Origin of the sequence: Citricoccus zhacaiensis (assembly GCF_014645315.1) — a bacterium.
In the GTDB taxonomy this organism is placed as follows: Bacteria; Actinomycetota; Actinomycetes; order Actinomycetales; family Micrococcaceae; genus Citricoccus; species Citricoccus zhacaiensis.
This window is the reverse complement of record NZ_BMLQ01000011.1, coordinates 55,937-107,752: the sequence shown is the minus strand read 5'-3', so window position 1 is coordinate 107,752 and position 51,816 is coordinate 55,937. Positions and strand designations below refer to the sequence as shown.

The window sequence follows — 51,816 nt, the reverse complement described above, 5'->3', positions numbered from 1 at the left end:
TGCGGTCACCAGAATGACCCATGACCCCGAAACCCGTGAATACGTGGAGAAACGACGGAACGAGCAACGCACCGACAAGGAAATCCGCCGCTGCATCAAACGCTACCTAGCTGTGATGTCCAGGAAGGTTGGTCAGTCGGGTGATCGGTGGCTGGCCTCCGAGGGCGGAGTGGGCTCGATGGTGATTGTAGAAGTGCAGCCAGCCCGGTAGGGCTGCGTTTCGCTGTTCGGTCGAGTCGTAGAACCTCGCGTAGGCCCATCCGTCACCGAGGGTGCGGTGGAACCGCTCGATCTTGCCGTTGGTCTGCGGTCGGTAGGGGCGGGTTCGTTTGTGCTTGATGCCCAGCTCGGCGCAGGCTTGGGCCCAGGCGTGGGAGCGGTAGGCCGACCCGTTGTCTGAGAGCACCCGTTCCACGGTGATGCCGCGGTCCGCGAACCAGGCCCCGGCCCGGCGCAGCACCCCGATCGCGGTGGCGGCCTTTTCATCGGCGCAGATCTCCGCGTAGGCCACCCGGGAGTGGTCGTCGATCACGGTGTGGACGAACGCGGTGCCGATCCGGGGGTTCCCTCGATCGGTTCTGCCGGTCCTCAGCGCGGTGGTGGCCTTGTTCCTGTCGCCTTGCTGTTGGCCGACGTAGCGCCAGCCGCCACCGTCGGGGATGTTGCCGAACTTGGTGACGTCGACGTGGATCAGCGAGCCGGGGTGGTCGTGCTCGTACCGGCGCAAGGGTTCCCCGGTGGCCCGGTCGATCCTAGAGAGCCGGTTGATCCGGCAGCGCACCAGGACCGCGTGCACGGTGGAGGCCGGGACCCCGAGTCGGCCGGCGATCTGGACTGGGCCCAGCCGGTGCCGCCAGCGCAGCGCCACGATCCGGCGCACCACCACGGGCGGGGTCCTGGTCGGGCTGGTGCGCGGACGCGAGGTGCGGTCGGCCATCCCGGCCGGGCCCTCGGTGCGGTAGCGGGAAGCCCACTTGGCCGCCGTTCGCGGGGAGACCATGAACATCTTCGCCGCGGCGGCGCAGGTCCACCCGTCGTGGATGATCAGCCGGGCCAGGCGTAGGCGTGTGCGCGGGGTCAGGACGGCGTTAGCGTGGGACATGAGGGCCTCCGGTGAGTGCAGTGGTGAACTAGACAGCTCCACTCCACTACCGGGGGCCTTCGCCTGTCAGCCCCCTTCACCTTCCAGGAGCGGGACAACCTCCCTGGACATCACACCTAGCCCGCCGCGTCTACCGGACCCTCAACACCTCAGCCACAGTCCCGACCGCGGCTTGACAGACATAGAAGAGTCCCGAACTCGACTGAAAGCAGGGGTGGACAGTGCGCAGGGGTGGTTGCTAGGTTAGTTACATAAGTAATGAACCAACGGACCGGTTGACGAGCTCGGCCGGTTCTGACCCCAGGAATGGAGCGCCGCATGGAGATGGACGCCACGCAGCCGATCTTCCGCCAGCTGGCGCTCCGGATCGAGCAGGGGATCGTGGACGGGACCTACCCGGAGGAGACGCAGGTGCCCTCCACCACCGAGTTCTCCGCGTTCCTCCGGATCAATCCGGCCACCGCCAACAAGGGGATCAACCTGCTGGTGGACACGGGGATCCTCTACAAGAAGCGGGGCATCGGCATGTTCGTGGCACCCGGTGCCCGGCAGCAGCTGCTGAGCTCCCGCCGCGAGGCCTTCACCCGGCAGTACATCCATCCGTTGCTCACCGAGGCGGCCCGGTTGGAGATCACCCCGGAGGACCTGTCCGAGATGATCCGCAGTACCGCCGCCGATCTCACGACCACCGCAGACACCACCCGATCAGCCCTGTAGGGGGAATCATGCACGTCACTCCCAACACCGTTCCCGAGACCGCTCCGGCCGGCATTCGCCACACCGCACGCGACGTCCCGTTCGGAACCACGTCCGGCACGGTGGCCGCCGCGTCCTTCCGGGCCGAGCCCGCTTCCAGCGGCGGTCATGCCGCCGACGCCCTGAGCCACGAGGCCAGGCCGTTGCCGGCCGGACAGCCGATCAACCCCGAGGCGGTCATCAGCGTGCGTGGGCTGCGGAAGTCCTTCGGCCGCAAGGAGATCCTGCACGGGCTCGACTTCGACATCCCCGCCAACTCCATCTGCGGCCTGCTCGGCCGCAACGGCGCCGGCAAGACCACCGCACTGTCCATCCTCTCCGGCCAGGACCGGGCCACCCAGGGCGAGGTCTCCGTGATGGGACGGGAGCCCTTCGAGGACGTCGAGACGGCCTCCCACCTGTGCTTCGCCCGGGAGAACCAGAAGTACCCGGAGTCCTTCAAAGCCGGGCACGTGCTGAAGTCCGCCCCCTGGTTCTTCGAGAGCTGGGACCAGGACTTCGCCGAACGGCTGGTGAGGATGTTTCGGCTGCCAGTGGAAACCAAGATCCAGAAGCTCTCCCGCGGGCAGCTGTCCTCGGTGGCCATCGTCGTCGGCCTCGCCTCCCGGGCCCCGCTGACCTTCTTCGACGAGCCCTATCTCGGCCTAGACGCCACGGCTCGCCAACTGTTCTACGACGTGATGCTGCAGGACTACCTGGAGCACCCCCGCACCATCGTCATGTCCACCCACCTCATCGATGAGGCGGCGGACCTGCTGGAGAAGGTCCTGGTGATCGACGACGGCCGGATCCTGATGGATGCCGACGCGGACTCGGCGCGCAGCGCCGCCTTCTCCCTCTCCGGCCCGGCGGCCGCCGTCGGGCAGCTCACGGAGGGCAGGAGCGTCCTGCACTCCCGCCGGATCGGCGGGCTGTCCTCCGTCACCCTGGCCGGACAGCCCGACGCCGGCCTGGCCGCTGCCGCGGCCGAGCAGCACCTGGAGATCGGTCCGGTCGGACTCCAGGACCTGGTGGCCGCGATCGGCTCGCGGCCCACCGACACCGTGGGCGAGAACGCCGCCGAAACCCCGAAGGAGTCACGATGAGCACCGCCACCCTGACCCAGGCCGGGCCCGCCCCGGCCGCCACCGCCCACCGCGGGATGAACCCTGTCCTGCGGATCGTCCGGCTGCACTTCGTGGACCGCATGCAGATGGTCTGGGTGCCGATCATCATGCTGGCTGCCGTGGCCGCCGTGTGCGTGGTCATCTTCCTGCTGCTGGCGGCCCTGACTCCGGCCACGGCCGAAGAGCTCGGCGCCGGCTTCCGCTACAACCAGGCGGCGCTGTGGTCCTGGCCGGGCTTCATCGTGACGATCGGCGTCTACGCCTACGCCCGGACCATGCCCTTCGCCATCGGCATGATGGGTTCCACCCGCCGGCACTACTGGGCCGGGACCGCCCTGTGGATCGTGGTGCAGTCCGCCTTCCTGTCCGTTCTGATGGGGGCCTTCCTGCTACTGGAGCAGGCCACCGGCCACTGGTTCACGGGAGCGCGCATGTTCGATGTCTACGCGCTGGGCGACGGTGACCTGGGAGCGACCCTGCTCCTCAGCTTCGCGATCTCCCTGGCGTGCCTCTCGGTCGGGGCCGGGCTGGCCGCCGTCTACCTGCGGTGGGGCCAGTACGGCGTGATGGCCGGGATTGCCGGACTGCTGGTAGTCATCCTCGGGGCGCTGGCCCTGGTGCTGGGCACCGGGATGGACTTCATGACGTTCTTCTCGACGAACCTCATCGCCAAGATCTCCGGCCTGCTGATCGTGATCGCCGTCCTCGCCAACGGGGTGTCCTGGCTGGTCATGCGGAAGGTGCCCGTGGGGCGTTAGATCAGCGCCAGGCCCGGGCGAGCGTCAGCCGCGCCACCAGGAGTCGAGGATCGTCACCGGGGTGGTGCGCTTGTGCCGGGAGCGCAGGTAGATCGACTCCAGCTTGCTCGCGGCCTCGTCCGGGATGGTGCGGCCCTCGAGGTAGTTGTCGATCGTGTCATAGTCCAGGCCGAGCTCGGCCTCGTCGGTCTGGCCCGGCTTGCCGTCCAGCAGATCGGCCGTGGGCACCTTGGCCCACAGCCTCTCGGCTGCGCCGAGGTGCCGGAGCAGCGCACGGTTCTGGCGCTTGTTCAAACCGAACAGCGGCAGCACGTCCGCGCCGCCGTCGCCGTACTTGGTGAAGAATCCGGTCACGGACTCGGCGGCCTGGTCCGTGCCGATCACCAGGAGGCCACGGCCCCCGGCGATCGCATACTGGGCGACCATGCGCACGCGCGCCTTGACGTTGCCCTTGTTGAAGTCGGAGATCGGTTCACCGGTGGCGGAGGCGAACTCGGACTCGAACCCGTCCACGGCGGCGGCGATGTCATAGGTGACCTCGCGGTCGGCGCCGATGAAATCCAACGCGGCCCGCGCGTCGTCCTCATCGTGCTGCACGTTGTAGGGCAGGCGGACTGCGACGAATTCGGCCTGCTCGCCCTCGGCCCGGAGCCCCTCGACGGCCAACTGTGCCAAGCGGCCCGCCAGGGTGGAGTCCAGGCCTCCGGAGATGCCGAGGACGAATCCCTGGGCACCGGAGGCTCTCAGGTAGTCCTGGAGGAATGTGACGCGTCTGGCCGCCTCGGCGGCCGGATCGATCTCTGGGCTGACGCCCATCTCGGCGATGATCTCTCGTTGCAGTTCACGCATGCACCCAGACTAGGCGGGTTTGGCGGGGTACGGGATGACGTCCGTGTTAAATCCGGCCCGCCTCAGCTGCGCTTCCACCCGAGGTTGCCAGCCATCGTCTGCAGCGACTGGACCACCAGTCGGTACCGGTCGTCGTCGAGCCCCTCGGTGATCTCCGCCCGGAGCTCCTCCACCACGGCGGCCACGCGCTCGCCGGAGGTCCGCCCCGTGGTGGTCAGGGTGTACATCCCGCCCTCGGACACCAGCCAGCCGGATTCGACGAGCTCGTCCAGATGCTCCTCGACCGTCCGCGGCCCCTCCTCGCTGGTGGCCGCGGCGGGCGCCAGCGACTGGCTGAGTTCCTCGGTGGTCTGGGGCCGGGCTGTCAGGGTGTTCATCAGCTGCCACTGGGCCCGGGTGAGCCCGTGTTCGGCGAGGGACTCGTTGACGCGGGTGGTCAGCAGGGTGTCCACCAGGTTGATCCAGTAGCTGAGCATCTGTTCGGTGGGGTTGCCCGACGGGGCGTCCCGGTCAATGGGGTCACTCATGGCACCACCCTAGGAGTGCGCTGCCGGAGAATCCAGAGTCGGGGAATCTAGGATGGAGTCCATGACGACTCAGACCCAGGACCGTGCCCGACTGCTGGAACTCATCAAGGAACTGGCCGTGGTGCGCGGACGGGTCACCCTCTCCTCCGGCAAGGAGGCCGACTACTATATCGACCTGCGCCGCATCACCCTCCATCACGAGGCCGCCCCGCTGGTGGGCCGGGTCATGCTGGACCTGCTGGACCAGGCCGGCGTCGAGGCCCAGGCCGTCGGTGGCCTGACCATGGGCGCGGATCCGGTCGGCACCGCCATGCTGCACGAGGCCGGCCGCCAGGGCCGGGCCCTGGACGCCTTCGTGGTCCGCAAGGCGCAGAAGTCCTACGGCATGGGCCGTCAGGTGGAGGGACCGTCCGTGGAAGGACGCCCCGTCGTGGTCCTGGAGGACACCTCCACCACCGGCGGGTCTGCGCTGACCGCCGTCGAGGGAGTCCGTCAGGCCGGCGGTCTGGTGCAGGCCGTTGCCGTGATCGTGGACCGGGACACCGGCGCCGCCGAGCGCATCGAGGAGGAGGCCGGGGTGCAGTACCTGTACGCCTTCGGCAAGGACGAGCTCGGCCTCGACTGACCCCGGTTACGAGCACGACACGCGTCGACCGCACCGGGGCCAATTCAGAGGGTGAGTGCAATGCCGGTGAGTAGTTCCTCTAGTTTCTCAGTGGGGGTGTATCCCTTCAAGATCACGCGTGGCCGGGAGTTGAGTTTGTCCTGGACGGCCCTCAGCTCGGCGTCGGTGACGTCGTTGAAGTTGGTGCCCTTGGGGTAGTCCCAGCGCAGTTGGCCGTTGAAGTTCTCGTTCGTGGGCCGCTGCCAGGGAGAGTGCGGATCACAGAAGTACACCTTGCATCCAGTGGCCACGGTGAACCTGGCATGCTGGGCCATCTCGTTGCCCTGGTCCCAGGTGATCGAGGCCAGCACCGCCTGCGGCAGGGTCCGGACCATGTCCTGGAGCCGGTCGATGACGGTCGCTGAGTCCCTGGTTCCGGGCAGTCGCCCGAGTAGCGCGAACCGGCTGGCCCGTTCGACCAGGGTGATGATCCCGGAGTTCTCCGGGCCCACGACCAAATCCCCCTCCCAGTGGCCGGGCACGGCCCGGCCGGCGTGCTCGGCCGCGGTCTTCTCGTCCCGGTCGGCCAGCATCACCCCTGCCAGCCAGGGCCGCTTGACCCGGGCCGGCAGCTTCGATCGGGGCTTGCGGGTCCTTCGGCCCGAGCGCAGGGCCTGCTCGACCTTCAGTTCCTCGCGCAGGGATCCGGCGCCCTGGACATACAGGGCCTGATAGATCGCTTCGTGGCTGATCCGCATGCTTCCATCATCCGGGAAATCGACCGGCAGCCGCACGGCGACCTGGGCCGGGGACAAGCCGGCGTTGAGTTTGTCCACCACCGTCTGGCGCAACACCTTGTGGTCAGCCGTGTCCAGTTTGCGCTTCTTGGGCCGGGCCCGCTCGAGGTCGGTCCGGTACTGGGCCAGTTTCGCCGAGTACTGGTACTGGACCGGACCGTTCTGGATCCGCTGGACGAGCCCGTGGTGGGCCAGTTCCCGGCCGATCGTTGAGGGATTTACCCCCACCATCTTGGCGATCTGCGCTGGCAGCACACCCGACTCCATACCCAGCTGAATCAGCGTGCGGTCTGCCAGATCCAACCGCCGGCCATGACCTGCACCGGCCCCGATCGCTCCGACTTGTGGGGCCGCGAACACGACGCTGAGAGATTCATCTTTCGGCCTATTGCGTCGCATCCGGACCCCTGCCCACTTCATCCACCGATACACGCTGGCCTGGCAAACCCCTTCAGAAGTCAACACCGACTCAGTGGATACGCCATCGAGCATCGTTTCGATGACTTTGACACGAAATCCCACGGGAAACGAGAAGCCCATGACGACCAATCCCAGAAATCAGGGCATTTGCACTGACCCCCTGAATTGGCCCGGCGTGTTTCGACGTCGGGCGTGCTCGTAACCCGGGATCTCGTAACCCGGGATCTCGTAACCCGGGATGTCGTGACCCGGGCTGTCCGGTCGTGGCGGAGGCCGGTGGGCTACAGCCAGTCGTTCTTGCGGAACAGGATGAACAGCGTCAGCGCCACGGCGAGCATCAGCGCCAGGGCGAACGGGTAGCCCCACACCCAGTGCAGTTCGGGCATGAGGTCGAAGTTCATGCCGTAGATCGAGCCCACCAGCTGCGGGGCGAAGATGATGGCCGCCCAGGACGAGATGCGCTTGACCTGCTCGTTCTGCGCCACGGAGACCTCGGCGAGCTTCTTCGAGGTCAAAGTGGAATCCAGCTCCAGAGCATGCTCGAGCATCGTGCGCATGGAGGTGACGCGGTCATCGAGTTGCACGGTGTGATCGTGCACGTCACGCAGCTTGCGGAGTACCTCGACCTTGCCGGGGTCCCCCTCCAGGTGCTCGATCATGGTCTCCAGCATGTGCGGCAGGGACCGGATGGCCCGCTGGAAGCCCACCACCTCGCGGGAGAGCTCGTAGATGCGGCGGGTCACGTTGCCGTCCCCGGCGAAGATCTCGTCCTCGATCTCGGCGATGTCGTTCTCCAGGCCCTCGGCCACGGGGAAGTAGTCGTCCACCACGGAGTCGAGGATCCCGTGCACCACGGCGGAGGTCCCGGCGGAGAGCAGTTCCGGCCGTTGCTCCTCCAGTTGGCGCCGGACCCGGGAGAGGTCTGGAACCTCCGAATGGCGGACCGTGACCACGAAGTCGTTGCCGACGAACACGTTGAGCTCACCGAACTCCACCGTCTCCGTCTCGTCCAGGTACCGGGCGGGGATCAACACGAAGAAGCGGTCATCGTCATAGCGCTCGAGCTTGGCCCGCTGCCCGCCCACCAGGGCGTCCTCCACGGCCAGCTCGTGCAGGTTGAGCTCGTGCGCCACCTCCTGCAACTCCGCCTCATCCGGCCGGTACAGCCCCACCCACGCCATCCCGCCGAGCCGTTTGCACTGCTCGAAGGTCTCCTGCAGCGAGGTGGGCGCCAGGATCCGCTGGCCGTCCTTGTAGATGGCGTTGTCGACGATGGTCACGGGTCCATTGTGCTCTGCATTGCCCATCACGAAAGCGCCAACTGTCTAGTCGTCCCGGCGTGTCTCGACAGGTAGCGCGGCCGTGATGAATGGCTGGGCGGGCTACCGTGGTGCCCATGAGCGAAACCGGTGTGTTCAAGCCCGCAGAGTCCGTTGTGACCGCCCCCCTGGCCGCCCTGGGCCTCGTTGGCGGCTACCTCACCGCCCGCGAGACCGGCGTCCGCGCCCTCGGCGGCGTGGTCCTGGCCGCGGCTGGTGCCTACGCGGGCCGCACGTGGGCCGCCAAGGGCGGCGCCGCCACCACCGTCGCGCTGTCCGCGCTGTACATCGGGGGCTTCGGCGCCTCCCACCCGCTCGCCAAGAAGATCGGCCCGTGGCCGGCCGTCCTGACCGTGGCGGGGGCTTCGGCGCTCGCCTCGTGGGCGCTCGTCGACCGCCTCAAGTGACGCCCGACGCCGGCCCCGGTACCCCGGGTGCGCCGGTTCCGGACGTACCGGAGAACGGGGGCGCCGACGTCGAGCGCGGGATTGAGTCCGTACCCGAGCGCGAGGTGGGCGTGGGCCCCTGGGAGGGCGACTGGCCGACGGGCGAGCAGTGGGACCCCGAACTGCTGCGTGAGGGCGACCGGCGCAATGTGGCGGACCCCTACCGGTACTGGACGCTCGAGGCGATCGTGGCGGACCTGGACACCAGGCGGCACCCCTTCCACGTGGCGATCGAGAACTGGCAGCACGACCTGAACATCGGGACCGTGGTGCGCACCGCCAATGCCTTCAACGCCGCCGGCGTGCACATCATCGGCCGGCGCCGCTGGAACCGCCGCGGGGCCATGGTCACAGACCGCTACCTGCACGTGCACCACCACCCCACCGTGGAGGACTTCACGGACTGGGCTGCGTCCGAGGGGCTGTCCGTGATCGGCATCGACATCTTCCCGGACTCCGTGCCCTTGGAGACGTTCGCGCTGCCCGAGCGGTGCGTGCTGGTCTTCGGGCAGGAAGGGCCGGGGCTCTCCGAGGAGGTCCATGCGTCGGCCGAGGCCACGCTGTCCATCGCGCAGTACGGATCCACCCGGTCCATCAACGCCGCCTCCGCCGCCGGCATCGCCATGCACGCCTGGATCCGGCAGCACGTCTTCGGCCAACGCCCCTGACGGGGCGTGGACCCGGCGGGTCCGGCGGCCTCGGTTGAGTAGCTCGGTTGACTAGCTCGGTTGACTAGGATGGGCCAAGGACAGGGTCACCCGATACCTATCGATGTCAAGGAGCCGCAATGCCCATCGCCTCACCGGACAAGTACGCCGAGATGATCGACTCCGCCAAGAACGGCGGTTATGCCTTCCCGGCCATCAACGTCACCAGCTCCCAGACGCTGAACGCCGCCATCCGCGGCTTCGCCGAGGCCGGTTCAGACGGCATCATCCAGGCCTCCACGGGCGGCGCGGCCTACTTCTCCGGCTCCTCCGTCAAGGACATGGTCACCGGCTCGCTGGCCATGGTGGCCTTCGCCCGCGAAGTGGCCAAGCAGTACAACGTCAACATCGCCCTGCACACGGACCACTGCCCCAAGGACAAGCTGGACGGCTTCGTCATGCCGCTGCTGGACGCCTCCGAGGCCGAGGTCAAGGCCGGCCGTGACCCGTTCTTCAACTCGCACATGTGGGACGGCTCGGCCGAGACCCTCGAGGAGAACCTGCGCATCGGCCGCGAGCTGCTGGCCCGCACCCACGCCAACAAGCAGATCCTCGAGGTGGAGATCGGCGTGGTCGGCGGCGAGGAGGATGGCGTGGCACATGAGATCAATGAGAAGCTCTACACCTCCGTGGCGGACGGCCTGGCCACCATCGAGGCCCTCGGCGCCGGGGAGAACGGCCGCTACATCACGGCCCTGACCTTCGGCAACGTCCACGGCGTCTACAAGCCCGGCAACGTCAAGCTGCGCCCGGAGATCCTGGACGAGATCCAGCGCGAGGTCGGCGCCAGCATCGGCCAGGACCGCCCCTTCGACCTGGTCTTTCACGGCGGTTCCGGCTCCTCGGCCCAGGAGATCTCAGACGCGGTGTCCTACGGCGTCATCAAGATGAACGTGGACACGGACACCCAGTACGCCTTCACCCGCCCCGTGGTGACGCACATGTTCCAGAACTACGACGGCGTCCTCAAGGTCGACGGCGAGGTCGGCAACAAGAAGCTCTACGACCCGCGCACCTGGGGCGCCAAGGCCGAGGAGGCCATGGCCACCCGCGTGGGGCAGGCCTGCCAGGAGCTCGGCTCCGCCGGCCAGTCCATCGGATAACCCATCACGACGCCGGCCGGACGCGTTCCGCAGCGGGCGTCCCGGCCGCAGTCCTCGAGAAGGAGAACACCATGCCATGGTTCGCATGGATCGCCATCATCGCCATCCTCGTCTGGGGTGGTATCACCGTCTTCAGCATGGTCTCCGGGAAGCCGCTGCCGTGGTCCGAGAATGAATCCGACCCCCAGGAGCTCGAGCGGCTCAAGAAGCGCATCGAAGCCTTGGAATCGGGACAGCTCAAGCCCGAGGTCGAGCGCCGCATCGACCGCCTCGAGGCCCGCGTGGAGAAGCGCGAGCTGCGGGACAACGAGCATGAGGCGTGGGAGCGCAAGGCCCGGGAGATGGGTCTCGGGGACGAGTGACCTGACCCGGTCAGCGCAGGGAGCGCCGCACGGCGGTGCTGATCAGGTCGACCACGGCTGAGAGCACCACGAGGGCGAGGATGGTCCCGCTCATGCCGCCGTAGTCGAAGGCGACCCGCTGATCCTCCAGGAGCCGGCCCAGGCCGCCGGCCCCGACGACGCCGACCACGACCGTCTCCCGCATCGCCACCTCCCAGCGGTACAGCCCATAGGACAGGAACCGGCCTCCGGCCTGGGGGACGATCCCGTAGGCGAAGGCGCTGAGCGGCGGGGATCCGGCGGCGATGAGGTGGTCGTGGGAGCGCCGGTCGAGGTTCTCCACCACCTCGGCGCACAACCGCCCCAGGATCCCGAAGTTGTATGCGGCCAACGCCAGCGCCCCCGGCAACGGCCCCGGCAGGAACAGGAACAGGGCCAGCAGGGCCCAGACCGGCGGCGGCAGGGACCGGGTGAACAACAGCAACCAGCGGGCCGCCGTTCCGGCCAGCCGCCGAGCCGGGCCGACACCGGCGCCCCCGCTACGGGCCGCGACGAAGGCCACGCCCACGGCCGCCAAGCCGGCGATCGTGCCGGCCACGAGGGACATCTGCAACGTCTCGAGCGAGTCCTCGAGCAACCGGGACCACCCGCCGTCGGGCAGGGCCGGTGGCAGCAGGTCAGCCACCAGACCGGCGAACAGGCCGGCGGTCCGCGCCGTGAACACCCGGGACAGGTCGGGCGCCAGGTGCACGAGCGCGGCGATCGCGAGGACCGCCGTGATCAGCACCGTCCCGCCGGTGCGCCAGCGCCCGCCAGCACGCCGGAGGCCGGAACCCCACCGGTCCACCACGGCCCCCAGCAGCACCATGGTGAAGATCAGCGTCCAGACCTCGCCGTGACGTGACCCGGAGAAGCTCAGGACCAGTTCGAATCCGAGGCCACCGGCACCCACCATGCCGAGGATCACGGCGGAGCGGACGGCGCACTCGAACCGGTAGAAGGCGTACGAGGCCAGGTCCGGCAGGGCGACCGGCGCCACGGCATAGAGCAGTGCGGTCCCGCGCCGGACACCGGATGCCCGCAGCGCTTCGAAGGGGCCGCGGGCGGACTCGTCGATGATCTCGGCGTAGACCTTGGCCGTGATGGCCCCGAAGGGGATCGCGATCGCCAGCACCCCCACCAGTGGGTCCCGGCCCAGCACGCTGAGCAGCAGCAGGGCCCAGACGGCCTCGTGGATGCCCCGCGGCAGCGCCAGGCCGAGCCGGGTGACCAGCCATCCGGCCCGGCGGGCCGTGGGGCGGGTTGCGCGGTGGACCACTGCCTGGCCGCGGGACGGTGAGCCGTCCGTCCACCAGGTCTCCGAGATGAGGACGCCGACCACCAGGCCCACGGCCACGGCCAGCAGCGTCCCCAGGACCGCGAAGGAGAGGGTGGTGAGGGTGGCCTCGGCGATGCGGGCCAGGAAGACCGCCGAGAGGTCCGGGGTGAGGGCCGCGGCGAAGAAGTCGACGAACATCGGCCAGCCTCGGGTGTTGACCAGGGGGCCGTCCTCGGCAAGCCAGCTGCCCACGGACCACACGAGGACGAGCACCCATGCGGCCGCCCACATCCGGCCTCCGCCGGGCAGCCGCCACCGGGCGGACCGGCCGGGCCGCTGACCGGGTTGGCCGCCGGGCTGACGGCCGGGGCCCTCCAGCCGGGTCAGGGCCGTCAGGCCACTGGGGCTCACCGGTCGGGCTCCAGCTCGTAGAGGCGCTCCCGGGCCTGCGCATCCACCTCGGCGGCGGGGAGATCCAGAACCACGCGGCCCTGGCGCAGTCCCACCACCCGGTCGCAGTGGCGCACGGCGAGGTCGAAGTCATGCAGGCTCACGAGCAGGGTCCGGCGCGGCCGGTCCTGGCTGAGGACCCCGCAGAGCAGGCCCATCACCTCGTCGGCGCGGGCCGGGTCCAGGCTGGAGACCGGTTCATCGGCGAGGACGAGATCGGGGTCCTGCACCAGGACCCGGGCCAGCGCCACGCGCTGCTGCTCCCCGCCGGAGAGCCGGTCGGTGCGCTGGTGCAGGTGGTCGGCGATGCCCACCCGGTCCAGGGCCTCGCCGGCCTCGGCCACCTGGAGTGGTCGGATCAGGGAGCGCAGGGCCCGCCACCGGCCCCAGTTGCCCAGGTGGCCGGCGTTGACGTTGTGCACCACCCGCAACGGCCCCACGAGGTTGAGGTGCTGGTGCACAGAGCCGATCCTGCTCCGCAACGCCCTCAACCCTCGGGAGGAGGCCCGGGTGGGGTCCGTGCCCAGGACCTGGACCTGGCCGGAGGTGGGGGCGACGGTGCCGTTGCACAAGCCGAGCAGGGTGGATTTGCCCGCCCCGCTGGGCCCCACCAGGGCCACCCGTTCGCCGGGCTCGATGTGGAGGGTGATCCCGTCCAGAGCAGATCGGCCCCCGCGGCCTCCGTAGGACACCGTGAGGTCCTGCAGGGACACGGCGAGGCCCGGTTCCGCCCTCGGGTCAGTCATGCGTCATCGGATCAGGCCGAGCGTGCGGCCGATCTCCTCGATCCGCTCGTGGTCGGAGGCCTCCGCCGGGATGATCGCCCCGGCACCGTAGGCCTCGAGGAGCGCCGTCTCCTCCGCGTCGGATCCGTCGAGGTCGAGGAGGGCCTGCCGCAGGTCCTCGGTGAATCCGTCGCCGAGCCGCTCGTCCAGGGCGGGAGAGCCGATCCAGTGGTAGTCGGCGTACTCCGGGGTCGTGAAGATCTCCCGGACGGTCTCCGTGTCCACCGTTCCGGCCTCGGTCCGGGACCGCCACACCTGTTCGTTGAGGGCACCGACCTCGTAGCTGCCGGACTCCACCAGGTCGATGGTCAGGTCGTGTGAGCCGGAGAAGCCGGGCTCGCCGTCGAGGTCGGCCGCCGGGTCCACGCCGGCCTGATCCAGGAAGTAGGACGGCATCAGGCGCCCGGACGTGGAGGACTCGCTGCCGAAGGTGAACCTGGTGTCCGCCAGCTCTGCCAAGCCGGCCACATCCTCGACCGGTTCCAGGCCGGCGTCGCGATGCGCGATGAAGACGCTGCGGAACTGCTCGTCGATGTCCCGCTGGGCCAGCACTTCCGCCCCTTCGGTGCGCAATCGTGCCTGGACGCCGGTCAGGCCCCCGTAGAAGACCAGGTCGAGGTCCCCCGTGGCGAACAGGCTGACGGAGGCGGCGTAGTCACTGACGGGCACGTACTCCACCTCCACGCCCAGCTCCTCGGCAAGATAGCTGGACATCGCCTCCTCACGCTCGGCGAGGTCGGAGGGGTCCATGTCCGGGATGGCGCTGATGCGCAGGGGGCCCGCTTCCTGCTCCGCTGCGGCCGCAGCCCCGCTTCCGCCGGAGCCAGGGGACTCGGGTGTACTGCCGCAAGCGGAGGCCATCAGTGCCACGGCAAGGCCGAGGCCCGCGACTGACCAGGGGAGACGGCGGTGAGGGGTGCGCATGGTGGCATCCTAGCCAACGGGCGTCGCCGGAATCGGCGCACGCCGGTGGTGACCCGACCCACGGCCCTTCAGGAGTTCCACGGGTAGGGTCGGAGGTGTCCCGTCCGCATCCGGCGTGGGCCACCGCGCCAGGACCGGTGCCGCCCGCACCCGGAGCCACCCGAACCAAGGAGCATCATGTCCTCTGACGCGTCGATCGTCGGCAAGAACCTCATGCAGCCCGCCCCCACGCAGCTTCCGGAGGAACCGGAGGTCCTGGCGCGGATCGAGGCGGGCGACCTGCCGGAGGACATCGCCATCCGGTTCCCCAAGTCCTCCCTCGCCTGGGCCCTGATGGCAGAGGATGCCTGGGCCGAGGGGCGCACCATCGACGCCTACGCGTTCGCCCGGGTGGGTTATCACCGTGGCCTGGATTCGCTGCGGGGTGCGGGTTGGCGGGGTGCCGGTCCGGTGCCCTACTCCCACGAGCCGAACCGCGGTTTCCTCCGGTCGCTCTACATGCTGGGCCAGGCCGCCGCCGCCATCGGTGAGGGCGAAGAGGTCCACCGCATCGAGGCCTTCCTGGTGGACGCCGATCCCACGGCCACAGAGCAGATCGCCCAGGGCTGAGCCATGGTGCCGAACCCCGCCGTCGGCGCAGGCGGCAGCGATCTCCCTGCGGGGACGGACACCGTGCTCGTCGGCACCTTCAACACTCCGGGTGAGGGCACACCCGTCCTGGCCAATGCCGGCGGGCTCGTGCGCACCACCGGCTGGCCGCAGCACGCGGACTCGGTGGCCGGTGGCGGCCCGGACGCCCCCTCATGGCTGGTCCGCGGCCGTGCGGGCACGGTCTCGCAGGGCAGGCTGTATGCCGCCCTGCACCTACCCGAGGGGGAGGTCGCCGTCCTGTCCCCGTCCATTGCGCGCGCCCCCTCTCTCGGGGACGACGTCGGCTGGGCCACCTCCCAGTGCGTGCCCACCGGTGGCGCGAATACCTGCCATGCCGACCTCAACCCCTCCGGCACCTGGCTGGCCGCGGCCTCCTACGATTCGGGCACCCTGACGGTGGCCCCCGTCCTCGAGGACGGTCTGCTGGGCCAGCCGGTGGCGGTCCAGGCCCCGCACGGGTCCGGGCCCGTGGCCTCCCGGCAGCAGTCCCCGCACCTGCACTTCGTGCTGTTCCTGGACGACGATCGCCTGCTCGTCACGGACCTGGGAGCCGACCGCCTCCTCGAGTACTCCGTCCAGGACATCGTCCGGGACAGGGCGGGGGCTGCCCCGGGGAACGATGCGGGCGTGGTCGAGAGTGACTGCACGCCGGCGAGGACCCATCTCCTGCCCGCCGGCACCGGTCCCCGCCATCTTGCGCTGTTGCCCCCGTTGCCGCAGGCCGGCATCCAAGGGCGGCACCTGGCCGTGGTGGGAGAACTGGACTCGCGGCTGCACGTGCTGGACCTGGACGCCACTGCCGGGGGATTCCACGAGGTCGCCATCGTGCCGACCCACGGTCAGGACCAGGATCCCGGATCCGCCCAGGACAACCTGCCCTCGCACCTGGTGGTCTCCCCGGACGGGGCGCTGATCTATGTGGCCAACCGCGGCCGCGACACCATCGGCGTGATCCGCCGTGCAGGGACCCCCGAACTCATCGCCGAGGTGCCGTGTGGCGGGGACTGGCCCCGCCACATCGCGCTCGGCCATCCTGGCGGGGCACCCACGCTACTGGTCGCGCTGGAACGGGCCGACGCCGTCGTCGGGCTCCCGCTCGGAGCCGACGGCATCCCCAGGGACGCGCGAACCCGGGTCGCCGTGCGGCGACCCGGGTTCATCCTGCCTGGTTTCTGATTTCCAGACAGGGGCCTTGGCCCGTCTGGGAGCTACGACGGGCGGGGGAGGAAGCTCTGCCCGTCCAGATAGGCCTTGCGCCATCGGCGCACCACGACCTCACGGAACAGGTTGCCCTGCGAGAACGGGTCGCGGGCGATGAAGGCCTCCGCGTCCTCCCGCGTCTCGAGGTCCACCAGGTAGACCCCCCCGTCGGCATGAGTGCCGTCATCCGAGAGCTTGGCGCCGCAGGCCAGGAGCAGTTCCGCATGCTCTGACAGGAACTCCAGGTGTTCGGCGTAGCGGTCCTGGCGGACCTGGGCCCGCTCGGGGGCGTCGTAGGTTTCGATCAGGTACGGCATGGTGAGTCCCTTCTGCCGGCTCGTCCGGCTCGTCCGGCCTTACAGTGCTGCCGGTCAGACGGCCAGGAAGCCCCAGAGGAGCACGGCGGCACCGAAGATGACGCCCAGGAACACCAGGATCAGCACCATGTAGCCCATCACGTCCCGCAGCTTGAGCCCGGAGATAGCCAGGACCGGCAGGATCCAGAACGGCTGGACCATGTTCGTCCACTGGTCACCGATCTGTACGGCGACCGCGGTGGCGGCGTTGTTGGCGCCCATCGCCTGGGCGGCCTCCATCATCACCGGGCCCTGGACGGCCCACTGGCCACCACCGGAGGGCGCGAGCAGGTTGATGATGCCGCCGGAGATGAAGGACCAGAACGGCAGGGTCTCAGCGGTGGAGAAGGTGCCGAACCAGTCGGCGAAGGACACCACGAGGCCGGAGCCCACCAGGATGCCCATGATGCCGGCGTAGAACGGGTACTGGATGATGATGCCGGAGACGATCTTGACGCCGTCGTTCACCGCTGCCAGGAAGGCGGAGGGGCGGGCGAACAGGATGATGCCGAGGAACAGGAACATGAAGTTCACCGCATCCAGGTTCAGGGTCCCGCCCTGGAAGAAGTAGTTGAACGCGTAGACGAGCGCGATCAGACCGATGCCGATGCCGATGATCGGGCTGTTGTTCAGCTTCGCCGCGAGGGTGGTGCGCTGGTCGAGTTCCTTGATGGGGGCGTCGACGGCGTGGGACGTGCGGTCCATCTCCTTGATCTTGGCCGGGTCCTTCGGGTGCAGTGCCATGTTGAACAGCGGCAGGAAGAGGAGCACGGCGAGGTTGGTCAGCAACAGGTAGGGCGAGAAGATAGTGTCCGCCAGCGGGATGATGCCCACCTGCTCCTGCAGGAAGTGGCCTTCCGTGGCGATCAGCAGCGGCACGGAGCCGGACAGGCCGATGCCGTAGACGGCGAACCCGGAGTAGCCGGCGGCGATCGCCAGGGGGTAGTGCAGGCCCTTGACGTTCATCGCCAGCTTCTGGGCGATGATGCCGCCCATGACGAGGCCGAAGCCCCAGTTCAGCCAGCTTCCGATGCCGCCCACGAGGGTGGCGACGATGATGGCCGTGCGCGGGGAGGTGATCCGGATGGTCAGCGCGTCCAGCAGGCGATCGACCAGGGGGGTCTTGGCCAGGATGTAGCCGGCCAGCAGCACCACGGTCATCTGCATGGTGAAGGCCAGCAGATCCCAGAATCCGCCACCCCAGTACTCGACGACCTCCAGGGGCGAGGAGCCCTGGGCCAGGATGGCCAGGACCATGGTGAGGCCGGTCAGCATGATCGCGATGACCAGCGGATCCGGCAGGTACTTGTCCATCAGGTTGGTGAAGAACCCGGCGGTCCGGTCCAGGACGTTGCCCTTCTGGGACCGTTGTGGACGTTCAGTTGTTGCGGTCATGGTCACTCTTTCGGATGCGATGGGGGATATTCGGTGCGGAAGGATCAGTGGTCTGCAGCAGTTCGATGAGCCGTTCGTCGCGCCAGGCCACCCGGGCCTCCCAGTGCTCCAGGGGGAGCAGGGCGCGGCGCTGGTGCTCCACTTCGGCCACGAGCTCGGGGGTCCAGGGATCGTGCTGGCCGCGTTCGGCACCCATGCGCGCATAGGCGGGGCCCATCTTCTCCGCGTGGGAGGCGATGCCGCCTCGGGTGTTGAGGTCCGAGGTCTCGAAGGGTCCCATGAAGGACCAGCGGCGGCCGAGGCCATCCCGCATGACCGTGTCGATGTCTTCCACGGTGGCGACGCCATCCCGCACGAGTGCATAGGCCTCGCGCAGCACGGCGCCCTGCAGGCGGTTGAAGAGGAAGCCCTCGACTTCCCTGGCAACGGTCACCGGGGACATCCCGGCCCCGGCATAGAGGCGGTGGGCGGTGGCGACGACGGCCGGCCGGGTGAGAGGGGAGGGCACCAGCTCGATGACGGGCAGCAGGAACGGCGGATTGCCGGGGTGGGCCACGATGATCCGGTCCGCGGCGGGGAGGCCTTCGGCGGTCTGTGAGGCGGGGATCGCCGAGGAGGAGCTGGCCAGGACGGTCTCCGGGCCGGTGGCCGCACTGAGTTCGGCGAAGACCGAGCGCTTGACCTCGAGCCGTTCGGGCACGCATTCCTGGACGAGGGCGGCACCGGTGACGGCGGTGGCCATGTCAGGCTCGACAGTGACGCGGGAGGCGATGGCCTCGGTTGGCTCGGTCAACAGGCCCGCTCCGGCCAGGGCGGTGAGCTTCGCGGCCACTTCCCCTGGGACGGCCTCCCGGCGATCAGCCTCGGGATCACACACGGTGACCGGATGCCCGGCGCGGGCGAAGACCAGGGCGAAGGCGACGCCGATGGACCCGCCGCCGACGACGGCGATCTTCTCAGGCTGTGCCACCTGCTCAGACATCGGCACGTCCCACGGTCAGGCCGCCGCAGACGTAGAGGGTCTGGCCGGTGACGAAGCCGCTGCGGGCGTCCAGCAGATAGGAGGCGGCGTGGGCCACGTCCTCGGCCGAGCCCATGCGCCGCACGGGCACCGACTCGATGATGGCCCTGGTCTTCGGAGAGTCGGCCGGGTTGGCCCGGGTGAACAGGTCCGTGGCGATGGGGCCGGGGCCGATCGCGTTGGCGGTGACGCCGTTGCGGCCCTCCTCCAGGGCCACGACGCGGGTCAGGCCGAGCAGTCCGGCCTTGGTGGCGGCGTAGGCGGCGCGGAGTTCCTTGCCCAATGCGGCGCGCGAGGACATGTTCACGATCCGGCCGAAACCGGCCTCTCGCATCCCGGGCAGCAGGGCCTGGATGCACTGCAGGGCGCTGCGCAGGTTCAGGGCCACGGCCGCGTCGAACTGGTCCAGGGTCTGGTCCGTGACGGCGTTGGGGAACACGGCCCCGACATTGTTCACCAGGCGCGTGATCGGCCCGTCGGCGAGCGCACGCTCGAGTGCCTGGGCGGTGGAGTCCAGATCGGACAGGTCGCCGTGGATGGCGCCCTCACCCTCCCGGTCGAGGATGACCGGCTCATAGCCGTCCTGACGGCAGCGTTCCGCGATGGCAGCACCGATGCCGTGGGCCCCGCCGGTCACGAGGACGCGTTCACGGCTAGTCCGGTGCTCGGTGTCCACGGCATCCCTGGCGGAGGCGGCGCTGGCGGTGCTCGTGGTGCCGGCGTGGCCGGTGGCGGTGTTCTCGTTCATGCGGTCCTCAGATCGTGGCGATCGGGTTGAGTGGTGAGCCGGAGGCGCCCGGCAGGTTCAGGGGTGGCGCCGTGAGCAGGAAGGCCGTGCGGCCGGCCTCCCGTAGGGCCGCGGCGAGGTCGGTGAGGTACCAGAGCTCTCCGAGGGGGACGCCCAGCTTGAACAGGCAGTGCTCGTGGAACGGCAGGATGGACGCCGGTGCCGGCGCGGGAGTGGCCGGGTAGAGCTCCACGGCGTAGTTGTCCGCGGCGATCGCGGCGATGCCGGTCTCGGTGACCCAGTCCAGCAGGTCCGGATCGCGACCATCGAGGACGGCGCCGTAGTGGTGCAGCACGTCCGGATCGGGATCACCGGCCATCTCGAGCACCTTGGCGGCGAAACCGGTGTGGAACGCCACGATGTCCCCGGGGCGGACCTCGATGCCGTCGGCGTCCAGGACGGTGCGGATCTGGTCGAAGCCGACGACCTGGTGGTCCGTGCCGAAGTGGTGGGCGAGGTCGATCAGCACAGCACGGCCCTGGACCGGATGCGAGGCCACGGTGCCGATGCCAACCGGGCCGAGATCCGCCGTCGTGGGCTGGTGGGGTCCCGGAATCCCGCAGTCCGCAGGGTCCGTGGTTCCCCGGACCTCGATGCCGGCGCGGAAGCCGTTGTAGTAGACCGGCTCCGGAACACCATCGCCGTCGGCGTCGAACATCGAGCCCACGTGGGCGAAGGCGTCCCACTGGGTGGAGTACTGGTTGTGCAGGACCACGAGATCGTCGCTGAGTACGTCCGAGGATCCGGGAGACAGGGGTTCCATGATGCAGTTGGCGCCGGAGCGACCCTGGCGCAGGGTCGGACGCACCACGGGCGGCAGGCGGTTGGCGTTCAGGGCATGGCCGCCGGGGAGGGTCAGGGGCAGGCCGAGAGTGAAGGCCCGCCCCTCGTGGACCTCGGCGAGGCCTTCGGCGACCTTCACGGGCGTGAGCAGGTTGATGCGGCCCAGGGCGTCATCCGGTCCGAAGTCACCCCAGGTGGAGCGTTCGGGCCGTTGGCGCCAGCGCGGGGACTGCGGCTCGTCCATGAGTGTCTCCTTCGGTCAATGGTGTGGGGTGAGTGGCCGGTGGCCGTGAATTGCCCCACGGAGACCCGTGATGTCACCCACAGGTGTCTATGGTCCACGCGACTCTCACTTCTGTCCAAGATGGATTCGGGATAGTTTTATGCAGGATCACCATGAATTCATCTGAGGTGGGTGGAGGCTCGATGGACGTCAAGACGCTTGAGGCCTTCGTGATGCTGGCTGAGGAGCTGCACTTCACCCGGGCGGCTGAGCGGCTCGGGGTGGCCCAACCCCTGGTCAGCCAGTGGATCCGAAAGCTGGAGCGGGAACTGGGCGAGCCGGTGGTGGGGCGGACCACCCGGGCCGTCAAGCTCACCGCCGCCGGAGAAGCTGCCCTGCCCCATGCCCGGCAGGTCGTGGAGTCGGCCCGGTTGATGACGCGCGCCGTCCACCAGGAGGGTGTCCCCCTGCTCGGGTCGGTGACCCTAGGGTACGCGGGGGCCTCGTCGCGGCCGTGGCTGCCGGGAATCGCCCGGGCCGTCCGGCGTGACGCGCCCGGAGCGGACCTCCGCCTGCGCTCCATGGTCTACGCCGGAGCGGCACCCTCACTGGTGGCGGCAGGAGACCTGGACATTGCCTTCGGGCGACGGCCCCTGACCTACTCGGGCCTCGGGGACCGGGTCTTCGAGTACGAACGGGTCCTGGTGGGGGTGTCCTCAGACCATCGACTGGCCGGTCAGGAGCAGATCGACATCCGCGAGCTGGCCTCCGAGCCGTGGGTCATGTTCCCGGCGCAGCAGGGTTCGAGCGTTCGCGACATGGGCTTGCGCCTGGCGAACCGCGCCGGCTTCACGCCGCGCTTGGTCCAGGAGGCGCCCGATTCCTACACCATCCTGGGGTTGGTGGCGGCCGGCGTCGGCGTCACCCTGACGATCTCCTCCGTGGCCCATGTGGAGACCCCTGGGCTGGCCCTGCGGCCATTGGCCGGCCCGGCGCGGTATCTGACCGCCACGCTGCTCCACCGGAAGAAGCCGAACCGGGCCACCGAGGCCGTCCTGGAGGTACTCGCCGCACTTCACCCGGAGCCCGAACGTCCGGAAGGCATCGTCCTGGACTGAACGAGCCCATCGTCCTGGACTGAACGAGCCGGCGTCGTACCCGAGGGTTGTGCCACCGGAGGTGTCCGGCCGGCCGTCTATAGTGACAACGGCCGAGGGCCCCGCAGAGTGCGGAGGACCGGCGATCTCAGCCCCAGCGCAACCACTGCATGATGCGCCGTACAAAGGAGTGACGATGCTGTTTCTGGCACGGATGGACGTGACCTTCCCCGAGTCGATGACCGAGGAGACCAAGGCCGACTTCCAGGTCAAGGAGAAGGAGTACTCCGGCAACCTGCAGCGCGAGGGCAGGATGCGGGACATCTGGCGCGTGGTCGGCGAATACGCCAACTACTCCGTCTATGACGTGGCGGACAACGACGAGTTGCACGCCATCCTCAGCGGATTCCCCATGTACCCCTACATGGACATCAAGGTCACCCCGCTGGCGAAGCACCCGAACTCGATCAAGTAGCGCACCGGACCAGCACTAGACTTCTCGATCGTGGCCAAGCTCTACTTCCGCTACGGCGCGATGAACTCCGGCAAGTCGACCGGGCTCCTCCAGGCCGCGTTCAACTACGAGGAACGCGGGCAGCGGGTGCTGCTGGCCAAGCCTCAGGTGGACTCGAAGGGCGAGGACCAGATCGTCTCCCGATTGGGCGTCACCCGGGAGGCCGACTTCCTGATCCCGCCCGGGGCAAACCTAATGGCGCTCTTCCGTCAGCAGGTCCGCGGGGATGACCCCACCGCCCTGCTCACGCACCTGGACGCGGAGGTCAAGCCCGTCGCCTGCCTGCTCGTGGACGAGGCCCAGTTCCTCGAACCCACCCAGGTGGACGACCTGCTGCGGATCGCTGTGCTCGAGGGCGTGCCCGTGATGGCCTACGGCATCCGCACCGACTTCCGCACGGCCTCCTTCCCCGGCTCGGCCCGGCTCATGGAGCTGGCCCACTCCCTCGAGGAGCTCAAGACCATCTGCCGGTGCGGGCGCAAGGCCATCTTCAACACCCGCAAGGTGGTGGACACGGTGGCGGGGCACGACGCCGGCCCGGCCACGAGCGCGCGCGAGTCCCGGCGCGAACGCTTCGTCTTCGAGGGCGATCAGGTGGCGATCGACGGCGTGGAGGTCACCTACGAGTCCCTCTGCGGGGTCTGCTATCTCGAGGAGTCCGGCGGGCGGCTGGGCTAGAGGGACACGATCAGCAGCGTCCCGGCGAACACGAGCCCGGAGGCGATGAGCACCACGGTGGTGTAGCCGAGGATGTCCCGCATCTTCAGCCCGGCGATCGCCAGCAGGGGGATGGCCCAGAACGGCTGGATCATGTTGGTCCACTGATCGCCGTAGGACACGGCCATGATGGTGATCGCGGGGTCCACGCCGAGATCGGCGCCAGCGCCGAGCATGATGGGTCCCTGCACCGCGAACTGCCCACCGCCGGAGGGAACGAAGAAGTTCACCAGGCCGGCGGCCAGGAAGGCGAGCAACCCGAACGTCACCGGGTTGGAGATGGACACGAAGGCATCGGAGAAAACCTCGATCAGGCCGGTTCCGGACATCATGCCCAGGATGCCCGCGTAGAGGGGGAACTGCAGCAGGATCTCCCCCACGTTGGACGCGGCGTTCTTGGTCAGGTGGATCAACTCGAAGGGGTTGCGCACCAGCAACAGGATCAGGGCAAGGAAGGACCAGTTCACGGTGTCCAGGGTGAGCGTGCCGCCCTGGACGAAGTGCAGCACCAGGTAGGCCACCAGCATCAGGCCCAGCAGCAGGGTCGGCAGGCGGCTGGCATCCACGCGATCGGCCGGGGTCACGATCTCCTCCTGGCCGTCATCGGCCTGCTCGCGCGCGTCCTGGGCCAGCTCCACGATCTTGTCACCGCGGCGCGGAGCCACCAGGAACAGGGCCAGGGCCACCACGAGGATCGTCACCACGGCGGCGATCATGTTCCAGGAGGAGAACACGGTCTCACTGATCGGCACGGGCTGCCCGCCGAGGGACTCCATGAGGAAGGACCCCTCGGTGGCGGCGGTCAGGGGGCCGGAGGCCGAATAGCCCATGTGCCAGACCACGAACCCGGCGAAGCCGGCGGCCACCAGCATGGGGAAGTGCAGCTTCAGGCCGCGCTCGCGCCCCTGATAGGCGACCTCCCGGGCCAGCAGGCCGCCGACCACCAGGCCCAGCCCCCAGGTGATGAGGCTGGCCACGGCGGCCACGGCGAAGACGAACACGTAGGCGGCGAGCTCCGTACGGGGGACCGAGCCCAGGAAGGCCAGCACGCGCCGGACCGGCCCGGTGTTGGCCAGGATGTGCCCCAGTAGCAGGATCAGCGCCATCTGGGTGATGAAGTCGAGCAGCCCGGCCAGACCGTCGCCCCAGTGGACCACGAGGTCGCCGGGGCCGGTGCCGGTGAGGATCAACGCCAGGATGGCGACGATGAAGGTCAGGACGATCGAGAAGACCAGGGCGGACGGGATGAACCGTTCCACCACGTGGTTGACGGGGCGCATGGCACGGGAGAGCGGGGTTCCCTCCTTGCGGGGCGGCGTTTCGGTGGTTCCCGGGGTGCTGGACATGCCGATGACTCCTGACGGTGCGGGGCCGGCGTCGTTCGGTGTGGTCGTACGGTGCGGCGATGGCGCTGGGAGGCCCCTGGGCGAATGTGACTGGCACCACCATAGGCAGGCGTGCTCTGGGCGCAATGGAACCTAGCGGCGTTTCACCCCTTAACACCGAGGGCGTACAGGGGCGAGGATCGGACCATGTTGACCATCGCGGCCCTCGAAGACGACATCGTGGTCCACCTGCCTGCTCCGAGGGTGTGGGAGCTGCTCACGGACTGGGCCGCCGCGCCGGCATGGCTACCCGATGTCGAGGAGATGCACGTCAACGGGCCGGCGGGCCCGGGCCAGGAGCTCTCCTATGCGACCGGCGGCCACCAGCGTCAGTACACGCTGGCCACCTATGAGCCCGGGCACGGGCTGACCATGGTCTCCGGCGCCGATGACGCGGACGTGCGCGTGGAATACGGCTACCTCCTGCTTCCCGACGCCGGCGCCACCCGGGTGCATCTGCGCATCGCGGTGCGAGCTGCGGAGGAATTGCGCGAGGAGGCGCTCGGCCTGGCCGCTGCGCTCGCCGACGCGGATGCGGGTCAGTTGGAGTCGCTGCGCGACTACGCGGAGAAGGCGCCCTGAGCGCTCAACCCCACTGCGCCCTCAGCTCAGCTGGGGCGCCCGCCCGAAGTGGGCGGCCTGGAAGAGGTCTTCCACCAGGGCCAGCAGGAACGAGCTCTCCACCGGCCACAGCAGTACCCGGTCCTCTCCTGTGACCGGGTCGGGGACCAGGCCGACCCGGTACGTGCCGCGCTGAGGGGTGGCGAGCACCGTCGTCTCGGGGAAGCCGTCAGCACCGTCCGCGTCAGCTTCGATCCGCCAGACCCACCACGACTGGTCCCACAAGGCCGTGAGGGCGGGGTCGGCCCCGGCAGGCGGTGGCGTCGGCCCCGCCAGCCGGGCGTCGTAGGCCGCGGGTGCGATCAGAGCCGGGGTGGGCAGGAGGTTCCAGGCGGGGAGGGCTCCCGCCCACGCGAGCAACCGAGCCGAGAGCTCGGAGAGCGGGACCATGCCCACGTGCAGGTGCTCGGATCCGGGGGCCTCCCACGGCCCGCCGAGGACCCGTTCGCCGAAGCCCGGCTGCGAGACCATGAGGGCCACATCGGAGAGGCCGAAAACCTGGACGAGGTGGTCACCACCCCCGGCGGTACCCGTCAGGCGCAGGCGGAACGCCGACTCCTGCAGGGTGGCGGAGAGGAGGTCTCCGACCTCGGTCAGGCGGCCGTCCTCCACCAGCCCCGTGGCTTCGAGCTCGGCCGCCGAGGCAGTGGCGTCATACCCGGGTTCGGCCGTGACCGGTGCCGAGGGCGGGGCCATGCCGCCCGGGGCGGGCTCCACGCTGCGCGCCATCGCCTCGAGATCCGCGGTGAGGAAGAGCCGGTCCTGGAGCGCGCAGGTGGTCGATATCTGGACCGCCCAGCCGTCCATCAGCACCAGGTGGTCCACGCCGGAGACCAGCCGGCCGTTGTCCGCGCGGTGGACGTACTCGATGCGCCGGGACTGCAGGGAGGTGTCCGTCTCGATGCCCAGATGATCCTGTGGCCGGTCCTCGGACCGGCGCTCCCAGCCGCCGACGTCGACGATCCGGCATGCCCGGAGGGTGGAGGTCAGCCCCGTCAGGGCCTTGACGCTGAACTCGCGGATGCTGCCCTCGAAAGGGTTGACCGTGACCACGATCGAGGGGCGGAACGTGTCCTCGTCCACCGGGAGGGTGGCGATCAGCTCGATCTCCGGGCGGACCGACTCCGGGACCCAGTGAGGTGCCGGGTGGAACTGCAGGATGCCGAGGTAGCCGGTGGTCGGGGCCGGCGTGGAGGGGGTCATGGGGTGCTCTTTCCGGTTCGGAGGAAGGTCCGTGGTCAGGGGCCGTCGGGGCCGCGCAGCGGGGTGTCATACCGACCGCCGCGGTCCACCCAATCTCGATGCCAGGCAGGGGTGAGGAAGCGAGGCCACCAGAAGTTGAGGATGACCGTGATGACGAGGAACGGGAAGAGCAGCCAGAAGCCGGGCACGCTGCTCGTCCAGCCCGGGTGGAAGTAGTCGATCCAGAGGCTGGCCCACAGCATGATCCAGGTGAACCCGATCCACCCGATGTGCAGGGGGAACATGTTGTACCGCGTGGTGGACCACGTGGATTTCGGCTGCCGGGCCCAGTTGCGGTATCTGCCGGTCCACGCCAGCCAACCCGGGATGAGGCCGGCCAGTCCGGGGATCACCGTGATGGCGAGGAAGAACAGGTGTTCCTGCAGGGGGGTCATCCGGCTCCTCGGTTCGGTTCCGCCCACCGTATCCGTTCCCCATGGGCCCTGACTGGTAAACTCCGGTTGTAAGGCCCTCGTGTGATGCACCGCACGGCAGAGAACCGTGGGAGCGGTCACCGGGGGCGTTTTCCATGTCGAGGGCCGGACGGGACCGCCGCAAGAACGGTTGCCGTGGCCTGCTCAGGAGAGATGCATTCATGCCAGCAATCGCGATCGTCGGCGCCCAGTGGGGCGACGAGGGCAAGGGTAAGGCCACCGATCTGCTGGGCGGCCGCGTGGACTACGTGGTCAAGCCCAACGGCGGCAATAATGCCGGACACACCGTCGTCGTCGGCGGTGAGAAGTTCGAACTCAAGCTGCTGCCGGCCGGCATCCTGTCTCCGAACGCCGCCCCGGTGATCGGCAACGGCGTGGTGGTCAACCTCGAGGCCCTGTTCGAGGAGATCGACGGACTCGAGGCACGCGGCCAGCGCTGCGACCACCTCAAGATCTCGGCCAATGCGCACCTGGTGGCCCCGTACCACCAGACCATGGACAAGGTCACCGAGCGCTTCCTCGGCAAGCGCGCCATCGGCACCACCGGCCGCGGCATTGGCCCCACCTACATGGACAAGGTCGGCCGCCTCGGCGTGCGCGTCCAGGACATCTTCGACGAGTCGATCCTGCGCCAGAAGATCGAGGGCGCCCTGCGCCAGAAGAACGAGCTGCTGGTCAAGCTGTACAACCGCCGGGCGATCACCGTGGACGAGATCGCCGAGTACTTCCTGTCCTACGCGGAGCGGCTGCGTCCCATGGTCGTGGACTCCACCATCCTGCTCAACGACGCCCTCGACGAGGGCAAGGTTGTGCTCATGGAGGGCGGCCAGGCCACCTACCTGGACGTGGATCACGGCACCTATCCGTTCGTGACGTCCTCCAACCCGACCGCCGGTGGCGCCTCCGTGGGCGCCGGGATCGGGCCCACCCGCTTCACCCGCACCATCGGCATCGTCAAGGCCTACACCACCCGGGTGGGGGCGGGCCCGTTCCCCACCGAGCTCTTCGACGAGGACGGCATGGGCACGCGCCTGCGCACCGTGGGCGGCGAGTTCGGCGTGAACACCGGCCGCCCGCGCCGCACCGGCTGGTATGACGCGGTGATGGCCCGCTACGCCACCCGCATCAACGGCTTCACCGACTACTTCCTCACCAAGCTGGACGTCCTCACCGGCATCGAGCAGATCCCGGTGTGCGTGGCGTATGACGTGGACGGCGTGCGGCATGACGAGATGCCCATGACGCAGACCGCGTTCCACCATGCCAAGCCGATCTTCGAGTACTTCGAGGGCTGGACCGAGGACATCTCCGGCGCGCGCACCATGGAGGACCTGCCGGCCAACGCCCGTGACTACGTGCTGGCCCTCGAGAAGATGTCCGGCACTCGGATGTCCGCGATCGGCGTCGGCCCGGGCCGCGACCAGGTGGTCCAGGTCCGCGACCTCATCGAGGACTGACCCTCCCAGCAGGAGCCGAAGAGCCGTCCCGGACCTCGGCGACGAAGCCGTCCGGGCGGATCAGCAGTGCCGTGCCGTCGGGCAGTCCCGCCTCCGGGGCCGCCCGGAACCGCAGTACCGGTAGCCCGGCCTCCGTGTACGACGCCGGCCCATCGCCTGCCGCTACGTGCCCGCCGTCCGCGCGGGCCCCGTTCGCTCGCACCGGCCCGGCCCGGTCCTTCTCCCGGTGGCGGTCGGCCAGGTCCCGCGCCCACCGGTCGGCGGCCGGGCCGTAGGCGTGCACCTGCCATTCGGCCGTGTTGAGCGCCTCATGGTTGTCCCCGCGCCCGTCCCCGCCGGGCACCGGACCGGTAGGGCCGGCGTCGGGAACCCAGGGAAGGCGGCGGCCCAGGACCGTGCCGCGGTGCCGCCGTCGTGCGCCGGTGTGGTCCGCCTCCGTCCCCGGCATCCAGTAGTGGATCCGGATCTGGGAGAGGTAGCCGAACATCCGACCGCCCAGGGGAATCCGGGGCGCCACTCGCAGGAGGGCCGGGGCGGCGAGGGGGAAGACCCGCGTCCGCAGAAGGCGCGCCAGGGGGGCCATGGACGTGACTGCTCCGAACACCACGTCGGTGGTCCGGACCAGGTTCAGGGCCACCGGCCGGCGCTCGGACTCGTAACGGTCCAGGACGTCCTCAGGCTCCCGGCCGGCGAGGACATCGGCAATGGTGCAGACGATGTTCTGCGCGTCCTGCAACCCCGTGTTCATCCCCTGCGCACCCACAGGGGAGTGGATGTGCGCGGCGTCCCCCGCGAGGAACACCCGGCCGGCCCGGAAGGCGGCGGCCACGCGATGATGCACCCGGTAGGTGCTGTACCAATCCGTGCCGGCATACCGGACGCCGAACTCCTCGGCCAAGGACGCACGGGCACGGGCCTCGTCGCGGGCCTCGGCAGCGGCGGGGGAGCTGGCCAGAGGCCCGTGATCGGGACCGTTTCCCGGGTCGGAGTCTGGACCGGCACCTTGACCGGGATCCGCCGGACTCGGGTCTTCGGCGCGCAGGATCCCCAGGAGGCGTGCGCGCCGCCCGCCCCGGCCGTCGTCGCCCAGGGGGAAGGCCAGCATGAAGTGCTCCCGGGAGGCGCGCAGGGTGATACCGGACTCGGTGCCGGTGACGCCGTAGGCGTCCAGCACGTAGAACTCGAACCGGTTGGTGGCACCCTCGAAGGCGATGCCCAGGGCACGCCGGACCGCTGACGAGGCACCGTCGGCGGCCACCACATACCGGGCGCTGACCTGAACCAGCCCTTCAGGAGAGTCGAGTTCGGCGGTGACGGCTCCGCCGGGCCCTGCCGCCCGGGGGTCCGTGACGAAGGACCGGAACGAGGTGCCCCAGGCGACGGGCCGGTGCTGATCCCGGAGATGACGGGCCAGCAATTCCTCGTTCGCGCTCTGCTCGAAGATGGTGATCCCCGGGAAGGGCGTCAGCTGCTGGCCCACCCGGTCCAGCCGCACGGTGCCCAGCGTGCGATGGCGGAACCCGGGACTGACGGACGCCGCCGGGGTCGCTCCGTCCAGCACGGCCTGCGCCAGGCCGAGCTGCCGGTAGACCTCGAGGGAGCGGGCCTGCACGGCCAGGGCCCGGGACTCGCGGGTCGGCCCGGCCTTGCCGTCCACCACGAGGGACTGAAGCCCCAGCCGGGCGCACCAGGCGCCCGCCATCAGCCCCGTCGGACCCGCGCCGATCACCAGGACGTCGGTGGAGACCCGGCGTCCGGGACCGTGGTCGGGGGCGGCGGACATGGCCTCAGGTTAGGCTGGGAGGACGGTTTCACACCATGCGAGGAGGACGGTCACATGAGGATCAGCGTCGGACAATTCCGCCCCACGGGTGTGGTCGCCGAGAACGTGGCCACGCTGCGGCGCCTGGCGGAATCCGCCCAGGACGACGGCGCCGACCTGGTGCTGTTCCCCGAGGAGTCCATGTTCACCGTGCGGCACGTGGACGGCCCCCTGGCAGAGGCCGTCGACGCCGGCTGGTCGGCTTTCGTCTCCGAGGTCACCCGGATCGCGGCGGACCTGTCCATCGCGGTGGTGGCCGGCGGGTACGAGCCCTCGGGCACCGAGCGTCCCTACAACACGGTGGTGGCCGTGGATGCCACGGGCAAGATCCTGGGGACCTACCGCAAGCTGCACCTCTACGACGCCTTCAAGTACAAGGAATCGGACCGTATCACCGCCGGCGACCGGGGCACCCTGATGGTGGAACTCGGCGGCCTCAAGTTTGGCATCATGACCTGCTACGACCTGCGCTTCCCGGAAGTGGCGCGCTCGCTGGCCGTGGCCGGGGCCGACGTCGTGCTGGTGCCGGCCGCCTGGTTCAAGGGCGACTACAAGATCGAGCACTGGCAGCTGCTGCTCAAGGCGCGCGCCGTGGAGAACACCGTCTGGATCGTGGCCGCGGGCACCCGCAGTGACAACACCGTGGGCCACTCGGCCATCATCGACCCGCTGGCCGTGCCCGTGGCCTTCCTCGGCGAGGAGGGCGAGGCGATCGAGACGGCCGACGTCACCCGAGAGCGCATCGACGAGGTGCGCTCCTTCCTGCCCGTGCTGGCCAACCGCCGCACGGACGTGGACCAGTTGGGGACCGTCGGGGCTTAAGCTGCTCCAGCACTGGCCGGAGCGCTCCCAGCTGGCGCCCTCAGGAGCGGAACACTCCATGCCGATCAGCCAACGGTCAGCCCGCGTGCGGTTCGTCCCCATCTCCGTTCCCTACGCTGAAAGCGCCTCATCAAGGTGCGAGTGATGAAGGTGCGAGTGATGACAGGGACCCCGGTCCTGGTACGCCATATCCAGTGGCTGCCAGCCCGGGGTCTCGTCATGTGCGGGGTCCATACCGCCCCTGGCCACCGGCCCCTTGCGCCTCCGGTACTTAGTGCTACTATCTACCAGTAGGCAGTAGCACTAAGTACCGGAGGCGAGACCCGTGGCCAACCTGATGACGGAGATGTTGAAGGGAACCCTGGAGGGCATCGTCCTCCAGATCCTGTCCGGACAGCCGGCCTATGGCTACGAGATCACGGCGCGACTGCGGGCCAACGGCTTCACCGACATCGCCGAGGGCACCATCTATGCACTGCTCATCAGGATCGAGAAGCGCGGCCTCGTGGATGTGGACAAGCGCCCTTCGGAGAAGGGGCCGCCCCGCAAGGTGTACTCCCTCAATGCCCTCGGGCAGGACTATCTCAACGAGTTCTGGAGGACCTGGAGCTTCCTCGCAGAACATCTCGATCAGCTCCGCAACGGAGGTTCACGATGACTGGATGGGTAGAGAAGATCGTCGGCAACGCCGGTGACAAGCGCCGGTGGAAGCAGTACAAGGCGCGTGCCAAGGCCCTGCCGGCCGGATACCGCGAGGCGCAGCAGGCACTCGAGCGGTACCTGACCACGTACGGGGCCATCACCAAGGGAGACACCTTTGTGACGATGCTCGAGGACCTCGTGGAACTCGTCGAGCAGGGTGCCGCCGATGGGACGGCACTCCGGGAGATCGTCGGGGAGGACCCCGTGGCCTTCGCCGAGGACTTCCTGGCCAATTACGCCGAGGACCAGTGGATCAGCAAGGAACGGGTGCGCCTCACCGAGGCCATCGATCGTGCGGCGGGTGCGTCATGACCGGTGCGACGGCGGTCCGCCGGTCGGCTCCGGCACCCGCGATCCGCGTGCAGGGCCTGAAGAAGTCCTACGGCAAGAACCAGGTGCTATGCGGCGTGGACTTCGACGTGGAGCGCGGCAGCGTCTTCGCCCTGCTGGGTTCGAACGGCGCAGGCAAGACCACGGCCGTCCGGATCCTCTCCACGCTGTTGCAGCCCACGGCGGGAAGCGCCACCGTCAACGGCTTCGAGGTCGGCAGGCAGCCGAGTCGAGTGCGCGAATCGATCAGTCTGACCGGTCAGTTCTCCGCCGTGGACGGGATGCTCACCGGACGGGAGAACCTCGTCCTGGTGGCCCGGCTGCGGCACCTGCCCCGCCCCGGGGCCCTGGCCGATGACCTGCTGGAACGCTTCTCGCTGACGGACGCCGGAGGGCGAAGGGCTGCAGAGTACTCGGGCGGCATGCGCCGCCGGCTCGACATCGCCATGAGTCTGATCGGGAACCCACCGGTGCTCTTCCTGGACGAGCCCACCACCGGCCTCGATCCGGAGGCACGCCTCGAGGTGTGGCAGGCCATCCGGGAACTCACGGAGAGCGGCACCACGGTCCTGCTCACCACTCAGTACCTGGACGAGGCCGAGCAGCTCGCCGACCGCATCGCGATCCTCCACCACGGGCGCATCATCGCCAACGGGACCCTGGACGATCTCCAGCGGCTCCTCCCGCCGGCAACGGTCGAGTACGTGGAGAGACAACCTACCCTGGAGAAGATCTTCCTGGCCCTGATCGGCAGTCCGGAGCAGGGTGACGCCAACGAGGGCGGCCACGGCCGTCCCGTCACGAGTGAGAGCGCAGGTGACCTGTCATGAGCGGACGCTTTGTCACGGACACCGGAGTCCTCCTGGGCCGGTCCCTGCGCCACATCGCCCGCAGCCCGGACACCATCATCACCACGGCAGTCATGCCGATCGCCATGATGCTGCTGTTCGTCTACGTCTTCGGTGGGGCCATCGACACCGGGGGCGGTTCCTACGTGGACTACCTGCTGCCCGGGATCCTGACCATCACCATCGCCATGGGCATCTCCTATACGGCGTACCGGCTCTTCCTGGACCTGCAGGGCGGCATCTTCGAACGCTTCCAGTCGATGCCGATCGCGCGGTCCGCGGTGCTGTGGGCACACGTCCTGACCTCGGTGGTGGCCACGGTCATGTCCCTGACGATCGTGGTGGGCGTGGCCCTGCTTATGGGTTTCCGCTCCGGAGCCGGCGTGCTCGAGTGGCTGGCCGTCGCCGGGATCCTGGTGCTGCTGACCCTGGCCCTGACCTGGGTGGCCGTCATCGCGGGCCTGAGCGCCCGGTCCGTGGACGGGGCGAGTGCCTTCTCCTACCCGCTCATCCTGTTGCCGTTCGTCAGCTCGGCCTTCGTGCCGACGGACTCCATGCCCGGCCCCGTGCGGGCCTTCGCCGAGCACCAGCCCGTGACGTCCATCGTCAACACGGTCCGCAACCTGCTCAGCGGTCAACCCATCGGGACGGACATCGGGATGGCCCTGGCGTGGTGCCTGGCGATCCTGGCGCTCGGATATGCCTTCAGCGTGATGGTCTACCGGCGCCGCGCGGGCTAGGAGGGGCCGGCGGCAGGCTCTGGGAGGGATCTCAGACTTCTCACAGGCTACGTGGGGTGCGAACACAAGTTCGCTTCCTATGCTGAAGACACCTCATCAAGGTGCGAGTGATGAAGGTGCGAGTGATGACAGGGACCCCGGGTCCGGCAGATGCGATTCCCCTCCGCAGCCGGTAGCCCGGGGTCTCGCTCGTACGAGGTGGGGTGCAGCAACCAGCGCCACGGAGGAGAGACCATGAAGTTCAAGGACTTGGCCAACAAGGCCCAATCATTCGCGAACAGCCCGCAGGGCCGGAAGATGATCCATCAGGCCACGAGCGCCCTCAACCGGCGTGGCAGTGGAAGGAGCCCCGGTGCAGGCCGGGGGTCCGGCATCGGCCGGGTCATGGATGCCGCGCGCCGGTTCACCGGTGGTCCCGGTGGCCAGTCCGGCGACGGCGGTGCTGGCGGGACGAATCAGCCACCACGGGCCTGAGTCGGTCCGACGGGCACGGCCCGGCCACTGAGCCGCCCGCCACCTCACCGGTGGCAGTATCCCCGTGGCCGGCCTGGCTAGGTCTGGCTTGGCTACGTCCGGGTGAGGAGTCCTTGCTCGCGCACGGCCTCCAGCGACAGCGTCCGGTATCCCTGCTCCTCGAAGAGGACGGTGATCCGGTCATCGTTGACGCTCATCACGAGGCCCGAGCCCCACTCCCGGTGAACCACTCCGTTCTGCCGGGAGAATTCCGCGTCATCGTGCGTCAGGTCCTTGGCGGTGCCGGCATCACAGGTATCGCAGTTGCCGCAGGGATCGGCCAGTTCCTCGCCGAAGTAGCCCAGCAGGTACTGGCGGCGGCAACCGTCGGTCTCCGCGTAGCCGCGCATCATCTCGATGCGTGAGCCGTCGATGCGCTCCATGCGTTCGGCGGTCTCCTCGGCAAGCCGGGCGGCCGTCTTCGGTCCGACGCCCTCCACCAGGGTCAGCCCCTCCCGGGAGGACGCCACGGCGCCGGCCGCCTGCAGCAGATTGACCGTACCGGTGACCCGGCGGGCACTGACGTCCACGCCGCGCTTCAGGTGGGTCAGGCGCAGGGGGCCGTCCGCGCGCTGCAATTCCCGGACGACCGCGGTCACCACGTCCTGGTCCGCATGGTGGGTGCTGAAGAAGCTGCGCAGGCCGAGGTCTTCGCTGCGGTAGTGCAACACCACCCGGGCCTCCTGACCATCACGGCCCGCGCGACCGGCCTCCTGGTAATAGGTGTCCAGTGAATCGGTGATGTCGGCGTGCACCACGAACCGCACATCGGCCTTGTCGATGCCCATGCCGAAGGCACTGGTCGCCACCACCACGTCGACAGCGCCGTCCAGGAACAATTGCAGGGTCTCCTCCCGGTCGGTCGTCTTCTGACCGGCATGGTAGGCCCGGGCCGTCAGCCCCCGTTCCCTGAGTCCGGCGGCATAGTCCTCGGCGGCGCGGCGCGTTGCCGTGTAGAGCAGTCCCGGGCGTGGCAGGCCGGCGACCTGCTCCAGTACGGCATCGGTCTTGTCATCGTCCTCATGGTGGCGTTCGACGGCCCAGTGCAGGTTCGGGCGATCGAATCCCAGCGCGATCACGAGGGGATCGTCCATGGCCAATCCCTCGACGATCTCCTGCCGGACCGGCGTGGAGGCGGTGGCGGTGAGGGCGATGATCGTCGGCGAGCCCATCCGGTGGCGGGCCGTACCGAGCCGGAGGTAGTCCGGGCGGAAGTCGTGGCCCCAGGCCGAGACACAGTGCGCCTCATCCACGGCGAGGAACGCCGGACGAACATCGCGCACCCTGGCCAGCACGTCGTCCTTGGCCAGCTGCTCCGGGGTGAGGAAGAGGAACGTCACCTCGCCGTTCTCCACGGACTGCCAGGCCTGCTCCTGCTCCCGCGCGGAGAGAGACGAGTTGATGGCGACGGCGCGCGTGCCTGCCTCTGCCGGGAGTTCGTTGAGCCCGTCCCGTTGGTCGGTCTGGAGCGCGATGAGTGGGGAGACGACCACGCAGGGACCTTCGGCCAGTACGCCGGCCAGCTGGTAGACGGCCGACTTTCCGTAACCCGTGGGCATCACGGCCAGCACATCCCGGCCGGACAGCGCGGCCTCCACGGCCTCGGCCTGGCTGGGACGCAACTCGTCCCAGCCGAAGGCCTCGTGGGCGAGTCGGTGGATGGCTGCAGTGGTGGCCGTCATGGGGCCCACTCTAAAGGCGTCAGCGGTCCAGCTGCTGGCGCCTCGAGGAGATGACCCCGGTGTTGAAGCCGGCCAGGTTCAGGCCGCCGTGGAAGCGGGCGTGCTCGATCTTCACGCAACGGTCCATGACCATGTTCATCCCGCCCGATTCGGCCGCGTGGGCAGCGTCCTCGTTCCAGATGCCCAGCTGCAGCCAGACGGTCTTCGCCCCGATGGCACGGGCCTCCTCCACGATGCCGGGGGTGTCCTCCGCCTTGCGGAAGACCTCCACCAGGTCCGGCACCACGGGCAGGTCGGCCAGCGAGGCGTAGACCCGGTGGCCGAGGATCTCGGTGCCCTTCTCGGCGAGGATCGGGTTGATGAAGTACAGGTCGAACGTCGTCGAGCTGTTCAGGTAGGTCGCCACGAAGTAGGACGCGCGGGCCGGCTTGTCCGAGGCGCCGACGATGGCGATGGACTTCGCCTCGCGCAGCAGGCGCAGCCGCTCGGGTGCGGACGGGCCGGTCCAGGTGCGGTCAGGCAGTGCGGTGCTCACTTGTCGGTCTCCTTCACAGTTTCGGTCGCGTCGATCGGGGCGTTGCCGGAGGGGTCCAGGGGCACGGCCACGGTGGCCGGCTCGGTGGGCTCCGTCCCGGTCTCGCCGTCAGCTGGGCCGTTCACGGCGGCCTCGAGGGCCTGGTCCAGGTCCCAGAGGATGTCCTCCACGTCCTCGATGCCCACGGACAGGCGGATCAGGTCCTCCGGGACGCCGGCGGAGACGAGCTGCTCGGCGCTCAGCTGCTGGTGCGTGGTGGAGGCAGGGTGCAGGACGAGGGTCTTCGCATCGCCGATGTTGGCCAGGTGGCTGGCCAGCTGGAGGTGCGAGATGAAGGAGGCGCCGGCGTCGCGCCCTCCCTTGACGCCGAAGCTGAACACGGAACCGACCCCGAGCGGGAGCAATTCCTTGCCGCGCTCGTGGTGCGGGTGCGAGGGCAGGCCGGCGAAGTTCACCCAGGAGATGCGGTCATCGGCCTCGAGCCATTCGGCCACCCGCTGGGCGTTGGCCAGGTGGGCGTCCATGCGCTGGGCCAGGGTCTCGAGGCCGAGCATCAGCTGCTGGGCGGAGGCTGGCGGCAGGGCGGGACCGAAATCGCGCAGCTGTTCGGAACGCAGCTTGGTCAGGAAGCCGTACTCGCCGAAGTTGCCCCACCAGGAGACGCCGCCGTACGAGGGCACGGGCTCGGTCATGGCCGGGAACTTGCCGTTGTCCCACGGGAACCGCCCGGACTCGACGACGACGCCGCCCAGGGTGGTGCCGTGGCCGCCGAGGAACTTGGTGGCGGAGTGGATGACGATGTCCGCGCCGTGCTCGAAGGGACGGATCAGGTATGGCGGAGTCAGGGTGGCGTCCACGATCAGCGGCACCCCGGCGGCGTGGGCCACGCGGGCCAGGCCGGGCAGGTCCACGATGTCCCCCGAGGGGTTGGCCACGATCTCCGTGTAGACGGCCTTCGTGTTCGGCTGGATGGCGGCCTCGAAGTCCGCCGCCTCCATGGAGTCCACGAAGGTCGTCTCCACCCCGAATCGACGCAACGAGACGTCCAACTGGGTGATGGTGCCGCCGTAGAGCTTGGACGAGGCCACGATGTGGTCCCCGGCGCCGGCCAGGGCAGCGAAGGTGACGAATTCGGCGGACATGCCGGACGCCGTCGCGACCGCCCCGATGCCACCCTCCAGCGCAGCCATGCGCTCCTCGAAGGCCGCGACCGTGGGGTTGCCGATGCGGGAGTAGATGTTGCCGTACTTCTGCAGCGCGAAGAGGTTCGCGGCGTCCTGGGCGGACTCGAAGACGTAGGAGGTGGTCTGGTGGATCGGCACGGCGCGGGAGCCGTGCACGGCATCAGGGACGGCGCCGGCATGCAGCGCGCGGGTACGGAAGCCGAACTGGTGTTCTGCCACGAGGATCCTTCCAGCGGGGACGGGGTCGGGGTACGGTGCGCCAGGGCGGTGCCGGGTGGCGGTGACTGGCGCAACGGTCCCGTTGCGTTCATTGTTCCCGACGCCGGCCCGTTCTCTTTAACTGGGGGTCGAAAGATGACCCGGGAGACGAGAATCCGGGAAGCGGCTCCAGGGGCATCCCGGATAGCCTGTGGGCATGTCCTCCACTCCGGTCCGCTTGCTGCTGCTGGCCGACACGCACGTTCCCCATCGGTCGCGTGCTGTGCCCGCGCAGGTGTGGCAGGCCGTGGAGGCGGCCGACGTCGTCTTCCATGCCGGTGACTGGCAGGTTCCGGAGGTGCTGGACGAGCTCCAGGCCCGGGCGCGTCGCCTGGTGGGTGTGTGGGGCAACAATGACGGCGAGGAGTTGCGTCGGCGACTGCCGGAGGCCGCGCGGGTGGAGATCGGCGGAGTGCGGTTCGCCATGACGCATGAGACTGGCACGGCCCGCGGCCGGGAACAGCGGATGGCCACCGCATTCCCGGAGGACGACGTCCTCATCTTCGGCCACAGCCACATCCCCTGGGACTCGGTGGCCGGCGAGGAGACGGCGAATCCCGGCCTGCGACTGTTGAATCCGGGCTCTCCCACGGACCGCCGGCGGCAACCCGAGTGCACCCTGATGACCGCTACGGTGCAGGGCGGGCGGTTGCTGGACGTCCGACTGGTCCCCGTGGACCGAACGCCCTGAGCGTTCACGTCCCGCAATAGGTGCGGTACCGGCCGAAGTCCTCCGGCGGGGGCTCGGCGTAGCGCTCGAAGCCGGGGCGCTCGTGGAACGGTTCGCTGACGGCCTCCAGCAGGCGGTGCAGCGGCGCCAGATCCTCAGCTGTCGCAGCCTCGAGGGCCTCCTCGACCAGATGGTTACGGGGGATGTAGACCGGGTTGGTCCGCTCCATGGCCGCTGGATCCGGACCGAACGCCAGCCAGCGCTCGGTCCAGGCATCGAAGGCCGGGCGGTCGGTGAACACGGCCTGGACGGGGCCGAGGTCTCCGCGAGCGCCATGGCCCAGGCGGCGGAAGAACTGGGTGTAGTCCACGTGGTCCTGTTGCAGCAGGGCGAGGAGGTCATCGATCAGCGTGCCCACGGTCTCGTCCGGGGAGTCTGCTGGCAGACCCAACTTGGCGCGCATGCCGGCCGAGAAGGCGGTCCCGAACTCCCGGGGGAACTCGCCCAGGGCCTCCGTGGCCAGGCTGACGGCCCGCTCCTGATCCTCGTGCAGCAGTGGCAGCAGGGCCTCGGCAAACCGGGCCAGGTTCCACTGGGCGACCGCCGGCTGGTTCCCGTAGGCGTACCGCCCGCCCGTGTCGATGGAGCTGTACACGGCGTTGCGGTCGAAGGCGTCTATGAAGGCGCAGGGGCCGTAGTCGATGGTCTCGCCGGAGATGGTCATGTTGTCCGTGTTCATCACCCCGTGCACGAACCCGACCAGCAGCCACTGGGCCACCAGGCCGGCCTGCGCCGCCATCACGCCGCGGAGCAGGGACAGGTAGGGGTTCTCGTCCTGGGCCGCTGCCGGGTGATGAAGTTCCACGGCCCGGTCCGCCAGGCGGCGGAGGACGGCTGGGTCCTCGTGGTTGCGGGCGTACTGGAAACTGCCGACGCGCAGGTGGCTGGCCGCCACGCGGGTGAGCACGGCCCCCCGCAGCGGACCCTCCTCGCGCAGGACGGTCCGGCCGGTGGCGACCACCGCCAGCGAGCGGGTCGTCGGGATGCCGAGTCCGTGCATGGCTTCGCTGATGAGGTACTCCCGGAGCATCGGCCCGACGACGGCCCTCCCGTCCCCGCCGCGGGCGAAGGGCGTGCGCCCGGAACCCTTGAGGTGGATGTCCCGCCGGTGGCCACCGGTGTCCGTGATCTCGCCCAGCAACAGGGCCCGACCGTCACCCAGCCGGGGGACGTAGGAGCCGAACTGGTGCCCCGCGTACGCCTGGGCCACGGGTGCGGCACCCTCGGGCACGCGGTTGCCGGTCAGAAGGCCGACGCCGTCCTGGCTGCGAAGCCACTCCGGGTCCAGGCCGAGATTGGCGGCCAACGGTTCATTGATCACGAGCAGTCGCGGCTCCGGGGTCTCCTCGGCCTGCCACGGGATGGACAGTTCCGGCAGATCGGAGGCGAAGTTCGCCTGCAGGGACAGGGTGGGTTGGGGGATCCGGCTCACGTTCTCCACCGTATCCGGGCACCGCGGCACGGAACGAGGGGCCGTCGTCGTGAAATTTGCCTGATCGCATCCAGCTCCGGCTGCGCTCACCTGGACACCAGGTCAGGAGCGCCCGTGGCGGTGGGCCTCGGCCACAGCGCTTTCGATGCCCCCGGTCCAGGGCCGGCCATGGCCTGGCAGGACCGTGCCGGCCTGTGTCTGCGCGAGTGCGTCCAGGCTCCGCAGCGCCAGGTCGCTGTCAGCGGTGGCGGCCCCGGCGACGATCCGGGGACCGGTTTCCCCGGTGTACGGGTCCAGCGTCACCAGGGCGTCTCCGGTCAACAGGACATCCCGATCGGGCAGGTGGAGGGCGCAGTGACCGGCGGTGTGCCCCGGGCTGGCGACCACGCGGGGACGTCCCGGAACGGGCACCGGGGCGGAGACCTCCAGCTCGTCCGTGACATGCACGCCTTTGACTCCCAGGGCCCCGGCGAAGAGCATGGACGTCAGGATCGGCACGGCCCTCGGATGCTTCAGGGGGTAGGTGGCACGCGGGTTCTCATGGGCGTACCGATAGGGGTGAGCCGCCAGGGTGCGCTCGTCCCGGTGGCCGTACACCGGTACCCCCAGCCGCTGCACCAGTCGCCGCGCGACGCCCACGTGGTCGAAGTGGGCGTGGGTGAGCACCAGGGCCTTCACGTCTTCCGGCCGCCGTCCGACGGCGCGGATCGCCTGGCCCAGTTCGGTCCAGACCCCCGGCAGTCCAGCATCGACGAGGGTCAGGCCCTCCTCGTTCTCCACGAGATAGCAGTTCACGTTGGCATGCTCGATCACGTGTACGCCGGGGGCGATATCTGGGGTGAACATGGTCCCTCCTGAGTCTGGCGTCCGTATCCCGGCCCACCGTAGTCACCTGCCCCGGGGTGCGGGGAAGGGCCGGTCCGCGCCGTCGAGATCTTCACCCCGCCTCAGCCCTGCGTCATGATCGAAGTAGGGCCAACCGCCTGTGAAACTCACGACTGACGAAAGGAACCGTCATGTCCACGTCATCGCAGCACCCCACCACCCCCGCCCGTCCTGCCGCCGGCGAGGACCGGGCCGGTCGCAGCCCCGTCCAGATCGTCGCCATGGTGTACGGCATCGTCTTCCTCCTTGTCGGCATCGCCGGGTTCATCCCCGGCCTCACCACCAACTACGAGACCATGCAGTTCGCAGGACACCACTCCGAGGCCATGCTGATGGGGGTCTTCCAGGTCTCGATCCTGCACAACATCGTCCATCTGCTTTATGGCATCGCCGGATTGGCGCTGGCCCGGACAGGGACCATGGCCCGGCACTACCTGCTGTGGGGCGGCGTCGTCTATCTCCTGCTCTGGCTCTACGGCCTGTTCATCGGGCACGACTCGCCGGCCAACTTCGTGCCGCTCAACAATGCGGACAACTGGCTGCACCTCGGATTGGGCGTGACCATGATCGCCCTGTCCTTCCTGCCACGGTTCTCCGCTGATCGGGTGGAGTCGCGCTGACGGGGGACGGACGGGGACGGCAGCACCACCTCAGGCGACCGCGAAAAACAGCGCCAAGGGGCCGCCCACGAACACGACCAGGAACACCACGACCGTGATCCGGCCGGCCCGGTTGCCCACGTTGATGGTGGCCCCGGTGCCGTAGCCCTCCCGCTTGGGGACCAAGATCAGCGGTTCATCCGGGTTGTTGTAGATTCCTCCGGGGAGCCAGAGCTCCTCCTCGGCCCGTTCCTCTGCGGTGGGAGTGAAGCCGTGCTCGCTGGACTGGGCGTCCGCCCAGCGGCTCCAGCGCCGGTAGGGCAGGAAGATCATGAGAAAGATCAGGATGAGGTAGGCGGCCATCGGCCACGCGAAGGAGACCTCGTCCGGCGAGATCCAGCCTTGGGCGCCGAGGTACCCGACCAGCAAGACGGTCAACAGGGAGATCCAGCCCAGCACGGAGATGGTGGCGCGCTCGGCCCCCTCCAGCCGGTATCGCTTCCAGGCCGAGGGATCCTTCGGAGGGTTCATCACCGCGGGGATGATGAGCGCCAGGACCGCCATCAGCGCCGTGGTGCCGGCGGCGATCATCTGCGGCATGAACACGGAGCCGAAGGACTTCTCCTCCCAGGCATCCGGCACTCCGCCGGGACCCCAGTGGGTGGGAACGGTCTCTGGAAGGTCGGGATAGATCCGGACGCCCCAGACGACAATGGCGGTCAGCGCGATCACGCTCAGGACGAACGGGAGCCACGCGGCTGACCTGCCCTGACGGAGTCCGGGCAGGGGTGTGCTGTTGTCGTCGGTCACGCCCCGATCCTAACCGGGCCCCCGAGACCGGCCCGCCGCTGGTCAGACGCCAATGGAGGCGCCGTGACCGGCGGCGGTCCGGAGGGTCGGCCGGAGGGTGGGTGGAGGCCGTCCGGATCAGGTGGTGGCGAAGCGGCCCGTCGTCGGAAACCGCTCCCAGACCCGGTGCGCGGGCATCAGGCGCAGCAGCTGCTGGACCGCTTCCTCGCCGCCGGCACCGGTGACGACGCCGGCTCCCTCCAGGTACCCGGCCGTGCGCAGCACGTCCTCGCCGGCCCCGTAGGCACCGATGGCCTTGGCCTGGCGCCACACCTCGTCCAGCAGCAGGGAGACCCGGGGATCGATGCCCTCCGGGGTGGTGGCCCCGACCTTGCTGTCGAGGCCGTTGGCGGCGTCGGGGGCCGGGGGCGTCGCGGAGGCGACCAGGACGGCGTCGAACTCGATGGACCGGGCGGTGAGGTAGGTGCGTTGGGCCACCAGATCCTTGCCCAGCAGCCGCGTGGCGGCCTCCCCGCCGCTCGGTGCGACGACCAGCGGCACCAATCCGGCCTGATGCACCGCGGTGACCGCGCCGGAGAGTTCGCCGGCATCGACCTCCGGCCCGACCACGATGCCAACCTGCCGTCCGTCCAGCGGCCATTCCCGGCCCACCTGGGACAGCGCCGGGGACGGTACGACGTCGGCCGGGGACTCCGCCGGCTTCGGCACCGGCAGGCCCAGCCCGTCCGCGACGACCTGCGCCAGGGTCGGGTCGATCGCGGCCAGGGCCTTCAGCTGGCGCTCGCGAATGGCCTGCTCGTAGCACTTGCCGAGCTCGAAGGTGTAGGCCTGCGCCGTGTGCTCCTTCTCCACCTCGGACAGGGACTGGAAGAACAACCGGGCCTGGCTGAAGTGGTCGTCGAACGAGGCCGGCAGGGCCCGTTCCTTCACCGAGGCGGACACCGGGGCGGGGTGATCGATGAACGGCCGGTCGCCGTCGGGCGTCTCGAAGGGATTGCCGCCGTCCAGCGAGTTCGGCCGATAGGGGGCCACCCCGGCGTGCACCGCGGTCTGGTGCATGCCGTCCCGCAGCATGTCATTCACCGCGGCGTGCGGACGGTTGATCGGCAGCTGGTTCCAGTTCGGCCCGCCGAGACGGGTGATCTGGGTGTCCAGGTAGGAGAACAGGCGGCCCTGCAGCAGGGGGTCATTGGTGACGTCGATGCCCGGGATGAGGTTGTTCGGGTTGAACGCCACCTGCTCCGTCTCGGCGAAGTAATTGGACGGATTGTGGTGCAGGGTCATCAGGCCGATCGGTTCCACCGGCACCAGTTCCTCCGGCACGATCTTGGTGGGGTCGAGCAGGTCGATCCCGGCGAACATCTGGTCCTCGGTGTCCTCGAAGACCTGCACGCCCAGCTCCCACTCGGGGAAGGCCCCGGCCTCGATGGCGTCGGCGAGGTCCCGGCGGTGGAAGTCCGGATCCGCGCCGCTGATGATCTGGGCCTCCTCCCAGGTCACCGAGTGCACGCCGAGCTTCGGCTTCCAGTGGAACTTCACCAGCACGGTAGAGCCGTCCTGCGCGACGAGACGGAAGGTGTGGATTCCGAAGCCCTCCATCATCCGGAAAGAGCGCGGGATACCGCGGTCCGCCATGAACCAGATGGTGTGGTGCTGTGCCTCGGTGTGCAGGGAGACGAAGTCCCAGAAGGTGTCATGGGCGGACTGGGCCTGGGGGATCTCCCGGTCCGGGTGCGGCTTCACGGCGTGCACCACGTCCGGGAATTTGAGCGCGTCCTGGATGAAGAACACCGGGATGTTGTTGGCCACGAGGTCCCAGGTGCCCTCATCCGTATAGAACTTGGTGGCGAAGCCGCGGGTGTCCCGGGCCAGGTCCGTGGAGCCGCGGGAACCGACCACGGTGGAGAAGCGGACGAAGACCTCCGTCTCCTTGTCCTTGGCGAAGACCCCGGCTTGGCTGAGCTTCGAGGCCGTGCCGTAACCGCGGAACGTGCCGTGGGCACCCGCGCCGCGTGCATGCACCACGCGCTCCGGGATCCGCTCGTGGTCGAAGTGGCTGATCTTCTCCCGGAAGTGATGGTCCTGCAACAGGGCGGGCCCGCGCGGCCCAGCCCGGAGGGAATGGTCTGAGTCTTTGAGGCGGGCGCCGTGGGCCGTGGTCAGGAACTTCCCGCCCTGGGCCATCTTGTCCTGAGGCGTGCCCGTCTCCTGGCCGGTGGGGGACACGGTGGCCGGACCGGACTGGTCCGGGGAGGGCGGGAGCGGTCCGGCCGGGGTGGTCGGTTCCGCGACAGGGGGAGTGGCTGAGCCGGGCGAGCCGGGGATGCGGGGCTGCTTCTCGGTCATGGAACTGGCCTTTCGTCGGGTCCTGCTGACCGTGACCTGTGGCGCGGAGGGCGCCAACGCCGTCGTGCGGGACGAGGATCCCGGACTGCAGGACTGGGGTGGGTCCGTGGCTACCCTAGGCACGGCTCCCGGTGGCCTGGCTAGCCCGTAGCGACTGGCGATCTGAGGGCCGTGGCCGATGGCTGATCCCCACGGGCCGCGAGTACCGCGAAGGGGCCGGTGCCGGCCAGCAGCTCGGCCGGGGCGCCGCGCTCGACGATCCGGCCAGCGTCGAGCACCACGACCTGCTCTGCCTCGGTGACGGTGGACAGCCGGTGGGCGATCAGCAGGGTGGTCCGCCCCACGGAGAGGCGGTCCAGAGCGGCCTGCACGCGGGCCTCGGTGGTGTTGTCCAGCGCCGAGGTCGCCTCATCCAGGACCAGCACGGGAGGATCGCGCAGGATGGTTCGGGCGATGGCCAGCCGCTGCTGCTCGCCGCCGGAGAAACGGTGGCCGCGGGCCCCGACCAGGGTGTCCAACCCCTCGGGCAGGGCTGCGATGGTGTCCGTCAATGAGGCGGCGGCAAGGACCTCCCAGAGGCGGGCATCGGTGGCCTCCGGGTCCGCCAGGAGCAGGTTCTCGCGCACGGAGGCGTGGATGAGATAGGTCTCCTGGGAGACCACTCCGACGATCTTCGCCAGGTCCTGCGGGGCGATGTCCCTGACATCGGTCCCGTCGATCGTCACGTGGCCGGTGGTGGTGTCGTAGAGCCGGGGGAGGAGCCCGGCCAGCGTGGACTTGCCGGACCCCGTGGGGCCGACGACGGCCGTGGACGTCCCGGCCGGGACCATCAGGTCGATGCCGTCGAGAACCCGCCGGGCGCCGTCGTCGTAGGCGAAGGAGACGTTCTCGAAGCGGACCTCGCCGCGGACTCCCTCCGGGTCGATCGCGGCGGGCGAGGCCGGCGGCTTCAGCTCGGGATCGAGGTCGAGGTATTCGAAGATGCGGGAGAAGAAGGCCAGCGCGGTGACCCACTGGACGCCGATGTTCAACAGGCCCATGATGGGGCGGAACACGGTGCCCTGCAGGGCCGTGAATGCCACAAGGGTGCCGATGGTCATGCCGCCGGAGGTCGCCGGGAAGCCGGCGGCCAGGTAGATGATGGCGGGGATGGCGGCGAAGATGATCTGCATGGTCGCCATCCGCCAGCGGCCGGCCAGCTGGGAACGCATCTCCAGGTCCACGAGGGACTCGGAGCGGTCGGCGAAGCGGACGGCGTCCCGCTCGGTGGTGCCGAGGGTCTTGGCCAGGCGGACGCCGGAGACAGAGAGGCCGTCCTCCACCTGGGTGTGCAGCGCGGCGAGTGTCTGCTGGCGTTCGGCGGTGACGGCGCGGCGGATCAGGGCCACGCGGCGGGAGAGCCAGATGGCCGGCGGCAGCACCACGAGGGAGATCAGCGAGAGCTGCGGGGACAGCGCCACCATGGCGACGGCGGTGGCCACGGTGGTGGTCAGGTTGGTGGCGACGCCCGTGGCGGTGGACGTGACCACGGACTGCATGCCCGCGATGTCATGCGTCAGGCGGGACTGGACCTCGCCGCCGCGGGTCCTGGTGAAGAACCCGAGCGACTGCTGCTGCAGGTGCGTGAAGAGCTTGACGCGCAGGGTGTGCATGACCCGTTGACCCATCTGCGTGGCCATCCACGTCTGGACCACGCCGATCACAGCGGTCACGGCCGCCACGGCCACCATCGCACCGGCCAGGACGGCCAACAGGGGGAGGTCCTGATGCGGCAGGGCGTCATCGATCACCCCGCGGACCAGGAACGGCTGGGCGAGATTGACAACCGAGGAGACGGAGATCAACAGCACGACGACGGCGATGGTCACCTTGTGCGGGGCGAAGAGCGCCGCGATGCGGCGCAGGGACACGGGGTGGCGCTGCAGTTGGGTCTTGTCAGCCGGGTTCACCTTGGCGGGGCCGCGGCCTCCGCCGCCGGGCGGGTCGGAGGGGGTGTGGAGGGCTGGGGTGCTCATGGGCGTGCGCTCCTTCGATAGAGAGCTGAGGGAGGGAAGTCGTGGGGTCCGGGGCGCCGGCTGTTCGGGAGGGAGTTCCCGGTGCGTCGGGTGAGCCTTACGCTCGAACCCGATATAGCGAGGTTACCTCACTAAGAGGTTAGGAGTCAATATCGAGTGGGATGCGTAGGATGAGGGGTATGCCTGCTGGTGGCCCCACGTCCGAGACCCCCGACCTCGGTGACCTCATGCACGCCGCCTTCCGCCGGCTGCGCCACCGGTGGAGTCATCAGCTGGCTCCCTTTGACCTGACGCCGTATCAGTTCCGGGCCCTGCAGGCCGTGGGGGGTGGCGCCCATGGGCATGGGCCGGATGGCCACGGTGCCTGTGCTGACCACCGCCGTTGCCAGGAGGCGGGCCAGCACATCGAGGAAGGGCTGCGCCTGAAGGACATTGCCGACCGGCTGCGGATCGCCCCGCGCTCGGCCACCGAGGTCATCGACCAGCTCGAGGCCAAGGGGCTCGTGGAGCGCCGGCCCGACCCCGCGGACCGGCGGGCCACCCGCATCAGCCTGTCCGGGGTCGGCGTCCAGCTGCGGGAAGACGTCCGTGAGGCCCGGCGCCGGGAGGCCGGCGACTATTTCTCGGTGCTGTCCCAGCCGGACCAGGCCGAGCTGGCCCGGCTGCTGACCGAGCTGGCGCGCGCCCAGGAATAGCAGGCAGGGCCGGACGGGTTGAGGGATGTAGATTCCGACCTCTCTCCTGTCAGGAGCCCCATGGCCACCGTTGACCTCACCGTAGACACCTTCGGCACCACCGTTGCCGAGAATGACACCGTCCTCGTCGACTTCTGGGCCGCGTGGTGTGGCCCGTGCCGCCAGTTCGCCCCCGTGTTCGAGGCCGCCTCCGAGAAGCACCCCGACGTGGTGTTCGCCAAGGTGGACACCGAGGCCGAGCAGCAGTTGGCCGCGATGGCCGGCATCACGTCTATCCCCACGCTGATGGCCTTCCGCGGCGGCGTGCTGGTCTTCTCCCAGGCCGGAGCCCTGCCCGGCTCTGCCCTCGGAGAGCTGTTGGATCAAGTCAAGGGCCTGGAGATCGCCGAGGTGCGCCGGATGGCGGAAGAGCAGGCTGCGCAGTCGGGCTCAGCGCGTCAGGGGTGAGCTGCATCACTGCATAATTGCAGTTGCGCAATAAGTGCAGTTGTGCAAAAATAGATGCATGCCCCCCACGGATTCCCCTGCTTCGACGTCCCTTCGCGAGCGCAAGAAGACCGAGACCTGGCACGCCATCCATGACGCTGCCGCAGAACTCGCCCTCGATGACGACACCAAGCACGTCACCGTCGAGGCCATTGCCAGCGAGGCCGGCATCTCCCAGCGGACGTTCTTCAACTACTTCCCCACCAAGGAAGACGCCATTCTCGGCGTGATGCCGCCCAGTGCGCCTGAGCTGCCCGAGGACTTCCTCGATGAGGAGGGGCTCATTCACCGCACCACGGAACTCCTGCTGACCGTCGGCCGGAGCACGTACGCGGAGGGGGATGCTGACCGGCGGAGCAGACTCTTCGAGAAGTTCCCACATCTGCTGTTGCGGCGCCGGGAAATGATGATGCAGGGCGAGGACCTCGTCTATCAGATGATCGCCACGGCCATGGCCGACCATCCGGCCTGGTCCGGCGGACTCAACGGCCACAGCGTGGAGCAGACAGCCCGCATGCTCACCATGGCGGCCGGCGTCCCGCTGCGCTATCTCATCGTGACCCGTGGCGCGGCCGGCGGATATCTCGCACAGTCCTCCGTGGACGACGCCCTTGACCTCTACCAGGACCTCTACAGGAAGCTTTCATGACCCACCACCCCCAGGATGCTCTCAAGGGGTCCGCATCCGCCCCCGCCGCGCCGGTCCAGAAGACCGTGCCCGACGCCGGCCCGGCCACACCTTCGGCCACGTCCGGTTCCGCGGTCCCGAAGGGAACGCTCGTCCCACTGTTCATCGGCCTCATGCTGGCCATGCTGCTGGCCTCCCTGAACCAGACCGTCTTCTCCACCGCCCTGCCGACCATCGTCGGTGAGCTCAACGGTGTCAGCAGCATGGTCTGGGTCATCACGGCGTTCATCCTGGCCACCACCATCGCCATGCCGATCTACGGCAAGCTTGGTGACCAGATCGGCCGCAAGCCGCTGCTGATCTTCGCCATCTCCGTGTTCATGGGCGGCTCCGTGGTCGGCGGCTTGGCCCCGGACATGACCACCCTGATCGTGGCCCGCGTCATCCAGGGACTCGGCGGTGGCGGCCTGATGATCCTGTCCCAGGCTGCCATCGCGGACGTGGTCCCGGCCCGTGAGCGCGGCAAGTACATGGGCATCATGGGCGGCGTCTTCGCCCTGTCCTCCGTGATCGGCCCCCTATTGGGCGGCTGGTTCACGGACGGCCCCGGCTGGCGCTGGGCCTTCTGGATCAACCTGCCGATCGGCGTGCTGGCCCTGCTGGCCGCCATCGTGTTCCTCAAGTTGCCGCGCAACACCCGGGGCCGTCCGACCCTGGACTGGGGTGGCATGGCGCTGATCGCCGTCGCCACCACCTCGATGGTCCTGGTGACCACATGGGGCGGCAGCACCTACGCCTGGACCGACCCGGTCATCCTGGGCCTCATCGCCGTGTTCGTGGTGGCCGCCGTCGTCTTCGTGCTGGTGGAGCGCCGCACCGCCGAGCCGCTGATCCCGATGACGCTGTTCCGGGAGCGCAACTTCGTACTGACCACCATCTCGGGGCTGTTCGTCGGCGTCGCCATGTTCGGCGCGCTGGGCTACATGCCGACCTACCTGCAGATGTCCTTCGGCCTGGAGGCCTCCGTGGCTGGGTTGGCGATGATCCCCATGATGGCCACCATGCTTGTCACCTCCACGGTGTCCGGGCAGCTGGTCTCCAAGTACGGCAGGTACAAGTGGTACCCGGTGGTCGGCGCGTTCGTGATCACCGGCGCTATGGGTCTGTTGTCCCTGATGGATCCGCATCAGCCGATCTGGATCGTCTGCACCTACATGGCGGTCCTCGGCCTCGGTCTCGGCCTGTCCATGCAGATCCTCGTGCTGATCGTGCAGAACACCTTCCCGATCTCCATGGTCGGCACCGCCACGGCCTCGAACAACTACTTCCGTCAGATCGGTGCCACCCTGGGCTCCTCGCTGGTCGGCAGCCTGTTCGCGTCCCGCCTGGCGAACCTCATGACCGAGCGAATCCCCGCCGGGGCGTCCGGTCAGATGGGCAACGCCGACTCGCTGACCCCCGCCGCCGTGCAGGGCCTGCCGGAGCCGCTCCATGACACGGTGATCACCGCCTACAGTGACGCCCTGACGCCGATCTTCCTGTGGATCGCGCCGCTGGCCCTGCTCGCCGCCGTGTTGTTGTGCTTCGTGAAGGAGAAGCCACTGGCCACCCGGATCGAGCGTGCGGTGGAGAGCGAACCGCTGGCCACGGGAAGCATGTCGATCGTCTCGGCTGAGGCCGCCCGGGCCACCATCCCGGCCAGGGCCGATGAAGGCCGAAGTGTCGACGAGCCTGAGTCGGCAGAGCCGAAGACGGGCCGGAGCGAAGTGCTCAGCCGTTGACGGGCTCGGCGTCCCCGGTGGAGGGGCTGCCCGTCCAGGACGTGCCGTCCATCCGGTACAGCACGCAGTGGATACTCCGGTCGCCGCTCTCCCAGGAGTACTCGTTGGGGATGAGGGGGTAGAAGTCCCAGTCGGGTGAGTCCTCCCAGACCTCGTCCACATAGTCCTCGAAGACCTGACCGGCGCAGACCTGTTCGTGTTCCCACCACAGCTCGGGATCCTCGCCCGGGTACTCCACCGTCTCGGGGACCGCGACCACGTGCAGCACCTCGTTGTCATGCTCTTCGCCGCAGTCCACGGTGCTGACGCCGATGAGCTCGTCGGCCTCCGGCTCGATGAAGCACTCACCCGCCACCAGGTCGTTGGCGTCCTTCCGGTCGGGATTGAGCTCGACCCCGAAGGCCCGGGCGGCCTCGTCCACCTCCTCTGGCACAGCGGAGCAGGCGGAGACGGTCAGGAGGCCGGCGGCCAGCAGGGCGGCCGGAACCAGGGCGCGGGCAGGGCGAGGCAAGGGCATGTGCAAGGCTTTCGGTGCGAGCCCCGGACGCCGGCGGGGGAGCATTCCGGCGGGGGCGATGAGCGGTGATGACCACAGGATCATAGCCTGTCAGCCAGCGATTCGGCGTTCCGGTCCATGCTGGCCGCGCGTGTGTCAGGACGGCGGGACGGAACGCAGGTAGCGCCGTTGCGCCACCACCACGAGCGCCACCAGTGCCGCGGCCACCGCGGCCGTGGCGCCGAACAGCCAGGCCCATTGGCCGGCGTCGGCGAGGGGGCCCGCCACCAGCGTGCCCACCGAGCTGCCCGCGAACAGGGAGGCGGCGAACAGGGCGACGGCCGTTCCGCGCAACCCGGGCAGCACATCCGTGGCCCAGGCCTGCAGCGAGGTATGCAGCAGCGCCCAGGTCCAACCCAAGGCGGCGGCGGCGAACGCGACCGTCGGCACTGAGACGTGGACGGCGACGGCGGCATAGCCGGCTACCATGCCCGCCCCGCCGAGGGCCATGGTCGCCGGGACGGACAGCCGGCGGAGGATGGGCCGGACCAGCCGGCTGCACGCCAGGGTGGACACCCCGTACGCGGCGACGGCCAGGCCCGCCACGGACGCGTCCAGGCCCTGGTCCTGCAGAGCCGGGGCCAGCAGGGTCAGCAACCCCAGCACCACGGCCCCCTCCACGAACACCAACCCGATCACCGCGAGCATCCAGCGGTGCCGCAACGCCTCGGCGAAGGCCCCCAGCAGGGGCCGCCGGGCGGGCAATGGGGGTTCGGCGGTGGTCCGCAGGGCCAGGATGCAGCCCACGGCCAGCACCGGCGGGAGGGCGAACATCAGCCGCCAGCCCACCGTCTCGCCCACGACGCCGGCCGCGGCCGTCGCGATCGCCGTCCCCACCGCGATGGCCGCCATGTTGTCCGCCAGCGCGGCCTGGCGGCGCAGTGGTGGCACGGTGTCCCCGATGAAGGTGATGGCGGTGGGGATGATCCCGCCGAAGCAGGCACCGGTCAGACAGCGGAACAACATGAGCAGCGGGAGGGTGGGCGCGATCGCGGAGAGCAGGCCGAACACCACGGAGCCGGCCAGGGCGATCCGCATCAGCCGCATCCGCCCGAATCGGTCCGAGAGGGTTCCCCAGAGGGGCTGCGTGAATCCGTAGGCGAGGAAGTACACCCCGGCCACGGCCACCGCCTCGTCCAGGGAAGCGCCCAGGTCCACGGCCAGGAACACCAGCAGCGGGCTGACCGCGAAACGGTCCACGCTGGAGGTGAAGGAGGCCAGG

At 69.2% G+C, this 51,816-nt stretch carries 55 protein-coding genes and 1 pseudogene (1 of these 56 running past the window's edge); 29 read left to right on the top strand and 27 right to left on the bottom strand.

Annotation, left to right across the window (positions count from 1 at the left end):
• Window positions 1-112 (top strand): annotated as a pseudogene (locus tag IEX49_RS15500) (IS110 family transposase); the annotation flags it as partial.
• Here IEX49_RS15500 and IEX49_RS15495 read toward each other — a convergent pair.
• Window positions 107-1,102: an IS481 family transposase gene (locus IEX49_RS15495; RefSeq protein WP_188807010.1), complete on the bottom strand. Its 996-nt coding sequence runs from the start codon at window positions 1,100-1,102 to the stop codon at window positions 107-109. The pseudogene IEX49_RS15500 and the gene IEX49_RS15495 sit on opposite strands and share 6 nt — an antisense overlap.
• 324 nt (window positions 1,103-1,426) lie before the next feature.
• Between IEX49_RS15495 and IEX49_RS15490 the strand changes: the two genes are divergently transcribed.
• The 3 genes from IEX49_RS15490 to IEX49_RS15480 are packed head-to-tail and all read left to right on the top strand — an operon-like array spanning window position 1,427 to window position 3,722.
• Window positions 1,427-1,819: a GntR family transcriptional regulator gene (locus IEX49_RS15490; protein ID WP_188807022.1), complete on the top strand. Its 393-nt coding sequence runs from the start codon at window positions 1,427-1,429 to the stop codon at window positions 1,817-1,819.
• Between the two features lie 8 nt (window positions 1,820-1,827).
• Complete coding sequence (locus tag IEX49_RS15485) at window positions 1,828-2,943, top strand: ATP-binding cassette domain-containing protein (RefSeq protein ID WP_188807008.1); 1,116 nt, start codon at window positions 1,828-1,830, stop codon at window positions 2,941-2,943.
• Complete coding sequence (locus IEX49_RS15480) at window positions 2,940-3,722, top strand: hypothetical protein (RefSeq protein WP_188807006.1); 783 nt, start codon at window positions 2,940-2,942, stop codon at window positions 3,720-3,722. Before IEX49_RS15485 ends, IEX49_RS15480 begins: the two co-directional genes overlap by 4 nt.
• 24 nt (window positions 3,723-3,746) lie before the next feature.
• On the opposite strand, the gene nadE is transcribed toward IEX49_RS15480, so the two are convergent.
• Entirely contained in the window at window positions 3,747-4,571 is an 825-nt protein-coding gene (nadE, locus tag IEX49_RS15475; protein ID WP_188807004.1) for an NAD(+) synthase, read from the bottom strand.
• 62 nt (window positions 4,572-4,633) lie between these two features.
• Entirely contained in the window at window positions 4,634-5,098 is a 465-nt protein-coding gene (locus IEX49_RS15470) for a MarR family winged helix-turn-helix transcriptional regulator (protein ID WP_188807003.1), read from the bottom strand.
• A gap of 52 nt (window positions 5,099-5,150) precedes the next feature.
• On the opposite strand from IEX49_RS15470, the gene pyrE reads away from it, so the two are divergent.
• Window positions 5,151-5,723: an orotate phosphoribosyltransferase gene (gene pyrE, locus IEX49_RS15465; RefSeq protein ID WP_373286745.1), complete on the top strand. Its 573-nt coding sequence runs from the start codon at window positions 5,151-5,153 to the stop codon at window positions 5,721-5,723.
• Between the two features lie 44 nt (window positions 5,724-5,767).
• Here the strand turns inward: pyrE and IEX49_RS15460 are convergent, their stop codons facing one another.
• Window positions 5,768-7,039: an IS30 family transposase gene (locus IEX49_RS15460; RefSeq protein WP_425549751.1), complete on the bottom strand. Its 1,272-nt coding sequence runs from the start codon at window positions 7,037-7,039 to the stop codon at window positions 5,768-5,770.
• Window positions 7,040-7,200: 161 nt separating this feature from the next.
• On the bottom strand, window positions 7,201-8,199 hold the full coding sequence (locus IEX49_RS15455; protein ID WP_188806998.1) for a magnesium and cobalt transport protein CorA: 999 nt from the start codon (window positions 8,197-8,199) through the stop codon (window positions 7,201-7,203).
• A 116-nt stretch (window positions 8,200-8,315) separates the two neighbouring features.
• On the opposite strand from IEX49_RS15455, the gene IEX49_RS15450 reads away from it, so the two are divergent.
• The 4 genes from IEX49_RS15450 to IEX49_RS15435 all read left to right on the top strand — a co-directional run bounded on the left by IEX49_RS15450 (window position 8,316) and on the right by IEX49_RS15435 (window position 10,856).
• Window positions 8,316-8,645: a hypothetical protein gene (locus IEX49_RS15450; RefSeq protein ID WP_188806997.1), complete on the top strand. Its 330-nt coding sequence runs from the start codon at window positions 8,316-8,318 to the stop codon at window positions 8,643-8,645.
• On the top strand, window positions 8,642-9,352 hold the full coding sequence (locus IEX49_RS15445) for a TrmH family RNA methyltransferase (RefSeq protein WP_188806996.1): 711 nt from the start codon (window positions 8,642-8,644) through the stop codon (window positions 9,350-9,352). Before IEX49_RS15450 ends, IEX49_RS15445 begins: the two co-directional genes overlap by 4 nt.
• Before the next feature lie 119 nt (window positions 9,353-9,471).
• Complete coding sequence (fbaA, locus tag IEX49_RS15440; RefSeq protein WP_188806995.1) at window positions 9,472-10,494, top strand: class II fructose-bisphosphate aldolase; 1,023 nt, start codon at window positions 9,472-9,474, stop codon at window positions 10,492-10,494.
• A gap of 71 nt (window positions 10,495-10,565) precedes the next feature.
• Window positions 10,566-10,856 (top strand): hypothetical protein, encoded by a 291-nt coding sequence (locus IEX49_RS15435; RefSeq protein ID WP_188806994.1) that lies wholly within the window; start codon window positions 10,566-10,568, stop codon window positions 10,854-10,856.
• 10 nt (window positions 10,857-10,866) lie between these two features.
• On the opposite strand, the gene IEX49_RS15430 is transcribed toward IEX49_RS15435, so the two are convergent.
• From IEX49_RS15430 to IEX49_RS15420, 3 genes are read right to left on the bottom strand one after another with little or no spacing between them, the layout of a single operon-like run.
• A complete protein-coding gene (locus tag IEX49_RS15430) occupies window positions 10,867-12,564 on the bottom strand; it encodes a PhnE/PtxC family ABC transporter permease (protein ID WP_188806993.1) in 1,698 nt (565 codons plus the stop codon).
• The gene (locus IEX49_RS15425; protein ID WP_188806992.1) at window positions 12,561-13,349 is read right to left on the bottom strand and encodes a phosphonate ABC transporter ATP-binding protein; all 789 of its coding nucleotides are present in this window, start codon (window positions 13,347-13,349) and stop codon (window positions 12,561-12,563) included. Before IEX49_RS15425 ends, IEX49_RS15430 begins: the two co-directional genes overlap by 4 nt.
• A gap of 3 nt (window positions 13,350-13,352) precedes the next feature.
• Window positions 13,353-14,312 carry a putative selenate ABC transporter substrate-binding protein gene (locus IEX49_RS15420; RefSeq protein ID WP_188806991.1) on the bottom strand — a complete coding sequence of 320 codons (960 nt, stop codon included), beginning with the start codon at window positions 14,310-14,312 and terminating at the stop codon, window positions 13,353-13,355.
• 177 nt (window positions 14,313-14,489) lie between these two features.
• Between IEX49_RS15420 and IEX49_RS15415 the strand changes: the two genes are divergently transcribed.
• Together IEX49_RS15415 and IEX49_RS15410 are read left to right on the top strand one after the other, a co-directional pair.
• Complete coding sequence (locus tag IEX49_RS15415; RefSeq protein ID WP_188806990.1) at window positions 14,490-14,921, top strand: DUF3151 domain-containing protein; 432 nt, start codon at window positions 14,490-14,492, stop codon at window positions 14,919-14,921.
• A 3-nt stretch (window positions 14,922-14,924) separates the two neighbouring features.
• Window positions 14,925-16,139, top strand: coding sequence for a lactonase family protein (locus tag IEX49_RS15410; protein ID WP_188806989.1), 1,215 nt, complete (start codon window positions 14,925-14,927; stop codon window positions 16,137-16,139).
• Between the two features lie 32 nt (window positions 16,140-16,171).
• Here the strand turns inward: IEX49_RS15410 and IEX49_RS15405 are convergent, their stop codons facing one another.
• From IEX49_RS15405 to IEX49_RS15385, 5 genes are read right to left on the bottom strand one after another with little or no spacing between them, the layout of a single operon-like run.
• The gene (locus tag IEX49_RS15405) at window positions 16,172-16,480 is read right to left on the bottom strand and encodes a YciI family protein (protein WP_188806988.1); all 309 of its coding nucleotides are present in this window, start codon (window positions 16,478-16,480) and stop codon (window positions 16,172-16,174) included.
• Between the two features lie 54 nt (window positions 16,481-16,534).
• Window positions 16,535-17,914 carry a short-chain fatty acid transporter gene (locus IEX49_RS15400; protein ID WP_229672774.1) on the bottom strand — a complete coding sequence of 460 codons (1,380 nt, stop codon included), beginning with the start codon at window positions 17,912-17,914 and terminating at the stop codon, window positions 16,535-16,537.
• Entirely contained in the window at window positions 17,898-18,896 is a 999-nt protein-coding gene (locus IEX49_RS15395; protein WP_188806987.1) for a 3-hydroxyacyl-CoA dehydrogenase, read from the bottom strand. The genes IEX49_RS15400 and IEX49_RS15395 overlap by 17 nt, the downstream gene beginning before the upstream one ends.
• Complete coding sequence (locus IEX49_RS15390; RefSeq protein ID WP_188806986.1) at window positions 18,889-19,683, bottom strand: SDR family NAD(P)-dependent oxidoreductase; 795 nt, start codon at window positions 19,681-19,683, stop codon at window positions 18,889-18,891. The genes IEX49_RS15395 and IEX49_RS15390 overlap by 8 nt, the downstream gene beginning before the upstream one ends.
• A gap of 7 nt (window positions 19,684-19,690) precedes the next feature.
• A complete protein-coding gene (locus tag IEX49_RS15385) occupies window positions 19,691-20,749 on the bottom strand; it encodes a cyclase family protein (protein ID WP_188806985.1) in 1,059 nt (352 codons plus the stop codon).
• Between the two features lie 152 nt (window positions 20,750-20,901).
• Between IEX49_RS15385 and IEX49_RS15380 the strand changes: the two genes are divergently transcribed.
• The 3 genes from IEX49_RS15380 (at window position 20,902) to IEX49_RS15370 (ending at window position 23,017) form a co-directional block, all read left to right on the top strand.
• Window positions 20,902-21,846, top strand: a complete 945-nt coding sequence (locus tag IEX49_RS15380) for a LysR family transcriptional regulator (RefSeq protein ID WP_188806984.1) — start codon at window positions 20,902-20,904, stop codon at window positions 21,844-21,846.
• Window positions 21,847-22,021: 175 nt separating this feature from the next.
• Window positions 22,022-22,300: a muconolactone Delta-isomerase gene (gene catC / locus IEX49_RS15375; protein WP_188806983.1), complete on the top strand. Its 279-nt coding sequence runs from the start codon at window positions 22,022-22,024 to the stop codon at window positions 22,298-22,300.
• 30 nt (window positions 22,301-22,330) lie between these two features.
• A complete protein-coding gene (locus tag IEX49_RS15370; RefSeq protein WP_188806982.1) occupies window positions 22,331-23,017 on the top strand; it encodes a thymidine kinase in 687 nt (228 codons plus the stop codon).
• On the opposite strand, the gene IEX49_RS15365 is transcribed toward IEX49_RS15370, so the two are convergent.
• A complete protein-coding gene (locus IEX49_RS15365; RefSeq protein ID WP_188807018.1) occupies window positions 23,014-24,336 on the bottom strand; it encodes a short-chain fatty acid transporter in 1,323 nt (440 codons plus the stop codon). The two genes, IEX49_RS15370 and IEX49_RS15365, sit on opposite strands and share 4 nt — an antisense overlap.
• A gap of 252 nt (window positions 24,337-24,588) precedes the next feature.
• Between IEX49_RS15365 and IEX49_RS15360 the strand changes: the two genes are divergently transcribed.
• Entirely contained in the window at window positions 24,589-25,023 is a 435-nt protein-coding gene (locus IEX49_RS15360) for an SRPBCC family protein (RefSeq protein WP_188806981.1), read from the top strand.
• Window positions 25,024-25,044: 21 nt separating this feature from the next.
• Here the strand turns inward: IEX49_RS15360 and IEX49_RS15355 are convergent, their stop codons facing one another.
• Window positions 25,045-26,265, bottom strand: a complete 1,221-nt coding sequence (locus IEX49_RS15355; protein ID WP_188806980.1) for a hypothetical protein — start codon at window positions 26,263-26,265, stop codon at window positions 25,045-25,047.
• Window positions 26,266-26,300: 35 nt separating this feature from the next.
• Window positions 26,301-26,699: a hypothetical protein gene (locus IEX49_RS15350; RefSeq protein WP_188806979.1), complete on the bottom strand. Its 399-nt coding sequence runs from the start codon at window positions 26,697-26,699 to the stop codon at window positions 26,301-26,303.
• 200 nt (window positions 26,700-26,899) lie between these two features.
• Here IEX49_RS15350 and IEX49_RS15345 point away from each other — a divergent pair, with 200 nt between their 5' ends.
• On the top strand, window positions 26,900-28,195 hold the full coding sequence (locus IEX49_RS15345) for an adenylosuccinate synthase (RefSeq protein ID WP_188806978.1): 1,296 nt from the start codon (window positions 26,900-26,902) through the stop codon (window positions 28,193-28,195).
• On the opposite strand, the gene IEX49_RS15340 is transcribed toward IEX49_RS15345, so the two are convergent.
• Complete coding sequence (locus tag IEX49_RS15340; protein ID WP_188806977.1) at window positions 28,182-29,978, bottom strand: FAD-dependent monooxygenase; 1,797 nt, start codon at window positions 29,976-29,978, stop codon at window positions 28,182-28,184. The genes IEX49_RS15345 and IEX49_RS15340 overlap by 14 nt on opposite strands.
• A gap of 54 nt (window positions 29,979-30,032) precedes the next feature.
• Between IEX49_RS15340 and IEX49_RS15335 the strand changes: the two genes are divergently transcribed.
• The 6 genes from IEX49_RS15335 to IEX49_RS15310 all read left to right on the top strand — a co-directional run bounded on the left by IEX49_RS15335 (window position 30,033) and on the right by IEX49_RS15310 (window position 33,933).
• Window positions 30,033-30,839 (top strand): carbon-nitrogen hydrolase family protein, encoded by an 807-nt coding sequence (locus IEX49_RS15335; protein ID WP_188806976.1) that lies wholly within the window; start codon window positions 30,033-30,035, stop codon window positions 30,837-30,839.
• Window positions 30,840-31,164: 325 nt separating this feature from the next.
• On the top strand, window positions 31,165-31,497 hold the full coding sequence (locus IEX49_RS15330) for a PadR family transcriptional regulator (protein ID WP_188806975.1): 333 nt from the start codon (window positions 31,165-31,167) through the stop codon (window positions 31,495-31,497).
• A complete protein-coding gene (locus tag IEX49_RS15325; protein ID WP_188806974.1) occupies window positions 31,494-31,853 on the top strand; it encodes a DUF1048 domain-containing protein in 360 nt (119 codons plus the stop codon). Before IEX49_RS15330 ends, IEX49_RS15325 begins: the two co-directional genes overlap by 4 nt.
• On the top strand, window positions 31,850-32,701 hold the full coding sequence (locus tag IEX49_RS15320; protein WP_188806973.1) for an ABC transporter ATP-binding protein: 852 nt from the start codon (window positions 31,850-31,852) through the stop codon (window positions 32,699-32,701). The genes IEX49_RS15325 and IEX49_RS15320 overlap by 4 nt, the downstream gene beginning before the upstream one ends.
• Window positions 32,698-33,459, top strand: coding sequence for an ABC transporter permease (locus tag IEX49_RS15315; protein ID WP_188806972.1), 762 nt, complete (start codon window positions 32,698-32,700; stop codon window positions 33,457-33,459). The genes IEX49_RS15320 and IEX49_RS15315 overlap by 4 nt, the downstream gene beginning before the upstream one ends.
• A gap of 234 nt (window positions 33,460-33,693) precedes the next feature.
• Window positions 33,694-33,933 carry a hypothetical protein gene (locus IEX49_RS15310; RefSeq protein ID WP_188806971.1) on the top strand — a complete coding sequence of 80 codons (240 nt, stop codon included), beginning with the start codon at window positions 33,694-33,696 and terminating at the stop codon, window positions 33,931-33,933.
• A 92-nt stretch (window positions 33,934-34,025) separates the two neighbouring features.
• Here IEX49_RS15310 and IEX49_RS15305 read toward each other — a convergent pair whose 3' ends face one another.
• The 3 genes from IEX49_RS15305 to IEX49_RS15295 are packed head-to-tail and all read right to left on the bottom strand — an operon-like array spanning window position 34,026 to window position 37,592.
• Window positions 34,026-35,654, bottom strand: a complete 1,629-nt coding sequence (locus tag IEX49_RS15305) for a RecQ family ATP-dependent DNA helicase (RefSeq protein ID WP_188806970.1) — start codon at window positions 35,652-35,654, stop codon at window positions 34,026-34,028.
• Window positions 35,655-35,673: 19 nt separating this feature from the next.
• A complete protein-coding gene (locus tag IEX49_RS15300) occupies window positions 35,674-36,189 on the bottom strand; it encodes a CoA-binding protein (protein ID WP_115932583.1) in 516 nt (171 codons plus the stop codon).
• The gene (locus tag IEX49_RS15295) at window positions 36,186-37,592 is read right to left on the bottom strand and encodes an O-acetylhomoserine aminocarboxypropyltransferase/cysteine synthase family protein (protein ID WP_229672772.1); all 1,407 of its coding nucleotides are present in this window, start codon (window positions 37,590-37,592) and stop codon (window positions 36,186-36,188) included. The genes IEX49_RS15300 and IEX49_RS15295 overlap by 4 nt, the downstream gene beginning before the upstream one ends.
• Before the next feature lie 196 nt (window positions 37,593-37,788).
• Here IEX49_RS15295 and IEX49_RS15290 point away from each other — a divergent pair, with 196 nt between their 5' ends.
• Window positions 37,789-38,322: a metallophosphoesterase family protein gene (locus IEX49_RS15290; protein ID WP_188806969.1), complete on the top strand. Its 534-nt coding sequence runs from the start codon at window positions 37,789-37,791 to the stop codon at window positions 38,320-38,322.
• A gap of 4 nt (window positions 38,323-38,326) precedes the next feature.
• Here IEX49_RS15290 and IEX49_RS15285 read toward each other — a convergent pair whose 3' ends face one another.
• Both IEX49_RS15285 and IEX49_RS15280 read right to left on the bottom strand, forming a co-directional pair.
• Window positions 38,327-39,793 (bottom strand): protein adenylyltransferase SelO, encoded by a 1,467-nt coding sequence (locus tag IEX49_RS15285; RefSeq protein WP_188806968.1) that lies wholly within the window; start codon window positions 39,791-39,793, stop codon window positions 38,327-38,329.
• Window positions 39,794-39,895: 102 nt separating this feature from the next.
• On the bottom strand, window positions 39,896-40,639 hold the full coding sequence (locus IEX49_RS15280) for an MBL fold metallo-hydrolase (RefSeq protein ID WP_188806967.1): 744 nt from the start codon (window positions 40,637-40,639) through the stop codon (window positions 39,896-39,898).
• 170 nt (window positions 40,640-40,809) lie between these two features.
• On the opposite strand from IEX49_RS15280, the gene IEX49_RS15275 reads away from it, so the two are divergent.
• Entirely contained in the window at window positions 40,810-41,298 is a 489-nt protein-coding gene (locus IEX49_RS15275) for a DUF4383 domain-containing protein (protein ID WP_188806966.1), read from the top strand.
• Window positions 41,299-41,328: 30 nt separating this feature from the next.
• Here the strand turns inward: IEX49_RS15275 and IEX49_RS15270 are convergent, their stop codons facing one another.
• On the bottom strand, window positions 41,329-42,087 hold the full coding sequence (locus IEX49_RS15270) for a DUF1648 domain-containing protein (protein ID WP_188806965.1): 759 nt from the start codon (window positions 42,085-42,087) through the stop codon (window positions 41,329-41,331).
• A gap of 117 nt (window positions 42,088-42,204) precedes the next feature.
• On the bottom strand, window positions 42,205-44,433 hold the full coding sequence (locus IEX49_RS15265; protein WP_188806964.1) for a catalase: 2,229 nt from the start codon (window positions 44,431-44,433) through the stop codon (window positions 42,205-42,207).
• On the opposite strand from IEX49_RS15265, the gene IEX49_RS15260 reads away from it, so the two are divergent.
• Window positions 44,432-44,584, top strand: coding sequence for a hypothetical protein (locus IEX49_RS15260; protein ID WP_188806963.1), 153 nt, complete (start codon window positions 44,432-44,434; stop codon window positions 44,582-44,584). The two genes, IEX49_RS15265 and IEX49_RS15260, sit on opposite strands and share 2 nt — an antisense overlap.
• Here IEX49_RS15260 and IEX49_RS15255 read toward each other — a convergent pair.
• Window positions 44,574-46,448, bottom strand: a complete 1,875-nt coding sequence (locus IEX49_RS15255; RefSeq protein ID WP_188806962.1) for an ABC transporter ATP-binding protein — start codon at window positions 46,446-46,448, stop codon at window positions 44,574-44,576. The genes IEX49_RS15260 and IEX49_RS15255 overlap by 11 nt on opposite strands.
• A 179-nt stretch (window positions 46,449-46,627) precedes the next feature.
• Here IEX49_RS15255 and IEX49_RS15250 point away from each other — a divergent pair, with 179 nt between their 5' ends.
• From IEX49_RS15250 to IEX49_RS15235, 4 genes are read left to right on the top strand one after another with little or no spacing between them, the layout of a single operon-like run.
• Window positions 46,628-47,143 carry a MarR family winged helix-turn-helix transcriptional regulator gene (locus IEX49_RS15250; protein ID WP_188806961.1) on the top strand — a complete coding sequence of 172 codons (516 nt, stop codon included), beginning with the start codon at window positions 46,628-46,630 and terminating at the stop codon, window positions 47,141-47,143.
• Window positions 47,144-47,203: 60 nt separating this feature from the next.
• Window positions 47,204-47,590 (top strand): thioredoxin, encoded by a 387-nt coding sequence (gene trxA, locus IEX49_RS15245; RefSeq protein ID WP_188806960.1) that lies wholly within the window; start codon window positions 47,204-47,206, stop codon window positions 47,588-47,590.
• Between the two features lie 58 nt (window positions 47,591-47,648).
• Window positions 47,649-48,278 carry a TetR/AcrR family transcriptional regulator gene (locus tag IEX49_RS15240; RefSeq protein WP_188806959.1) on the top strand — a complete coding sequence of 210 codons (630 nt, stop codon included), beginning with the start codon at window positions 47,649-47,651 and terminating at the stop codon, window positions 48,276-48,278.
• Entirely contained in the window at window positions 48,275-50,038 is a 1,764-nt protein-coding gene (locus IEX49_RS15235) for an MDR family MFS transporter (RefSeq protein WP_188806958.1), read from the top strand. Before IEX49_RS15240 ends, IEX49_RS15235 begins: the two co-directional genes overlap by 4 nt.
• Here IEX49_RS15235 and IEX49_RS15230 read toward each other — a convergent pair.
• Window positions 50,028-50,555 carry a septum formation family protein gene (locus IEX49_RS15230; protein WP_188806957.1) on the bottom strand — a complete coding sequence of 176 codons (528 nt, stop codon included), beginning with the start codon at window positions 50,553-50,555 and terminating at the stop codon, window positions 50,028-50,030. The genes IEX49_RS15235 and IEX49_RS15230 overlap by 11 nt on opposite strands.
• Window positions 50,556-50,690: 135 nt before the next feature.
• Window positions 50,691-51,816, bottom strand: partial view of an MFS transporter gene (locus tag IEX49_RS15225; protein ID WP_229672770.1) — the 3' portion only. 68 nt of this gene lie beyond the right edge of the window; only the last 1,126 of its 1,194 coding nucleotides appear in the window; its start codon lies beyond the right edge, outside the window; the stop codon is at window positions 50,691-50,693.

Excerpts from the sequence above, each read along its gene's own strand:
- IEX49_RS15495 (WP_188807010.1), bottom strand. The coding sequence starts at position 1,102 with ATGTCCCACGCTAACGCCGTCCTGACCCCGCGCACACGCCTACGCCTG.
- IEX49_RS15490 (WP_188807022.1), top strand. The coding sequence starts at position 1,427 with ATGGACGCCACGCAGCCGATCTTCCGCCAGCTGGCGCTCCGGATCGAG.
- IEX49_RS15485 (WP_188807008.1), top strand. The coding sequence starts at position 1,828 with ATGCACGTCACTCCCAACACCGTTCCCGAGACCGCTCCGGCCGGCATT.
- IEX49_RS15480 (WP_188807006.1), top strand. The coding sequence starts at position 2,940 with ATGAGCACCGCCACCCTGACCCAGGCCGGGCCCGCCCCGGCCGCCACC.
- nadE (WP_188807004.1), bottom strand. The coding sequence starts at position 4,571 with ATGCGTGAACTGCAACGAGAGATCATCGCCGAGATGGGCGTCAGCCCA.
- IEX49_RS15470 (WP_188807003.1), bottom strand. The coding sequence starts at position 5,098 with ATGAGTGACCCCATTGACCGGGACGCCCCGTCGGGCAACCCCACCGAA.
- pyrE (WP_373286745.1), top strand. The coding sequence starts at position 5,151 with ATGGAGTCCATGACGACTCAGACCCAGGACCGTGCCCGACTGCTGGAA.
- IEX49_RS15460 (WP_425549751.1), bottom strand. The coding sequence starts at position 7,039 with ATGGGCTTCTCGTTTCCCGTGGGATTTCGTGTCAAAGTCATCGAAACG.
- IEX49_RS15450 (WP_188806997.1), top strand. The coding sequence starts at position 8,316 with ATGAGCGAAACCGGTGTGTTCAAGCCCGCAGAGTCCGTTGTGACCGCC.
- fbaA (WP_188806995.1), top strand. The coding sequence starts at position 9,472 with ATGCCCATCGCCTCACCGGACAAGTACGCCGAGATGATCGACTCCGCC.
- IEX49_RS15435 (WP_188806994.1), top strand. The coding sequence starts at position 10,566 with ATGCCATGGTTCGCATGGATCGCCATCATCGCCATCCTCGTCTGGGGT.
- IEX49_RS15425 (WP_188806992.1), bottom strand. The coding sequence starts at position 13,349 with ATGACTGACCCGAGGGCGGAACCGGGCCTCGCCGTGTCCCTGCAGGAC.
- IEX49_RS15420 (WP_188806991.1), bottom strand. The coding sequence starts at position 14,312 with ATGCGCACCCCTCACCGCCGTCTCCCCTGGTCAGTCGCGGGCCTCGGC.
- IEX49_RS15415 (WP_188806990.1), top strand. The coding sequence starts at position 14,490 with ATGTCCTCTGACGCGTCGATCGTCGGCAAGAACCTCATGCAGCCCGCC.
- IEX49_RS15410 (WP_188806989.1), top strand. The coding sequence starts at position 14,925 with ATGGTGCCGAACCCCGCCGTCGGCGCAGGCGGCAGCGATCTCCCTGCG.
- IEX49_RS15405 (WP_188806988.1), bottom strand. The coding sequence starts at position 16,480 with ATGCCGTACCTGATCGAAACCTACGACGCCCCCGAGCGGGCCCAGGTC.
- IEX49_RS15400 (WP_229672774.1), bottom strand. The coding sequence starts at position 17,914 with ATGACCGCAACAACTGAACGTCCACAACGGTCCCAGAAGGGCAACGTC.
- IEX49_RS15395 (WP_188806987.1), bottom strand. The coding sequence starts at position 18,896 with ATGTCTGAGCAGGTGGCACAGCCTGAGAAGATCGCCGTCGTCGGCGGC.
- IEX49_RS15390 (WP_188806986.1), bottom strand. The coding sequence starts at position 19,683 with ATGAACGAGAACACCGCCACCGGCCACGCCGGCACCACGAGCACCGCC.
- IEX49_RS15385 (WP_188806985.1), bottom strand. The coding sequence starts at position 20,749 with ATGGACGAGCCGCAGTCCCCGCGCTGGCGCCAACGGCCCGAACGCTCC.
- IEX49_RS15380 (WP_188806984.1), top strand. The coding sequence starts at position 20,902 with ATGAATTCATCTGAGGTGGGTGGAGGCTCGATGGACGTCAAGACGCTT.
- catC (WP_188806983.1), top strand. The coding sequence starts at position 22,022 with ATGCTGTTTCTGGCACGGATGGACGTGACCTTCCCCGAGTCGATGACC.
- IEX49_RS15365 (WP_188807018.1), bottom strand. The coding sequence starts at position 24,336 with ATGCGCCCCGTCAACCACGTGGTGGAACGGTTCATCCCGTCCGCCCTG.
- IEX49_RS15360 (WP_188806981.1), top strand. The coding sequence starts at position 24,589 with ATGTTGACCATCGCGGCCCTCGAAGACGACATCGTGGTCCACCTGCCT.
- IEX49_RS15355 (WP_188806980.1), bottom strand. The coding sequence starts at position 26,265 with ATGACCCCCTCCACGCCGGCCCCGACCACCGGCTACCTCGGCATCCTG.
- IEX49_RS15350 (WP_188806979.1), bottom strand. The coding sequence starts at position 26,699 with ATGACCCCCCTGCAGGAACACCTGTTCTTCCTCGCCATCACGGTGATC.
- IEX49_RS15345 (WP_188806978.1), top strand. The coding sequence starts at position 26,900 with ATGCCAGCAATCGCGATCGTCGGCGCCCAGTGGGGCGACGAGGGCAAG.
- IEX49_RS15340 (WP_188806977.1), bottom strand. The coding sequence starts at position 29,978 with ATGTCCGCCGCCCCCGACCACGGTCCCGGACGCCGGGTCTCCACCGAC.
- IEX49_RS15335 (WP_188806976.1), top strand. The coding sequence starts at position 30,033 with ATGAGGATCAGCGTCGGACAATTCCGCCCCACGGGTGTGGTCGCCGAG.
- IEX49_RS15325 (WP_188806974.1), top strand. The coding sequence starts at position 31,494 with ATGACTGGATGGGTAGAGAAGATCGTCGGCAACGCCGGTGACAAGCGC.
- IEX49_RS15320 (WP_188806973.1), top strand. The coding sequence starts at position 31,850 with ATGACCGGTGCGACGGCGGTCCGCCGGTCGGCTCCGGCACCCGCGATC.
- IEX49_RS15315 (WP_188806972.1), top strand. The coding sequence starts at position 32,698 with ATGAGCGGACGCTTTGTCACGGACACCGGAGTCCTCCTGGGCCGGTCC.
- IEX49_RS15310 (WP_188806971.1), top strand. The coding sequence starts at position 33,694 with ATGAAGTTCAAGGACTTGGCCAACAAGGCCCAATCATTCGCGAACAGC.
- IEX49_RS15305 (WP_188806970.1), bottom strand. The coding sequence starts at position 35,654 with ATGACGGCCACCACTGCAGCCATCCACCGACTCGCCCACGAGGCCTTC.
- IEX49_RS15290 (WP_188806969.1), top strand. The coding sequence starts at position 37,789 with ATGTCCTCCACTCCGGTCCGCTTGCTGCTGCTGGCCGACACGCACGTT.
- IEX49_RS15280 (WP_188806967.1), bottom strand. The coding sequence starts at position 40,639 with ATGTTCACCCCAGATATCGCCCCCGGCGTACACGTGATCGAGCATGCC.
- IEX49_RS15275 (WP_188806966.1), top strand. The coding sequence starts at position 40,810 with ATGTCCACGTCATCGCAGCACCCCACCACCCCCGCCCGTCCTGCCGCC.
- IEX49_RS15260 (WP_188806963.1), top strand. The coding sequence starts at position 44,432 with ATGGAACTGGCCTTTCGTCGGGTCCTGCTGACCGTGACCTGTGGCGCG.
- IEX49_RS15265 (WP_188806964.1), bottom strand. The coding sequence starts at position 44,433 with ATGACCGAGAAGCAGCCCCGCATCCCCGGCTCGCCCGGCTCAGCCACT.
- IEX49_RS15255 (WP_188806962.1), bottom strand. The coding sequence starts at position 46,448 with ATGAGCACCCCAGCCCTCCACACCCCCTCCGACCCGCCCGGCGGCGGA.
- IEX49_RS15250 (WP_188806961.1), top strand. The coding sequence starts at position 46,628 with ATGCCTGCTGGTGGCCCCACGTCCGAGACCCCCGACCTCGGTGACCTC.
- trxA (WP_188806960.1), top strand. The coding sequence starts at position 47,204 with ATGGCCACCGTTGACCTCACCGTAGACACCTTCGGCACCACCGTTGCC.
- IEX49_RS15240 (WP_188806959.1), top strand. The coding sequence starts at position 47,649 with ATGCCCCCCACGGATTCCCCTGCTTCGACGTCCCTTCGCGAGCGCAAG.
- IEX49_RS15235 (WP_188806958.1), top strand. The coding sequence starts at position 48,275 with ATGACCCACCACCCCCAGGATGCTCTCAAGGGGTCCGCATCCGCCCCC.
- IEX49_RS15230 (WP_188806957.1), bottom strand. The coding sequence starts at position 50,555 with ATGCCCTTGCCTCGCCCTGCCCGCGCCCTGGTTCCGGCCGCCCTGCTG.